Consider the following 53,381-nt stretch of genomic DNA (forward strand, 5'->3'; position numbering starts at 1 on the left):
CGTGGGGGTCCCGGTGGCCGGGCTGGCCCGGTGGCTGTGGAGATCGCAGCAGGCGTCGGTCGACTGGACCGCCATCTGGACCGCGACCACCTACACCCTGTGGGTCGCCGCGCTCGGCGCGTTGCTGACCACCGCCCTGGCCCTGCCGGTCGGCGTGTTCGCGGCCCGCTCGACGTCGCCGCTGGCCCGGTTCACCGAGAGCTCCGCCTACGTCGGCTTCGCGCTGCCCGGCATCACCGTCGGCCTGGCACTCGTGTTCTTCGGGATCCGGCTGCTGCCGCAGTGGTACCAGCACACCCCGATGCTGCTCGTGGCCTACGCCGTGCTGTTCCTGCCCCTCGCCGTGGGATCCATCCATGCCGCGGTCGCGGCGATCCCGCCCGGCCTCGAGGATGCATCGGCGACGCTCGGCAGCGGCCGGTTCCTCACGGGTCTGCGCGTGACGGTCCCGCTCGCCGCACCGGGGGTCGTCGCCGGATGTGCGCTGGCGTTCCTCACCATCGCGAAGGAACTGCCCGCGACGCTGCTGCTCGTCCCGATCGGGCACGAGACCCTGGCCACCGGCATGTGGAAGCACACCGAAACTCTCGAATACGGTTCGGCAGCGCCGTACGCGGTGATCCTCGTGCTCATCGCGGCGCTGCCGTCGCTGATCCTGGGCCGGCTGCTGCGCGGTCGCGTCGATGCCGAAAGTGGTGGTGAGGAGTGAACGGACTGACCGTCGACGCGGTGTGTGCCCGGTACGGGCGCACCCAGGTCGTCACCGACGTGTCCGTCGAGGTTCCGCGGGGAGACCTGCTCGCTGTGCTCGGCCCGTCCGGCGGCGGCAAGACCACGTTGCTGCGGGTGATCGCGGGCCTGCATCCGGCGAGCGCCGGCCGGGTCGTCGCGGACGGCAGGTCCGTGACGGACCTGCCACCCGAGCGCCGCGGCGTGGGTCTGGTCCCGCAGGAGGGCGCGCTGTTCCCGCACCTCGACGTCGCCCGCAACATCGGCTACGGCCTGACCCGACCCACCTGGGACTCGCGGGTCCGTCAGCGGGGCGCGCGGGCCCGTCGCGTCGGCGAACTCCTCGACCTGATCGGGCTGGCGGGCATGGGCCGGCGGAAGCCCGGCCAGTTGTCCGGCGGCCAGCAGCAGCGGGTCGCGCTGGCCCGGGCGCTCGCACCGCGACCGGCGGTGGTGCTGCTCGACGAGCCGTTCAGCGCGCTCGACGCCGGACTGCGGTCCAGCCTGCGCGCCGACGTGCGTGTCCTGTTGCGGGAACAGCAGGTCGCGTCGGTGCTGGTGACGCACGATCAGACCGAGGCACTCGCGATCGCGGACCGGGTCGCGATCATGCTCGACGGCCGGTTCGCCCAGATCGGGACCCCGGAGGAGGTGTACCGGACCCCCGTCTCCGTCGCGGTGGGGGAGTTCGTGGGCGAGGCGATCGTGCTCGACGCCGAAGCGGACGGCGACCATGCCCACACGGCAGTCGGAAAGGTGCAGCTCACCGCGCCGGGGCGCGGCCCCGGCCGGATTCTGGTGCGACCCGAGCAGATCGCCGTCGAAGCGGCGGTGGAGGAGTCGTCGTTCACGGTCCGCGACATCGCCTTCGGTGGTGCACACAGCGAGGTGCGGGTCGACGGACCGGGCATCACGATCCGCTCACTGCGCGGCGACGTCGACGACCTGCGCCCCGGTGACGCCGTGTCGGTGCGGGTGTGTCTGCCGGTCCCGTTCTACGCGGCCTGATGCAACCCCCGGCCTGACGCAACCCCCGGCGGTCAGAACGCGTCGGGCCGGCCGGGTCCGACGTTGCGGCTGTTGCGGGTCCGCAGGTCCATCACGTAGTCGGAGGGGGCGCCCGCGATTTCCGCGGCATCGGCCATGACACCGAGGTAGCGCGCGGACGGCAGGCCGCCCTCGTACGCGTCCACGACGTACAGCCACGCGAGAACCGGCCCGTCGGCGGTGTCCACACGCACCCGGATCTTGCGGTGGACGCCCAGTTCGGAGCCCTCCCAGCGGTCCAGGCTGCGCTCGTCCTCGTCCGGGACGTCGTAGAGCACCACGAACACCTTCGAGTCCTCGTCCTCGACGACGGTCGCGAGGGCACCCTCCCACCCGAGGTCGGCGCCGCTGAACGTCAACCGCCAGCCGTGCAACCACCCGGTGCCCGCCATCGGCGAGTGCGGGCAGCGCTGCAACATCTGCTCCGGATGCATGTTGGACCCGTAGGCGGCGTAGATCGGCACGTGCCTAAGGCTAATCGGTCACCGCCCGACGCAGGATTCGGGGCACTTGTCGCCGAGTCCGCGCGTCCGTATGCGCCGCCCGCGCCCGGTGGCATAGCGTTTATGAGGGCGAAGCGGTGACCCTGCACGCCCGGAAACCGGCCCCGAGGACCATCTCGGAATCGATACAGAGGAGAAAAATGACCCGGATCGTGATCATCGGCGGTGGGCCTGCGGGCTACGAGGCTGCGCTGGTGGCGGCCCAGTACGGCGCGACGGTGTCACTGATCGATTCGGACGGGGTCGGCGGCGCCTGTGTGCTGTTCGACTGTGTGCCGTCGAAGACCTTCATCGCGTCGACCGGTGTGCGCACCGACATGCGCCGTGCCGCGGACCTCGGCATCGAGCTCGAACGCGCCGCCGTGTCGCTGCCGCAGGTCCATGCCCGCGTCAAGGGCCTCGCCCGTGCCCAGTCCGCCGACATCCGCACCAAGCTCGAGGCCGCCGGTGTGTCGATCTACTCGGGCCACGGCGAACTCATCGACCGCGAGGTCGGCATGGCGGCCCACCAGGTCCGCGCGAACCTGTTCACCGGTGACGAGAAGGTGCTCGACGCGGACGTCGTTCTCATCGCGACCGGCGCGAGCCCCCGGGTGCTGCCCGGCGCGGTGCCGGACGGCGAGCGCATCCTCACCTGGCGTCAGCTCTACGATCTCGACAAGCTGCCCGAGCACCTGGTCGTCGTCGGGTCCGGTGTCACCGGCGCCGAGTTCGTCTCGGCGTACACCGAAGTCGGCGTGCAGGTCACCCTGGTGTCGAGCCGTGACCGCGTGCTGCCACACGAGGACGAGGATGCGGCGCTCGTGCTCGAGGACGCGTTCGCCGAGCGCGGCGTCACCCTCGTCAAGCACGCCCGCGCGGACGTGGTCGAACGCACCGAGGAGGGGGTGCGCGTGCTGCTCGCCGACGGCCGGATCGTCGAGGGCAGCCACGCCCTCATGACCGTCGGTTCGATTCCCAACACGTCCGGTCTCGGTCTCGAGAAGATCGGACTCGAACTCGATCGCGGTGGCTACATCCCGGTCGACCGCGTGTCGCGCACCGCGGTGCCGGGCGTGTACGCGGCGGGTGACTGCACCGGTCTGCTGCCGCTCGCGTCGGTCGCGGCGATGCAGGGCCGCATCGCGATGTACCACGCGCTCGGTGAAGGCGTGAGCCCCATCAAGCTCAAAACCGTTGCGTCCGCGGTGTTCACGCGTCCGGAGATCGCCACGGTCGGTGTCAGCCAGGCTGCGATCGACAACGGCGAGGTCCCGGCGCGGACCGTGATGCTGCCGCTGAACACCAATCCGCGCGCGAAGATGGCGGGACTCAAGCGCGGTTTCGTGAAGATCTTCTGCCGTCCCGCGACCGGCGTGGTCATCGGTGGTGTCGTGGTCGCGTCGACGGCGTCGGAGCTGATCCTGCCGATCGCGATCGCCGTGCAGAACAACCTGTCGGTCAACGATCTCGCGGCGACCTTCTCGGTGTACCCGTCGCTGAGCGGGTCGATCACGGAGGCGGCGCGTCAGCTCATGCGGCACGACGACCTCGACTGATCGAGTCACGTTCTACGGTGGCGCATTTCACGATGTGAGACGGCGTGTTCACATGGTGGTGCCGTGATGAGGTAAGCTCTTTCCGGGTCGGTCGTACCCACGACCGCTCGTCACGGCATCCCTCCGCCCGCAGATCCGGACGCTCGGTGCTGCTTCGCTCACCACCCCTCTGCTCGTGGAGTATCCATGACACGTATCCGAGCCCGCCGTCTCGACGGGTTGACCAGTTCCGCCATCCGAGATCTGCTCGAAGTCACGGCCCGGCCCGAGGTGATCAGCCTCGCCGGCGGCCTGCCCGCCGCCGAGTTGCTGCCCACCGCGCGGATCGCCGAGGCCGCCGCGTCCGCGCTCGCGGATCCCGCGACCGCCCAGTACACCGAGACCTGCGGGCTCGGGGACCTGCGCACGGTGATCGCCGCCCGCGAGAGCGGCCGACTCGGCCGCACGGTGGATCCGCAGCAGGTCGTCGTCACCCACGGTTCGCAGCAGGCCCTGAGCCTGATCGCGCAGGCGCTGCTCGACCCGGGCGATCTCGTCGTCGTCGAGGAACCCGCGTATACCGGGGCGCTACAGGTGTTCCGGGCCGCCGAGGCCACCCTCGCCTCCGTCCCCGTCGACGACGACGGTCTCGACACCGATGCGCTCGAGGAGCTGCTCGCGCGTGGCGCGCGGCCCGTGCTCGTGCACACCGTCGCCACCTTCCACAATCCGCGTGGCGCGGTTCTGTCGGCGCCGCGGCGGGCGCACCTCGCGGCCCTCGCCGACCGCTACGGATTCCGCGTCGTCGAGGACGATCCGTACGGCGACCTGTGGTTCGGTACACCGCCTCCGGCGCCGGTCGCCTCCCACACGGACCGGGTGATCCGGTTGTCGAGCGCGTCGAAGATCGTCGCCCCGGCGCTGCGGGTCGGCTGGCTGCTCGCCGACCGCGACGTGTGCGCGTCCGTGGAACTGCTCAAGCAGGGCGCGGATCTGTGCGGGTCGTCGCTGACCCAGCGGATCGCCGCGGATCTGCTCGCCGACACCGCCTGGCTCGACGCCCATCTGACGACCCTGCGCGGCACCTACGGTGCCCGTGCGCACGCACTGGCCGCCGCTCTGACGGCCGAATTCGGTCCGGACGTGACGTATTCGCCGGTGCGCGGCGGCATGTTCACCTGGTCGTCGCTGCCCACCGCGGTTCCGGCCGCCGAATTGCTCCCTGTCGCAGCGGATCTCGGTGTCGCCTTCGTCCCGGGTGATGCGTTCGCGGTGGCCGGCGACCACACGCATTCCGTGAGGCTGTGTTTCGCCACCTCTGCCGAGGACGAACTCGCCGAGGCAGTCCGGCGCCTGGGCGCGGCGGTACGGACCGCCGAGGGCGCCCGCCCGAAGGCCCAGGTCCAGGCTCAGGCCCAGTCGTAGGTCCGTTCGACGGCCTTGTTCCACTCGCCGTACAGCCGCTCGCGTTCGGCCTCGTCGAGGGCGGGCTCCCAGGTGTCGCCGACCGCCCAGTTGCGGCGGATGTCGTCCTCGCCCTCCCAGAATCCGACGGCGAGACCGGCCGCGTAGGCCGCGCCGAGCGCGGTGGTCTCCGCGACCACCGGACGCACCACCGGCACTCCGAGGATGTCGGCCTGGAACTGCATCAGGGTGCGGTTGACGACCATGCCGCCGTCGACCTTGAGTGTGCTCAGATCGACCCCGGAATCCGCGCGCATCGCCTCGATGACCTCGCGGGTCTGGTACGCGGTCGCCTCCAGGGCGGCGCGTGCCAGGTGGCCCTTGTTGACGAACCGGGTCAGACCCGCGATGACGCCGCGGGCGTCGGGGCGCCAGCGAGGCGCGAACAGCCCGGAGAACGCCGGCACGAAGTAGGCGCCGCCGTTGTCCGGGACGGTCGCGGCGAGGTCCTCGATTTCCGCTGCGGTGCGGATGATTCCGAGATTGTCGCGCAGCCACTGCACGAGCGATCCGGTCACCGCGACGGATCCTTCGAGCGCGTACACCGCCGGAGCGTCACCGATCCGGTAGCAGACCGTCGTGAGCAGGCCGTGCTCACTGCGCACCGGCGTGGTGCCGGTGTTGAGCAGCAGGAAGTTTCCGGTGCCGTAGGTGTTCTTGGCCTCGCCGGGCGACAGGCACGCCTGTCCGAAGGTGGCGGCCTGCTGGTCGCCGAGGATGCCCGCGACCGGAACCCCCGCGAGCGGACCGCGTTCGCGTGCGTAGCCGTACACCTCGGACGAACTGCGGATCTGCGGCAGCATCGACATCGGGATCCCGAAAGCCGCGCAGATCTGCGGATCCCATTGCAGTGTCCGGAGATTCATCAGCATGGTGCGCGAGGCGTTGGTGACGTCGGTGACGTGCACACCCGGTTCCTGCGTGCCGTTGCCGACTCCGCCGGTCAGATTCCACACGATCCAGCTGTCCACGGTGCCGAACGCCAGCTCGCCGGCCTCCGCCTTCTCCCGGGCGCCTTCGACGTTGTCGAGGATCCAGCGCACCTTCGGGCCCGAAAAGTACGTCGACAGAGGCAGTCCCGTCGCCTCGCGATACCGGTCGACGCCGGCGTCCCCGGCGAGTTCGTCGATCAGCCGATCCGTGCGGGTGTCCTGCCACACGATCGCGTTGTACACCGGCTTGCCTGTGGTGCGGTCCCACACCACGGCGGTCTCACGCTGATTCGTGATGCCGATCGCGACGACCGAACCGCGCGGCAGGTCCGCCTTGGCCAGCGCCAGTGCCGCGACCTCGCGGGTGTTCGTCCACAGCGTCTCGGGGTCGTGTTCGACCCATCCCGAGCGCGGGAAGATCTGTTCGTGCTCGGTCTGCGCGACCGAGACGATGCGGCCGTCGTGGTCGAACAGGATGCAGCGGCTCGAGGTGGTGCCCTGGTCGATCGCGGCGATGTACTGGTTCACGGCGGCCTCGCTCGAAATCGGTGGTCGGAAGGTTGCGTCCGGGTCAGCGGTACGACCTGAAAGCTACTAGCCTGGGTCCGGATACGTCGACGAGGCACAGGAGTGGCGCGGTGACCAACCAAGCGGGTGTGCAGATCCTCGGGCCCGAGCAGCGCCGCGAGGCGTGGCAGCGACTGGGTTCCGAACAGTTCGATGTGGTCGTCATCGGTGGAGGCGTCGTCGGTGCCGGTGCCGCACTGGACGCCGCGACCCGCGGCTTGCGGGTCGCCCTCGTCGAGGCACGGGATTTCGCCTCGGGCACCTCGAGCCGGTCGTCGAAGATGTTCCACGGCGGTCTGCGTTATCTCGAACAGCTCGAGTTCGGTCTGGTCCGGGAAGCGTTGCGCGAGCGGGAACTGTCGCTGACGACGCTCGCCCCGCACCTGGTCAAGCCGCTCGAGTTCCTGTTCCCGCTCACCCACCGGGTGTGGGAGCGGCCGTACATTGCCGCAGGGATCTTCCTCTACGACCGGATGGGCGGGGCGAAGTCCGTACCCGCACAGAAACACCTGACCCGGTCGGGTGCGCTGCGCATGGCGCCGGGTCTCAAGCGGTCGTCGCTCATCGGCGGGATCCGCTACTTCGACACGGTCGTCGACGACGCCCGGCACACGATGACGGTGGCGCGGACGGCGGCGCACTACGGCGCGGTCGTGCGTACGTCGACGCAGGTGGTCGGGTTCCTGCGGGAAGCGGACCGGGTGTCGGGTGTGCAGGTGCGCGACTCCGAGGACGGATCCGTCACCGAGGTGAAGGCGCACGTGGTGATCAACGCGACGGGTGTGTGGACCGACGAGATCCAGGCGCTGTCGCGGCAGCGCGGCCGGTTCCGGGTGCGCGCCTCGAAGGGCGTGCACATCGTGGTGCCCCGCGACCGCATCGTCGCCGATTCCGCGATCATCCTGCGCACCGAGAAGTCGGTGCTGTTCGTCATCCCGTGGGGCAACCACTGGATCATCGGCACCACCGACACCGACTGGAATCTCGATCTCGCGCACCCCGCGGCGACGAAGGCCGACATCGACTACATCCTCGACCACGTCAACGAGGTGCTCGTCACCCCGCTCACCCCCGAGGACATCGACGGGGTGTACGCGGGTCTGCGTCCGCTGCTCGCGGGGGAGAGCGACGAGACCTCGAAGCTGTCCCGCGAGCACGCGGTCGCGCGCGTGGCGCCCGGGCTGGTGGCGATCGCCGGCGGCAAGTACACCACCTACCGCGTCATGGCCGAGGACGCCGTCGATCTGGCCGCCGAGGACATTCCGTCGCGCATCGCGCCGTCGATCACCGAGAGGGTGCCGCTGGTGGGCGCCGACGGGTACTTCGCGCTCGTGAACCAGACGATGCACCTCGCCGATCGGTACCGGGTGCACCCATACCGGATCAAGCACCTGCTCGACCGGTACGGCTCGCTCGTCGAGGAGGTGCTCGCCCACGCCGACGGCAAACCCGAACTGCTGCAACCTCTCACCGATGCGCCGCAGTACCTGCAGGTCGAGGTCGTCTACGGAGCCGCCGCCGAAGGCGCGCTGCACCTCGAGGACCTGCTCGCGCGGCGCACCCGGATCTCCATCGAGTATCCGCACCGCGGGGTGCACTGCGCCGAGCAGGTCGCGCGGCTCGTCGCCCCGATCCTGGGCTGGGACACGGAGACGGTGGAGCGGGAGATCAGCACGTACCGCGCGAGGGTCGACGCCGAGGTCCGGTCGCAGAGCCGACCCGACGACGAGTCCGCGGACGCGTTGCGCGCGGCGGCACCCGAGGCCCGCGCAGAGATCCTCGAGCCGGTGCCGGTCTGGGGCTGACCACCCGGGAACCGTCGCGCCGGCCGAGATCCACCGCGCGGCCCGCTCACAGCTCGGCGAGCAGGCTCTTCCAGAATGCCTTCGCGTCGTCCACGGAATCCGGGGACGGAAGCCGGTTGTGGGCCACCGCGATCCGGCTCCTTCCGGGACCGCTCTCGCCGATGGTGACCTCGACGCGGGTGCCGTCGTCGAGTGTGCAGCGCCAGTATCGCCACTTCGGCGTCGTGGAGGTCGTCGGGTCGCCGGCGAGATCCCGATCGGCAAGGCGGGTGCGGCCGCCGATCAGCGCGGTCCACGCCGCGAGCGCGTCGTCCGGTGAGCCGTCGACGGTGCGGCTCGCGGCAGCGGAGAAGGTTCCGTCCGACTGCTGGCCGGGAACGCGCCGGCCGATGTGCTGTTCGTAGGCGACGGTGACGGACTGGGCCCACCATCCCGCGTTCGCGACGCCGAGCGAATCGAGTTCACGTTGCACGTGCGGGGCGATGTCCCGATGAGCCAGCTCGGCTGCGCCGAGTTCGTCGAGCCGGCGGACCCACTGTTCCCACGGCCGGGAGGTGCTGCGCTCGATGGCGGTGATGTTGGCGGGCGCGGTCATGCTCCGACACTAGTCCCGGTACGGCCCGGGATCCGGCATTCGGCGGTCCCCGGTCAGTGGGTGAGCAGGACCTTCGTGAGCACGACCGACAAAGCGACCAGCATGATGACCGCGGCACTCGTGAGCCAGCCCTTGCTGGGACGTTTACCGTTGAGTCTGCCGATGACGAAGACGATCCCGCCGATCCGCACGAGCACCGCGATCTCGGCGAGCAGCTGTGCGGTACGGGGCTCGAGCCAGCCGATCCATCCGATCGCCAGGATCACGCACGGCATCACCGCCGAGCTGAGGATCGGCACCGAATTGCGGACCTCGGCCCAGCGTTCGGCGGCGGTCAGCGGCGTGCCCACACGCACGCTGTGCCCGATCGCCTCGGCGAAGACGTGCGCGACGAACGTCGACAGCGTGGTTCCCAGGACGATCGCGATCCCGACGTACTGCCGGTCGGTCACCACCGGCACGAGCGCCGCCAGCACCAGGATGTTGCCGTAGATGTAGGCACTGATGCGGCTGGCGGCGTTGCTGCGGTCGAGGGGCTGACTCCGCGAGAACAGGGGACCGTGCAGCACGGCGTGGGCATCGACCTTCATGCAGACAAGGGTGGCATGCGGCGACCGTGTTCGCGTGCTTCTGTCGTCGGCGGGGTCGTCGTCGCAGGGGTCGTCAACGGCTTCCGTGCACAGGAACCGTCGGGCTGTAGTGGATGGGCAGGTCGCGGCGGTCGAGCGGCGGCAGGTTCCGTGCCGGGGTGTGCACGAGCGGCGCATCGCTCGGGAGCCGACCGGCTTCACGGTCCCACCCGGCGCGGGCCCGCGGATGGTAGCGATAGCGCCACGGCACGAGCCGGGTACCGAGACCGATCGCCCGGCCGATCGAACGGTGCAGGCGCTCCTCGGGGCGTGACCACGAGAAGCCGAGCAGGTCGCGCACGGGCTGGTCGTAGAGGCCGACGGTCAGCCACAGGAATCCGCGGGTGACGACCGGACGCACGGCCCGCCAGATCGGTTCCGGAAACCACCGGAGGAACGGCGGCCGGTCGAGCTGCGACAGGTCGAGGACGTCGCGGGTGGCCTTGTTGTCCTCGAGGACGTTCCGGCACATGTGGTCCCAGTACTCGAGGAACGTCTCCCACGACTCGGGGACAGGGCGCATCGACATCCCGTAGAGGCGGTACCACTGCACGTGCTCGTCGAACAGTCGGTGCTTGTCGGCGAGCGAGAGCGGGCCGTCGAACCATTCGATCGACACGACCAGGCTGTAGAAGAACGTGGCGTGTGCCCAGTAGAACGTGTCGGGGTCCAGCGCGTGGTACTTGCGGCCGCGGGCGTCGACGCCCTTGATGGTGTCGTGGTATCCGCGCACCTGACGTGCGGTCTCGGGGGCACGGGGTCCGTCGAACACGACACCGTAGATGGGGTACAGCGACCGGTACAGGCGTTCCCAGCGTTCGTCGAAGAACTTCGAATGCTGTTCGACGCCGGCACCGAGGCCGGGGTGCATGTTCTGCATCGACCCGGCCCACGGCCCGAACAGCATGCCGCGCCACCCGCCGAAGTACTTCCACGTGAGCGAATCCGGCCCGAGCGGCACCGGCGAGTTCTGACTACGCATGTTGTCAGAGTAGAATTCCGGCGCGCAGGGGTCAACGACAGGATCGAGCCGTGGAACCAACGCGCCGCAGTTGGGCGGGCACCGCCCTCGAGGAGCGTCGGCGCGTGAGACGCGAGGCCCTCCTGGAGGCGGGAATTGAGCTGCTCGGGGCCGTCGACCGGTCGGCCTCGAACGTGCGCGCGGTGTGCCGCGCCGCCGGACTCACCGAACGGTACTTCTACGAAAGCTTCGGCGACCGGGACACGTTCGTCCGTGCCGTCTACGACGAGGTCGGCGACCGCGCGCGCAGGGCACTGATCGACGCGGTCGCCGGAGCGCCCCCGAACAAGCGCGCGGACGCCGCCGTGCGCGTGTTCGTCGAGTTGATGGTCGATCAGCCCGCCATGGGACGGGTACTGCTGCTGGCGCCGTTGCGTGAACCGGCGATCGGCACCAGCGGCGTCGAACTGGCGCCCCAATTCGTGACACTCGTGCGGGAGCAGCTCCCTATCGAGGACCCGGAGAAACGGCAGATGGTCGCGGTCGGGCTGGTCGGGGCACTGACCAGCCTGTTCATGGGCTACCTCGAAGGCACGATCGTCGTGCCGCGAGAAACTCTCGTGCAGCACTGCGTCGAACTCGTCGAGCGCGCGGGACGCGGTTGATCCTGCATCTGTGATCCTGCACTTGGGGGCGCGGTTGCGCGGACCCGAGGATGGGTATCCGTCACCCGACGAAGGGAGAATGCGATGCCGAACCCCTCGATCAAGGACGAGAAACTCTACGAAGAGCTTCGCGAGGACGGTGCTTCGAAGGAGAAGGCCGCGCGAATCGCGAATGCCGCCGCCTCACGCGGACGGTCGTCGGTGGGGCACAAGGGTGGCAAGTCCGGTTCGTACGAAGACTGGACCGTCGCGGAACTGAAGAAGCGCGCCAAGGAGATCGGGCTCACCGGATACTCGTCGAAGCGCAAGAGCGAGCTGATCAAGGCCCTGCGCGATCACTGATCTGCACGATCACCGATCCGCGCCTCGCTGACAGGACGGGCAGTGGTAGAACACCCGCTCCGGGTCGCTCGCGGTACCCAGCGTGCCGGACACGACCGTGCTGCCACAGCGAAGGCACGGTCGTCCGGCCCGCCCGTACACCCACAGGTTCCGGCCCGGCCGGCGGTCGCCGGTGGTGATGCGTACGGCGCGGTCGCGGTTGGCGGCGAGCAGTCGATGCGCCAGGTCCACCCACGCCGCGAGGTCGCCGGCGTCGGCGACGGGCACTGCGGGATGCACCCCGCGCAGGAAACACAATTCGCTGCGGTACACGTTCCCGACACCGGCGAGGACCCGCTGATCGAGCAACGCCAGTCCGATGGGCCGGGCGGGATCGCGTGCGAGATTGGCGGCGGCCAGAGCCGGATCCCACGACGAGCCGAGCAGATCCGGACCCAGATGCCCGATGGCGTCGGACTCGCGGTCGTGTGGAAGGACTTCGACGATCCCGAGGTCGAAACCCACCGCCTGCACATCGGCGGTCTCGAGAACCAGGCGCGCACGGAAGCCGGGTTTGCGCCAGCGGGCGCCGCGGGCGTAGATCTGCCATTCGCCGTCCATCATCAGGTGCGTGTGCACCGTGTATTCGGGCAACCGCGTCAGGATGTGCTTGCCGTACGCGACGGTGTCGGTCACCTCCGCGCCGGACAGATCCACGGTGGCGTAGCGCGGAACCCGGAAGTCGGATCGCGTCAACGTCTTTCCCGACAGCGCCGCGTGCAGACGCGCCGCGGTCCGGAACACGGTGTCGCCCTCGGGCATGTCAGGCCCGCAACCGGTAGCCGCGCGGTGTCGCCGAGAACCCCGCCTCGGACAGCAGCGCCGCGAAGTCGTGCCCGTGGATCGAACGCCCGTCGACCTTCTCCACCACGATCTTGTCGACGCTGCCCCGCTTGACGGTGGTCGCGAGCGACGCACACGCCACGCGCAGCGCGCCGGGATCGTCGTCGAACGTCAGGAGGGTGCGGCCGCCGCGCTCGACGAACAGCACCAGCCTCCCGTCGACCAGCACCACCAGACCGCCGGCCTTGCGGCCCGGACGGTGCCGAGTCGTGTCGTCGGCGCGCGGCGCCGGCCACGGCAGCGCCGCGCCGTACGGGTTGGCGGGGTCGCACGCCGCGAGCGTCACCGCCGGGGTCTCGGCGTGGCGACCCTCGAGGGATTCACCGTAGGAACGCAGCCGATCCACGACCTCGGGCGTCGAGAACTGGGCGCCGCCGAGCGAATCGACGAAATAGCCGCGGCGGCAACGGCCCGATTCCTCGAAACGGGCGAGCACCTTGTACATCAGGGCGAATCCCCCGGGCACGGACTCGCCGGCCACGACCCCGCGCGTCACCACCCCGTACCGTTCGAGAAGTAGTTCGGCGGTCGCGTGGGCGCGCACCGTCGACTGCGGTTCGGGTTCGGGTAGCAGCGACCATCGCCCACCCACCGTCGGTGGTCCGGTCCGCGACGGCAGCGCCGGACGACCCCGGTACATGCGCGAACGCGGCGCGCGGCGGGGTGCGCGGTGCGCCGGGGTGGCGCGGGACGTGTCGCCGATCAGGGCGCGCAGAGGCGCGAGGGTGTCGCCGCCGATGTGCCCCGCCCACACCAGATCCCACAGCGCCGCCGCGGCTGCCGTGTCGCCGACCTCGAGGCCCTGTGCGGCCAGCGCGTCGGCGAGCTGACGGAAGAAGAACCCGCCGCCGCCGGCCAGCGCGTCGAGGATCGCCCGGTGGGTGTCGTTCAACTCGATGTCGGTGGGTGGCGCCAGGGTGGTCGGTGCCGCATCGGCCGGGTGCAGACACACCCAGCCGTCCTTGCCCGAGATCGAGCCGGCGCCCGACCACAGCACCTCTCCGGTCGCGGTGAGCTCGTCCAGCATCGCGGGGGAGTAGTCCCGCACCCGGGGCGCGAGCACGAGCGGTTCCAGGGCACTGGCCGGGACCGGGAACCCGGCGAGCTGGTCGACGACGGCCGCGACCCCGTCGATGCCGCGCAGCCCGCCGCCGATGTTGTGCCACGCGGGCAGGAATCGGCCGAGGGTCGCGGTGCTGACCGGTTCCACCTCCTGGCGTGCGGCCGCGAGGGAACGGCGACGCAATCGCCGCAGCACCTCGGTGTCGCACCATTCCGATCCGGTCGCGCCGGGCCGGAATTCGCCTGTCGTGACGCGTTTCTCGTCGGCGAGGCGACGCAGGATGTCCTGGACCACGGCGGCGCCGAGGCCGAACCGCGCCGCAGCCTCGGCAGTGGTGAACGGTCCGTGGGTGCGGGCGTACCGCCCGACGAGGTCGCCGAGCGGGTCGGCGACCGGTTCGACGAACGCCGTGGGCACGCCGATCGGCAACGGCACACCGAGGGCGTCGCGCAACCGGGATGCATCCTCGATCGCGACCCACCACACGTGACCGGCGAACGACACCTCCAGCACCCGGTTCCGGGCGGCCAGATCGGCGATCCATTCCGTCGGGTCGGCGGTGCTGCGCTCCCGCAGTTCGGCGAGGGTCAGCGGCCCGAGCAGACGCAGCAGATCCGCGATGCCCTCGGCGTCGCGGGCGCGCCGGTCCGGAACCAGCCGTTGCAGTTCGTGTTCGGCCGCGACGATGACGTCGGCGTCGAGCAGTTCCCGCAATTCGACGCGCCCGAGCAGTTCGGCGAGCAGCGACGAGTCCAGCGACAGGGCGGCCGCGCGGCGTTCGGCGAGGGGACTGTCCCCCTCGTAGAGGAACGCGCCGACGTAGTCGAACAGCAGCGAACTCGCGAACGGGGACGCGGTCGCGGTCTCGACGTCCACCAGGCGGATCTGCCGTCGGGCGATGCGTCCCAACAGGTCCCGCAGGGCGGGCAGGTCGTAGACGTCCTGCAGGCATTCGCGGACCGTCTCGAGCAGGATCGGGAACGTCGGGTAGCGGCGTGCCACGTCCAGCAACTGGGCCGAGCGTTGCCGCTGCTGCCACAGCGGTGCGCGTTTGCCGGGGTTGCGGCGTGGCAACAGCAGGGCGCGGGCCGCGCACTCCCGGAACCGGGACGCGAACAGGGCCGACCCGCCGACCTGTTCGGTGACCAGATCCTCGATCTCGTCGCGGTCGAAGACGAAGATCTCCGCGCCGGGCGGATCGTCCTCGGTGTCGGGCAGTCGCACGATGATGCCGTCGTCGGAGGCCGTCGGATTCGATTCGACACCGAACCGCTCCTGCAGGCGAGCGCCCACGGCCAGGGCCCAGGGTGCGTGCACCCGCAGTCCGAACGGCGAGTGCAACACGAGCCGCCAGTCGCCGAGTTCGTCGCGGAACCGTTCGACCACGAGGGTGCGGTCGGTCGGCAGCTGCCCGGTCGCGGTGCGCTGTTCGTCGAGCAGCCGGATCAGGTTCCCGGTGGCGTTGTCGTCGAGTCCGCTCTCCTTGCAGCGGGTTTCGGCGTCCTCCCGGGTGGCGTGTCCGAGTTCGCGGACGAACTCGCCGAGGGCTGCGCCGAGCTCGGCGGGCCGGCCCTGGCCGTCGCCGTGCCAGAACGGCAACCGGCCGGGTCGGCCGTAGGCGGGGGAGACCAGCACGCGGTCGAAGGTGATCTCCTCGATCCGCCAGCTGGTCGCGCCGAGCGCGAAGACGTCGCCGACCCGCGACTCGTACACCATTTCCTCGTCGAGTTCGCCTACCCGCGTGGCCTTTTCGCCGACCATGTAGACCGTGAACAGGCCGCGGTCGGGAATCGTCCCGCCGGAGGTGACCGCGAGACGCTGCGCTCCCGGACGTCCCGTGAGGGTGCCTTCGGTGCGGTCCCACACCAGACGCGGTCGCAGTTCGGCGAATTCGTCCGAGGGGTATCGCCCGGCCAGCAGATCCAGAGTGGACTCGTACGCCGAACGGGGGAGTGTGGCGAACGATCCGGTGCGGCGCACGGTCTCGAACCAGTCGTCGACGTCGAGTGGTTCGAGCGCCGCCGCGGCCACGGTCTGCTGGGCCAGCACGTCCAGCGGGTTCGCCGGTACCTGCAGGGCCTCGATGCGGCCCGCGACCATTCGTTCGACGGTGACCGCGCAGTGGATCAGGTCGGTGCGGTGCTTGGGGAACAGCACACCGCGGGAGACCTCGCCGACCTGGTGGCCGGCGCGCCCGACGCGTTGCAGTCCGCTGGCCACCGACGGAGGGGCCTCGACCTGGATCACGAGATCCACGGTGCCCATGTCGATGCCGAGTTCGAGGCTCGACGTCGCGACGACGCACGCGAGCCGGCCCGATTTGAGATCGTCCTCGATCAGTGCACGCTGATCCTTGCTCACCGAGCCGTGGTGGGCGCGGGCCAGCAGCGGTTCGGCACCGTAGCTCACCTCGGTCGGCGCCCCGATCTGCGCGGGCGGTCGTGGTTCCCGGTCCACGGTGGTGCCGGTGCGTTCGGCGTGAATCTCGTTGAGCCGTGCCGTCAGTCGCTCGGCCAGACGCCTCGAGTTCGCGAACACGATCGTCGACCGGTGGGCGGTGATGAGGTCGACGAGTTGTTCCTCGACGTGCGGCCAGATCGAGCCGGCCTGCGGGGTGGCCGGGAAGGGATCCTCGCCCGGGATCTCGCTCTCCGGCGCCTCGACGCCGAGTTCGGTCATGTCCTCGACCGGCACCCGGACCGTGAGATCCCAGGTCTTGGTCGCGGGTGGTGCCACGATGCGGATCGGGGCCTGCCCGGTCAGGAACCGCCCGACCTCCTCGTGGGGGCGCACCGTCGCGGACAGGCCGATCCGTTGCGCCGGGCGTGGGAGCAGCAGGTCGAGCCGTTCGAGGGAGACCGCGAGGTGCGCGCCGCGTTTGGTTCCGGCGACCGCGTGCACCTCGTCGACGATCACCGTCTCCACACCGGCGAGCGTGCTGCGGGCCGCCGAGGTGAGCATGAGGAACAGCGATTCGGGGGTGGTGATGAGGATGTCCGGCGGCTTCTGGACGAGCTTGCGCCGGTCGGCGGGGGTGGTGTCGCCCGAGCGCACCCCGACGGTGATCTCGGGTGGTTCGAGCCCGAGGCGCTTCGCTGTCTGGGTGATCCCCACCAGGGGAGAGCGCAGGTTCCGTTCGATGTCGACGGCCAGTGCCTTCAGCGGCGAGACGTACAGAACCCGCGTCGTGCGGGTGTCGCGGGGTTCGGCTGCCAGCCGGTCGAGCGACCACAGGAACGCCGAGAGGGTCTTGCCGGAGCCGGTCGGTGCGACGACCAGGGTGTGCAGCCCCGACGAGATCGCCTCCCACGCCCCGAGCTGGGCGGGAGTGGGGGCCGCGAACGCGCCCGCGAACCATTCGCGGGTGGGCGCGGAGAAGCGGTCGAGGACGGCGTCGGTCACTCGTCCATGGTGCACCCGGGGTCCGACATCCGGTCGCAGCCCGCCAGGTTTGCCCGGCTGTTCCCACGGGTAGGCCACGGACGTCCCTGCCAGCGATCCTCCTGGCCCGAAGGCACGAGGGTTCTGCCGGCCGGCAGAACTCGAAAGAAGGGAACCGTCATGGCCGAGCACACAACCCGCAACAGGACGCGAACACCTGTCCAGGCCGCCGCCCTGGTGATAGGGGCACTGTTCCTCCTCGTCGGGATTCTCGGGTTCATCCCCGGCATCACGACGAACTACGACACCATGACCTTCGCCGGTCATCACTCCGAGGCGATGTTGCTCGGCGTGTTCAACGTGTCGATCCTCCACAACATCGTGCACCTGCTCTTCGGTGTCGCCGGGCTCGCGATGGCGCGCACTGTCCCTGCTTCCAGGGCTTTCCTCGTCGGCGGCGGCGTGATCTACGCGGTGCTGTGGATCTACGGACTGATCGTCGACGCGGACAGCGCCGCGAACTTCGTTCCGCTCAACACGGCCGACAACTGGCTGCATTTCGGTCTGGCGGTCATCATGATCGCGGCCGGTGCGCTGCTGGAGCCGCGTAACGATCGCGCGCTGCGCGGCGAGCGCGCGCGGTAACGCACGCGGATCCTTCCCGGACGCCGGTTCAGTCCGGATCGGCGTCCAGGATTCGCGCGACGATCGAGCGAGCGGTCTCGGCGGCACGCGGATCGTCCAGGCGCAGTGCGGTGTTGGTGGCTGCGAGGACGGCATCGATCTCGAACGCGACCTCGTCCGGGTCGCGATCCGGGACGGTACCGTCCTCGCGCGCGTGCCGGTATTCGCCGGCCAGCAGACTCAGCCAGTCGTGGCGGTCGCGGGCGAGTGCGTCGCGGACCGGTCCGGGGCGGCTGTCGAATTCGGCGAGTGTGGCGGCGCGGAAACATCCGCCCGGAAACGCCGGTTCGATCGCGTAGTCGAGCCACCGGTCGATCAGGGCGCGGAGTCGCGGAAGTCCCGCGGGTTCGCGCAGGGCGGGCCGGACGATCCGTTCGACGAATACCTCCCGGGCGGCGTCGACGGCGGCTACCTGCAGGTTCTCCTTGCTGCCGAACAGTGTCGCGACCCCGCTCTTGCTGAGGCCGAGGTCCGTGGCGAGCCGCCCGATGCTCACCCCGTTGAGGCCCTCGACCGATGCAACGTCCACCGCGTGCCGGGTGATCGTTGCGCGGGTGCGCGCACCCTTGAGCAGTCGCAGGTCGGACGTCGATGCGGATTCCGTCACGCGGATCATCCTCTCATGTCTTGCCTAAGTGGACGAACGGTCGTACTGTCATATGCACGAACGATCGTACTCTCTTCTTCAGTCGAGACCGGAGGCTCAGCCATGACGAACTCGATCTCTCGAACCGCCCCTGCGTCGCCCTGGACCGAGGCGACGGACCCGATGTGCCTGCCCGCGGTGACGCAGGCGGCACTCCTCGCCGATGCCCCGTGGACGCGGTACGCCGTGATGGGCGACTCGATCGCCGAAGGCATCGGCGATCCCAGCCCCGGGTACGCGACCTCACCGTGGGCCGATCGGGTCGCGGCCGCGCTGCGTGCGACCCACCCGGACCTGGCGTATCTCAACACCGGACGCATGGGCGCCACCAGCGGGCAGGTGGTCGCGGCCCAACTGTCACCCGTGCTGGACTTCGCACCGGACCTGATCCACATCACGTGCGGTTCCAACGACCTGTGGTCCGCCCGTCCGGACCTGAGGCGCACCGCCGACAATCTCGAGTCGCTGTTCGCGGCGGCTCACGACACCGGTGCCACAATCACCACGCTCACCCTGGCCGACGCGTTCGTCGGCGAGGACATGCTCGCACTCCGCGACGGTGTCATGGCGGTGAACGACCTGGTCCGCACGCTCGCCGCCCAGTACGACGCGGTGCTGCTGGATCTGTGGCAGCACCCGCTGCGACTGCGACCGGAACTGCTCAGTGCCGACCGGATCCACTTCACGATGACCGGGCACGCGGTGCTGGCCACCGAAATGGTCCGGGCACTGCACGCGAGGATGTCGCGGTCCGTCAACCTGCCGCGGTAGCGGACCGATCGCGGCGGGGCAGCGAGAGCAGCGCAGAGATCAGGAAGCACAGGGCGCCGACGAATGTCCCTGCGTTGGCCCAGAAGTCGCTCGCCTCGGCGCCGCTGGCGGTGATGAACGCACCGGCCGCGGAGATCCCGAACGCGATGCATCCGACCAGATTCACCCACACGGCCCAGCCGTCGCGACCGCGCGGCGCCCACGTCCGCGCAGCTTCCTGGTACACGCGGAGCGCCAGCGCACCGCTGATCAGGAACGCCACCGACCCCGCCGCATCGGGGCGCCACACGAAGTGCCGCTCCTCGGTGACGTCGTAGGCCTGCAGGGCGGCAGCGGTACTGACGTTGAACAGCACCGTCCCTACGCTCTGCACGGCAGCCGACAGCCATTCGGCCCGGAGCAGCGGTTCCCCGCCGGTCTCCGTCGTCATCGGTCCGCTGCGCAGAAGCTGGATCAGCCCGGCGGCGGTGAAGAACCACGCTCCGACGAAGAAGAAGGCGTTGGCGCGCGAGGTGCCGAGGAGGCCGGCGAGCACGGGTGCGGATCCGATTGCGAAACAGGCCGATCCGATGACGAAGCCCCAACACTGCTTCCGCAGCGTCGGCCGCACGTGGATGCCGGAATGCGCAGCGGGCGGAACGTTGTCCATGGCAACCTCCGGTCGGATGGAAACGACCCATCGAGTATCGCCGGTGCGCTCGTCCGTCGGCCTCGTCTCGGTGAGACCGGCCCGGGTTCCCGCCGAATCAGCGTTCCGCCGTCAGTGATTGCAGGGGGATCCGGGGGGAAGTCAGTCCGCCTGCGCGAACCTGGCGAGTTGCGCGCTGTGGTTGGACGCCTCGAGGCACTTGCCCTGACGCATCAACTCGGTGACCAGGTGCCGGGCGGCGGGCCGCCACGGCAGTGCGTCGAACTGCTCCCTGCTGTCCACCGTGTCCGTCCACCAGATGGTTGTCGTCGTCGGCTGCGTACGGAACCGCAGCTCGGGGTTGGCGGCTTCGAGACCGCCGACGCCGGTGCCGGCGTCGCGTTCGAACACGGTGGTGTCGACGGTGACGAACCCACCGAGCCGGCGCTGTCCGTCGGGCCTCGTCTCGACGTACACGCACGCGGTCTCGTACGCGCCCGCGTGCACGCTGCACAACCGTTGTGCGGTGTCCGCCTCGGAGGTGAAGGGCAGGCACACCACAGCCCAGTACTCGCGTTCACCCATCCTCGGGTTGGGCACCGACGACTGCACGTAATCGTGCAGCCACTCGGTGACCGTCCCGAACTCCGGGTACGTCTCCAGTTCCCGATACCGGGTGTCGCGCAGCGGAAGGGCGGCTGCGTCGTATCGCGTCTGTCCGGTCACTCGTCGGGCTCCTCTTGCACGACGACACGGTACTCGATCACAGGTCAGAACAGAACGCCCGGATTGAGGATCGCGTTCGGGTCCAACGCCTCCTTGACCCGCCGCGTCAGATCCATGACGTCCGGGCCGACCTGGTCGGGAAGCCACGCCTTCTTCAACCGGCCGACCCCGTGTTCGCCGGTGATGGTCCCGCCGAGGCCGATCGCCAGATCCATGATCTGGCCGAACGCGACGTGCGCCCGGGCCGTCATGTCCTCGTCGGCAGGGTCGAAGACGATGAGCGGGTGGGTGTTCCCGTCCCCGGCATGGGCTATCACCGCGACCGTGACCGCATTCCGCTCGGCGATCTCCGCGATACCCCCGACCAGCGCGGGGAGCGCCGGCAACGGAACCCCGACATCCTCGAGCAGAAGACTGCCGGTGCGCTCGACAGCGGGGATGGCCATCCGCCGTGCCGCCGCGAACGCTTCGCCCTCTTCCGGATCGTCGGTGTCGAACACCTCGTCCGCGCCGGCGTCGCGGCACGCCTGCACCATCATCGCGATCTCCTGGGCCGCAGCGGCACCCGGCGCATCGGACCGCGCGATGAGCATGGCCTCGGTCGCGCGATCGAGCCCCATGTGCAGGGCGTCCTCGACGGCATTGATGGATGCGCGGTCCATGAACTCCAGCATCGCCGGGCGCAGCTTCCCGGTGATCGCCAGCACCGCGTCCGCGGCGGCCTGCACCGACGAGAACGTCGCGACCATCGTCGACGCCGGTGGCTGCGGCGGCAGCAACCGCAAGGTCACTTCGGTGATGATCCCGAGCGTGCCCTCACTCCCGACGAACAGTTTCGTCAGGGAGAGTCCCGCGACGTCCTTCAGGCGCGGGCCGCCGAGCCGCACGACGGTGCCGTCGGCGAGCACGACCTCGAGGCCGAGCACGTAGTCGGTGGTGACTCCGTACTTCACACAACACAATCCGCCCGCATTGGTGGCGGCGTTGCCACCGATCGTGCAGATCTCGAACGACGACGGGTCCGGTGGGTACCACAAGCCGTGCTCCGCGGCGGCTCGCTTGACCTCCGCGTTGAGCAGTCCCGGCTGGACGATCGCGGTGCGGGTCACCGGGTCGACCGTGATCTCACGCATCTTCTCGGTGCTCAGCACGATCCCGGCGGCGAGGCCGCCGGCGCCGCCGGACAGGCTCGTGCCTGCCCCGCGTGGCACCACCGGAACCCGATGGGTGTTCGCCCATTTCAGGGTTGCCGACACGTCCGCGGTCGTACGCGCCCGTACCACCGCGAGCGGCACGGACGCGTCCGGATCCATCGCCCGGTCCTGCCGGTAGCCGGCGAGGATGTCGGGGTCGGTGACCACTGCCCCGTCGGGCAGCAGCCGGGCCAGCGCGTCCAGGTCGGCTGTGTGCTCGATGTCGCTTCCGCTCATGGTGTCCTGGGCACCGCCTGCGCTCATGGTGTCGGGGTCAGGTAGCGGGCCCGCAGCTTGTGCTTGACGAGCTTGCCGGTGGGGGTGCGCGGCAAATCGTCGGAGAAGTCGATGCTGCGCGGCGCCTTGAACCGGGAGACCCGTTCCCGCACGTAGTCGAGCAGTTCCTGCTCGAGCTCGGGACTCGGCTCGATACCGTCGACGAGCTGAACGACCGCCTTGACCTCCTCACCCATCTCCTCGTTCGGCACACCGATCACCGCGACGTCGAACACCTTCGGATGCAGGGTGAGCACGTTCTCCGATTCCTGCGGGTAGATGTTGACGCCGCCGGAGATGATCGTGAACGCGGCGCGGTCGGTCAGATACAGGAACCGTTCCTCGTCGAGATAACCGATGTCGCCGCTCGTCGTCCACGTCGGATGCGCGGGGTGCGTTGCCTCCTCGGTCTTCTGAGGATCGTTGTGGTACTCGAACGGGCGCTCGTCGCGCTCCCACCACACGGTGCCGATCGAGCCGATCGGCAGTTCCTCACCCTTGTCGTCGCAGATGCGCACGAATCCCATGACCCCGTCGCGACCCACCGAACCGGGGTGGGCGAGAGCCTGAGCGGAGTCGATGAACGTGGCGCCGGAACCCTCCGTGGAGGCGTAATACTCGTTGATGACCGGGCCCCACCACTCGATCATCGCGCGCTTGATCTCCGGCGGGCACGGGGCCGCAGCGTGGATCGCGACCTTCATGCTGGACACATCGTACTTCGCGCGAATCTCCTCCGGGAGTTTCAGCATTCGCACGAACATCGTCGGCACCCACTGGCTCGCGGTCACCCGGTACCGCTCGATCAGGGCGAGTGCCTCCTCCGCGTCGAACCGGTCCATGAGGACGACGGTGCCGCCGACCGACTGGATCGTCCCGCAGAAGCGCAGCGGCGCAGCGTGATACAGCGGTGCCGGGCACAGGTAGACCGTCTCGGCGTCGAATCCGTACATCGGCGCGAACACGGCCGTGTAGGGATCGGGGATGTCCTGCACCTGCCCGTCGGGCAGCTTCGGCTTGATGCCCTTGGGGCGGCCGGTCGTGCCGGACGAGTACAGCATGTCCTGGCCGCGGGGCTGATCGGCGAGGGGAGTGGTGTCGAACCGGGCGATGGCCTCCGCGTAGTCGTCGAAACCGGGAAGGTCGCCGCCGAACACGACGCGATGGGTCACGGCCGGGTACGCGTCCGGTGCGAGGTCGACGGCCTCGGCGGCGTCCGCGGACACGACGAGCACCTTCGCGCCGCAGTCGTTCACCACGTAGGCGGCTTCGGCAGCGGTCAGATGCCAGTTCACGACGGTGATGTACAGGCCGGACCGCAGGGCCGCCCAGTACACCTCCATCACGCGCAGGTCGTTGTTCGAGATCAGCGCGATGTGGTCGCCCGGTTCGAGACCGAGGTCGCGGAGGTACTTCGCGAATCGCAGCGAATTCTCGTCGAGTTGCCGGTAGGTCAGCGACTCTCCGGTCGTGGGCCGGACGATGGCCGGCTTGTCAGGGGTGACGGACACGAAATTCCCGGGGTACATGCCCACGGTCTTACCACACCGTGTGGCGTACGCCACACAGAAGTGGGATCGCGCAGTGCGGCCCGGTAGCCCACCCGACGGGACCGTCCGGGCGTAGGCTCGCCGACACACGGCAGGCAGGAGCGGAAGGAACGAGATGGCGCTCAGTGTCGATCAGGACAGGCTGTACTTCGAATTCCCCGAGGTCCACGCCGATGCCGAACTCTCCGTCTCCTTCCATCGCACGGTGCGGGTCCCGGACGACGGCACCACCTATCCGCTGCCGCCGAGCCTGGGCCGATTCCCGTTGCGTGTCGTCGACGACGTGCTCGTGCTGCCGATGTGGCAGTCGGAGGCGTGCTGGATCAAGTTCGACGGCCGTTACCCCTTCCTCGTCAAGGTCGGCGTCGGCGATGTCGACGCGGTAACCGGCGGAAAGTGGTCCGAGGAACCGGATTTCGAGCGGGAGAACTACTTCGAGGTGCCGGAACAACCGTGGCTCGACGGCTTCCAGGTGGCCACGGGAAAGGTCCGGCAGTTCGTGGCAGCACCGCTCGGAGCCGGATACACGGTCGAGGAACAGCTCGCCGCCGGGGTCGTGATCGGGGGAGTGCGGATCGTCGCGTACCCGATCCGAGGACCGATCTGGGAGGAGCGCAAGAAGTTCGACGCGCAGCGGCCGATGCGGGCGTTCGGGGCGCCCGAGCCGTCGTCGTCGATGGGGTTCGGGGCCGGAGGGGCGATCGAACAGGGTGTCGCGACGCCCGTCGAGGAACACGACGCGTGGGACCTCGACCACCACTCGGCCGTTCGGATCGAGCTGGTCAACAGCGACCGCTGGGAAGCGCTCACCGGCGAGCAGCCCCCGACCGAACCCGTGACCGCAGAGGAATACACCAAGCGCGGATACCCGTGGTTCTCGCTCTACGAGGAAACCCCGGCCCGTCAGGGCTCCGACGAGTTGGCCGGGATCGAAACCGTCTCCGAGGTGCGTGCCCGGCGCGGTGAATCCCCGCTGCCCGGAAACGAGCACGTCGAGCCGCCCGAGCCGATCCGGATCCGGCGTGAGCGCCGAACCCGCGACCGCCGCGGATAGACCCGCTACCCTCGTACACCATGGGCGTCACCCAGAGAGTCGACCCCGAACCGCTCGTCGCGGAATTGCTGTCCCGCGGTCGCGCAGCCGTCGCATTCGACCACGACGGCCACGTCGACGCGCTGCCCGCACGGGTCGTTTCCGAAGACGAGAAGCTGAGGGTGGGACTCCACCCGGAATCTCTCCCGGCGGATGCCGCGTTCGACAGGGTTGCGCTGATCCTCGACGACGGATCGTTCTGGTTCGAGCTGCGCGCGGTGAACCTGCGCGGCCGGATGGTGCGGGCCACCGACGTCACGACCGACGGCCTCGCCTGGTTCGATTTCGAGCAGCGCCGCGCCACCGGATGGGACTACGCCATGCTGCACGAGGAGCCGTCGTGACCCCGGACGATCCGATCGCCGCCACATTCTTCGAGCATTCGCTCGTCGCGCGCGTCGCGACCCGGTCGCCGAAGGGGCGGCCGGCCATGACACCGCTGTGGTTCCTGTACGACCGAGGCCGGTTGTTCCTGGCCACCGGACGGGACACCGTCGCGGCCCGCAACGCCGCGGCGAACCCCGATGTCGTCGTGCTGCTCGACGCGGAGGGGAAGGGCCGCTCGGACCACGTCCTGCGGGTCCGCGGCCGCGCGAAGGTGCACCCCGGGGCCCCGTCGCTGCGTGCGCTGGCGTTGCTCGGCCGGAAGTACTACCTCGGCGGCTGGCGTTCGGAGCTCGGGCACTTCCGGCTGTGGCGGATGCGGACGCGCTACTACGGCCAGGCGGAGGGCGCGGTGATCGAGATCGAACCGCTGAGCGCGGAGCTGCTGCCCCGGCCCTGACGTGAACTCGTGGGCGCCGGATGATTGATTTCGGCGGGGGCGGGTACCTCGATGCGACCGACTTGTGAAGGAAGCATCGATGACTCTCGCGACCGAACCCGAATGGAAGCTCGACAGCCGCGGCGACGAACCGGAAGACGAACGGAACCTCGGCGGGCACCTGGTGGTCCTGGCCCTCTATAGCATTCTCGTTGTAGGCATCGCTGCGTTGTCGGTGGTGACCGGCAGACAGCTGCCCCGGAGAATGAGCACCCGTGATCTGCTCCTCGCCGCGGTTGCGGTCCACAAGCTGTCGCGCACGATCACCAAGGACGAGGTGACCAATCCGCTTCGCGCACCGTTCACCGAGTACGACGGCGACGGCGGGCCCGCAGAGGTGATGGAGTCACCGAAGTACCGGAACGGAGCCCGGCGCAGCCTGGGTGAACTGTTGACCTGCCCGTTCTGCTTCGACGTCTGGGCGGTTGCCGTTCTCACCGTGGGGCGGGTGTTCGCGCCGCGACCGACCGCACTCTGCGTGGACGCCCTCGCGGTACTGACGGGAGCGGATTTCCTTCATCTCGCGTACGCGAAGGCACAGCAGGTCGCGGGCTGAGGCGCGAAGGCACAGTCGGGCGTTCACCGTCGTGAAAGGAGTTCCGGGACAGATGACTACGACCGATGTGCAAGACCTCGGCCCGGCCGAGGCGGAGGGACCGGAGCCGGCGCGGCCGCGGACGACGGGAGCAGGCTTCAGCACGGCCGAGATCAAGGCTCGCATCGAAGCCATGTTCGCCGACCACCCCGAGGTTCCGTAGGAGGATTCCGGCGCAGAGCCGGGAGGCGGATCGAAAATCCAGAGCCGGGAGGCGAATTGAAAGCGATGGTGTACCGCGGACCGTACAAGGTCCGGGTGGAGGAAAAGGATGTTCCGCGCATCGAGCACCGGAACGATGCGATCGTGCGGGTGGTGCGCGCCGCGATCTGCGGATCGGATCTGCATCTTTATCACGGGATGATGCCCGACACCAGAGTGGGCATGACGTTCGGCCACGAATTCGTCGGTGTGGTGCACGAAGTCGGGCCGTCGGTCCGCAACGTGCAACCCGGGGACCGGGTGATGGTGCCGTTCAATATCTATTGCGGCTCGTGCTATTTCTGTGCCCGCGGTCTGTATTCGAACTGCCACAACGTCAATCCCAACGCCACGGCGGTCGGGGGAATCTACGGATACTCGCACACCTGTGGCGGATACGACGGCGGCCAGGCAGAGTTCGTGCGCGTGCCGTTCGCGGACGTCGGGCCGCAGAAGATCCCGGACTGGATGGACGACGAGGACGCGCTCATGTGCACCGACGCGCTCGCGACCGGATACTTCGGGGCGCAGCTCGGTGACATCGTCGAGGGCGACACCGTGGTGGTCTTCGGCGCCGGGCCGGTGGGTCTGTACGCCGCGAAGAGTTCGTGGTTCATGGGCGCCGGGCGGGTGATCGTGATCGACCACCTCGAATATCGGCTCGAGAAGGCGCGTACCTTCGCCCACGCCGAGACCTACAACTTCGCCGAGTACGACGACATCGTCGTGCAGATGAAGAAGGCCACCGATCATCTCGGGGCCGACGTGGTCATCGACGCGGTCGGTGCGGAAGCCGACGGCAACCTGCTGCAGCACGTGACCTCGACCAAGTTCAAGCTGCAGGGCGGATCGCCGATCGCGCTCAACTGGGCCATCGACTCGGTCCGCAAAGGCGGAACGGTCTCGGTGATGGGTGCCTACGGGCCGATGTTCAGCGCCGTGAAGTTCGGGGATGCGATGAACAAGGGGCTGACGCTGCGGATGAACCAGTGTCCGGTCAAACGCCAGTGGCCGCGCCTGTTCGAGCACATCCGGAGTGGCGTGATCAAGCCGAACGACATTGTCACGCACCGCATCCCGCTGGAACATATCGCCGACGGCTACCACATCTTCTCCGCGAAACTCGACGACTGCATCAAGCCGGTCATCGTGCCGGACGCTGCGTGAAAGGACTGCGAGATGACGAAGCCGCCGACACCCGCCGCGTACACCGCGAGCCCGCACGCGCGTCCGGACTCGGACGATCTGCGCGCACGGATACCGGGATGGGGCGTCGACCTCGATCCGAAGAACCGTCCGGCGGTGCCGAAGGAGCGTTTCGACCCGGAAGCCACGGGAGCGCACTGGGACTTCCCGGACCGGCAGGAAGAGAAGTGGCCCCGTGAACGTTCGGTCGAACATGCCCTGCTGACTCCGGTATTCGGCACCTCCTGCCCACCGAAGGGGTTGTCGGGGATCGTCCGAAAGTACGCCTACCGCCGATTCAGCGAAGGACGCGCTGCGCACTGGCTGCTCCTGCTCGGCGCCGACCGGATCGACGCCGTCGAATCCCACCTGAGGTCGTTCGCGTCCACACGCCCGGACAATCCGTTCACCGAGACCGGCATCAGAAGCGAGTTCACGCCCGGTGGGGCCCGCTCGCGCCTCGGACGACGACGCGTCGACACGGCCCATCAGTGGATGGATCCGATTCTCGTGGGCGGACCCTGGATTCTCGGCATCGGTGCCGCGGCGGCCGTGGCCGCGCGGGGTGCGCTGATGCGGACCCGGAGGAGTAGTCGGTCGTCATGAACACCACCGTTGCCGAAGCCGACCGTCTCGGCGTCGGGCTCGCGCGCGTCCACGGATGGTGCAACGTTCTCGGCGGGCTGTGGCCGCTCGTGCACAGACGCAGTTTCGAAGCGATCTTCGGTCCGAAGCAGGACCGGTGGCTGATGTACACGGTGGCAGGTCTGCTCGTGGGCAACGGATCGGTGCAACTGCGGTCCGAGGGCACGCCCGAGGGAACACGCGCGGCGCGGCGGGTCGGGGTGGCCACCGCCGCCACCCTGCTCACCGTCGACCTGGTCTATGTTCCCGCCGGGCGGATCCCGAAGACCTATCTTCTGGACGCGGCCATGGAAGGCGCGCTGCTCGCCGCCTGGGGGTGGCACGCGCGGACGCGGGGAGTGTAGACCGTCAACCGAACTCGACGCCCTGCGCGAGAGGCAGCTCGTCGGAGTAGTTGATCGTGTTGGTGGCGCGGCGCATGTACGCCTTCCACGAGTCCGATCCGGACTCGCGGCCGCCGCCGGTCTCCTTCTCGCCGCCGAAGGCGCCGCCGATCTCGGCGCCCGACGTGCCGATGTTGACATTCGCGATGCCGCAATCGGATGCGGCCAGGAAGCGTTCGGCCTCACGGGAATCGGTGGTGAAGATCGACGACGCCAAGCCCTGCGGCACCGCGTTGTGCAGGGCGATCGCCTCGTCGAACTCGTCGTAGGTCAGCACGTACAGGATCGGCGCGAAGGTCTCCTCCCGAACCACTTCCGTCTGCGCGGGCATGCGGACGAGCGCGGGGGAGACGTAGAACGACTCGCCCGGACCCTCGCCGTGTCCGACATCGATACGTTCGCCGCCGGTGACGCGCACGCCGCCGTCGAGCTCGGCGCGTTCGAGTGCCTTGCACATCGCCTCGTACGCGCGACCGGAGATCAAGGGACCCACCAGGACTCCGTCGTCGAACGGGTTGCCGATCCGCAGACCCGAGTAGGCGGTCGCGATGCGGCGGACCAGTTCGTCCGCCACCGACCGGTGCACGATGAGCCGGCGCAGTGTCGTGCATCGTTGTCCGGCGGTGCCGGCTGCGGCGAACACGACGGCCCGTACCGTCAGGTCCAGATCGGCCGACGGCGCGACGATCGCGCCGTTGTTCCCGCCGAGTTCGAGCAGCGCCCGGCCGAAGCGCGCCGCGACCCTGGGGCCGACGATGCGGCCCATCCGTACCGACCCCGTCGCGCTGACCAGCGCGACCCGGGGGTCGTCGACGAGCGCCTCGCCGACGGTCGCGTCCCCGAGCAGCACGTGGTGCAGCGCTTCCGGGGCCCCCGTGTCGCTCGCGGCGCGGCGCAGGAGCGCGTCGCAGGCCAGCGCCGTCAACGGGGTCGTCTCCGACGGCTTCCACACCACCGGATCGCCGCACACCAGGGCGATCGCTGTGTTCCACGACCACACGGCGACCGGGAAGTTGAACGCGGAGATGACGCCGACGACACCGAGGGGATGCCAGGTCTCCATGAGCCGGTGCCCGGGGCGCTCCGACGGCATGGTGCGACCGTAGAGCTGACGCGACAGTCCGACCGCGAAGTCGCAGACGTCGATCATCTCCTGCACCTCGCCGAGTGCCTCGGAGGTGATCTTCCCCGCCTCGAGGGTGACCAGCTCCGCCAGATCGGCCTTGTGCTCGGTGAGTAGCTCCGAGAGCCGCCGCACGAGCCGCCCCCGCTGCGGCGCCGGCACCGCGCGCCAGACGGTGAAGGCCTCGGCGGCGGCGGAGATCGCGATGTCGAGGTCGGCGGCGGTGTGCGGGTGGAGGCGTGCGAGCTCGGAACCGTCGATCGGGGTGGTCACGACGAGGGAGCCGTCGCGCGCCGGAGTCGGTGCTCCGCATCGCTGCAGGGCCTGTGCGGCGCGGGTGGCGAGATCTGCGCTCGGATGGGGTGGGGCCGGATGCCCTGAGGGCGCATTCATGGGTGCGGTCCTTCCGTGCTCGGATAACCTGCGCTCGTGCCGGAATCCTCGAGAGAAAACCTGGACGAGATCGATCGGCTGTTGTTGCGTGAGCTCGTCGCCGACGGCCGGGCCACGCTGTCGGCGCTGGCGGACAAGGCCGGCCTGTCGGTGTCGGCGGTGCAGTCGCGAGTGCGAAGGCTCGAGGCACGGGAGGTGATCCGCGGGTACACGGCGTCGGTCGATCCCGAGGCGCTCGGGCTGATGCTGTCGGCGTTCGTGGCGATCACCCCTCTCGATCCCTCGCAGCCGGACGACGCGCCCGCCCGGCTGCGACACATCGACGCCATCCAATCCTGTCACTCGGTGGCCGGCGACGAGAGCTACATCCTGCTCGTGCGGGTCGGTTCGCCGCGGGAACTCGAGCATCTGCTGCAGCAGATCCGCGCGACCGCGAACGTCGCGACCCGCAGCACCGTCATACTCCAAACATTTTACGATCGTTAGCCCTTGCGTAAGCATATTCTCCGGTTTCAAGCCCGCGCCGCAGTAAAGGATTTGGCGTAGCCTCGGGGCATGAGCACTGCATTCCGAAACCCGGGTGGTGCCGAAGAACTGCCGCCGAACCGGGTACACGACACACTGGGCCGCCACATCCTGGCCGACGGGTTCGATCTCGTCCTCGATCTCGACAAGTCCTCGGGGCTGCGCCTGGTCGACCAGCGCGATGGCACCACCTACCTCGACATGTTCGGATTCTTCGCGTCCTCCGCGCTCGGCATGAATCATCCCGACCTCGTCGGCGACCCCGACTTCGTGGACGAACTGGCCGCGGTGGCAGTGAACAAGCCCAGCAACTCCGACATCTACACGGTGCCGATGGCCCGGTTCGTCGACACCTTCGCCCGGATCCTCGGCGACCCGGCCCTGCCGCACATGTTCTTCGTCGACGGCGGTGCGGTCGCCGTCGAGAACGCACTCAAGGCGGCGTTCGACCGGGCCAGCAGGCTCAACGAAGCCCACGGCCGCGACCCGAACCTCGGCAGCAAGGTGTTGCACCTGACCGAGGCCTTCCACGGCCGGACCGGATACACGATGTCGCTGACCAACACCGATCCCGTCAAGACCGACCGCTATCCCAAGTTCGATTGGCCGCGCATCGACGCGCCCTATCTGCGGGACGGTCGCGACGTCGCGGAAGCCGAATCCCGGGCGCTCGAGCAGGCCCGGCGTGCGTTCGTCGAGAACCCGCACGACATCGCGTGCTTCATCGCCGAACCGATCCAGGGCGAGGGCGGCGACCACCATTTCCGCCCCGAATTCTTCCGTGCCATGGCGGATCTGTGTCACGAGAACGATGCGCTGGTGATCTTCGACGAGGTGCAGACCGGGGTCGGCATGACCGGCACCATGTGGGCCTACCAGCAGATGGACGTCGTCCCGGACATCGTGGTGTTCGGCAAGAAGACGCAGGTGTGCGGCATCATGGCCGGTCGCCGGCTCGACGACGTCGCCGACAACGTCTTCACCGTGAGTTCCCGCCTGAACTCCACGTGGGGTGGCAACCTCACGGACATGGTGCGGGCCCGCCGCGTCTTCGAAGTGATCGAACGGGACCGGCTCGTCGATCGGGCCCGGCTCACCGGCGCGCACCTGCTGTCGGCACTGCGGCAACTCGCCGACCGGCATCCTGAGGTCACCGAAGTGCGCGGACGCGGGCTGATGTGCGCCGTCGATCTGCCCTCCCCGGCCGAACGCGACGCCGTCCTGTCCCGGCTGTTCACCGACGAACACGTCCTCATGATCGGAACCGGTTCGCGCGGAATCCGTTTCCGGCCGCCGTTGATCGTCACGACCGCCGAGCTCGACGAAGCGGTCGGAGCGCTGGACCGAGTGCTCTCCCGCGGCTGAACACGCTGCCTCCCCGTCATGAGGAGTTCGCCTCGAGATGCTCGAGGACCGCGAGCACCCGGCGGTGGGCCTCCGGCTCCGGATGCAGGCCGAGCTTGAGGAAGATCGACCGGATGTGGGCCTCCACGGTCCGTTCCCCGAGGAACAGCGTGGCGCCGATGGCGCGGTTCGAGCGCCCCTCGGCCATGAGCGCGAGCACCTCCCGTTCCCGGGTCGACAGGTCGTCGATGGGCCGCCTGCCGGGGTGCGGGCGAGACACCATCCGGCTCACCACACTCGGGTCGATCGCCGACCCGCCGTCGGCGACCCGATGCAGGGTGTCGATGAACTCGTCGATGTCGGCGACCCGGTCCTTGAGCAGATAGCCCAGCCCCCCGGCCCCGTTCGTCAACAGATCCATCACGTACTCGGATTCGACGTACTGCGACAACAACAGCACCGAGGTCTCGGGGAACTCGGAGCGGATCGTCCGGGCCGCCTCGATGCCCTCGACCGTGTGCGTCGGCGGCATCCGGATGTCGACGACCGCGATGTCGGGGCGGGCCTGCGCGACCAGCGCGAGCAGATCGGATGCATCGCCGGCTTCACCGACCACCTCGAGCCCCTCGTCGCCGAGCAGGCTGCGGATGCCTTCCCTCAGCAGCACCGAGTCGTCGGCGAGGACCACCCGCAGCGGACACGACCGGCGGTTTCGGGGCCCGGAACGCCGCAACTCCGCGCGATCGGATTCGTGCCAGATCCGGGTTCGTGCGCCGTTGCTGCTGTCGGTCTCTATCGCCGCTCGCACCGCGTCGGCGAACGCGCGGCACGACGGGTACCGATCGGCCCGATCCTTCGCGAGTACCCGCGCGACGACCGCGTCCAGTGCCACCGGGACATCCGGACGAGCCTCGCTCGGACGCGGGATCGGGCTCCGAGCGTGACCGTGCCACAGCTGCGGCAATGTCTCACCGGGGTACGGGGGCCGGCCGGTGAGCAGGTGGTAGAAAGTGCACCCCAGCGAATACTGGTCTGCCCGGTGGTCGAGGACGACCGCGGTGTCGAACTGCTCCGGCGCGGCGTTCTGCAGGCTCGCCGCGAACATTCCCGTGCGCGTCAGACGCCCCGTCTCGTCGAGCGCCTTCGCGATACCGAAGTCGGTGAGCAGCACCCGCTCCGGCTCGTCCTCGGCGATCGGGTCGGCGATGAGGATGTTCGCCGGCTTCACATCGCGATGCAGCACACCCGTCCGATGCGCGAAATCGAGAGCCTTCGCCGTTTCGGAGATGATGTGCACGGCCCGCTCCACCGGGACCGGTCCGGCCGCGATCAGGTCCGCGGCCGTGACGCCGGGAACGTACTGCATTGTGATCCACAAGCGCCCGTGCTCGCGCCCGCGATCGTAGATCTGCACGATGTTGGGGTGTTCGAGCCGCGTGACGTGCGCTGCCTCCCGCTCGAACCGCGACGCGACGTATTCGTCCGACGTCAGTCCCGGATGCAGCACCTTCAACGCGACCTTGCGCGGCAGATGCGGATGCACAGCGAGATATACGCGGCCCATACCACCGATGCCGAGCAGACGCTCGATCGTGTATCCCGCGAAGACCGTGCCCGGACCGAGTTCATCCTGTTCGTCCACTGCCCGCACTCCCTGAGGAGGACCCAGAATCCATTGAACGCCATCCGGTCCGGCAGCGGAACCGGCATGCGTCCGGTCAGGCGGTAAGGACGGTGCCGAGCGGCAGAGTCACCGTGACGGTCGTACCCCGGTCCGGTGGGCTGTACAGCACCAGATATCCGCCGAGCGCGGCCGCCCGGTCGGCCAACCCGTCGAGTCCGCTGCCCGGGGTCGGTTCCGCTCCGCCGCAACCGTCGTCACGGACCGTCAGAGTCATCTGGTCGTCGTTCCGGTCCAGCTCGATGTCGACCACCGACGCACCCGAGTGTTTCGCCGCATTCGTGACCGCCTCGGCGGTGATCAGATACACGGCCAACTCGATCGCGGCCGGCAGCCGCGTACCGATCCGATCCACGATGCGGACGGGGAGCGGAGCCCGCTCGGCGAGCGATTTCAGCGCCACCACCAGCCCACGCTCGGTCAGTACCGGCGGATACACGCCGCGGGCCAACTCCCGCAGCTCGGCCAAGGCATTGTCGAGCTCGGCGACCCCGTCACCGAGCAGCTTGCGCAGATCCATCTCGTCGTCGGCGCGCTGCGCGCGGCGCAGCAGCAACGACGCCGCAACCAGGCGCTGCTGCGCGCCGTCGTGCAGGTCGCGTTCGAGACGCTTGCGTTGCATGTCGCCTGCCGTCACGATCCTCTCCCGCGACCGGCGCACCTCCTCGAGCTGTTCGCGCAGCGAATCCCGAAGACGCTCGTGATCCAACGCGACGATCGCGGCGCTTCGCACAGCCGCGAGCAGCTCCGGCTGAGCCTCCAAGGTCGCGTCGTAGACGAGCGCACCGACAGGCCGGCCCTCGCGCTCGACGATCGTTGCCGCCCGCGACCGGGAACGGCGCGGCAGCTCCCGTGGGGTTCCGTCCGCGTCCAGATAGCACCCGTCCTCGGGTGAATACGTCCACAGCACCAGGCTGGGATCACGCACCGCGCGCCGCAGCGCATCAACGAAGCCGACATCGAGTGGCACGTCGCCGATCTCGACCATCGCATCGCTGATCGCCGCCCGTGCCAGCCGGTAGCGCACCAACCCGATCGCGACGGCCAGCGGGAACAGCGCGGCGCCGGGATAGCGCAGATTCAGGATCCAGATGTAGGGGGACCCGGGCACCCGGATCGCGGTGGACAGGATCGCCACCGTCACGAGCCCGGCGATCGCGTAGGCGATCGCGAGCGGCGCGAACCCCGCTCGATAGGCCGGTGTTCCGCGCCGCCAGCGCACCGTCACAACGGCGACGACGACGGCGACCAGCACCAGCGCGCCGGCGCCGACTACGAGCTGGATCGGGTCCGCCAACCGGGGATCATGCCGGATCAGCAGCAGATTCGTGGACGTCGACGGGACCAGCGTGACGGTCGCTCGGGGATCGACGAACATCCACTCGGTCATCACGCCGGCGGTCGCGAGGAACCATGTCGCGCCGATGAACCATTTCTCCCAGCGATGGTGCAGCCGACCCGTGGGGAACCCGATCACCGCCTGCAGCAACAGCGGCAGATACAGGTTCGTCGCCACGACCCCGATCGTGAACAGAACCGGATTGCTGGAGCGACGCAGCCCGCCGAGCAGCCACAACAGGCCCGCCGCCAGGATCAGCGGACCCGTCAGGTCGTGCGGACGGAACTGCCACGCGACGGCGCCGGACACCACGAACGCCATGCCGGCACCCAGGAACAGGATCAGCTCGGTGGTACCGAACACCGGCAGGAACGGACCCTCCGCAGCAGCGAACGATTCGCGAGGTCCGAGGAGCAATGCCCGCGCCGGATCGTGCCGGGCTGCGGGGGACCAGTCCACCGACGCCACCACGGCCGCGGCGAGAACGGCGGCCAGGGCGATCAGGACCGGGATTGCTCGACGACGCACCATCGGATCTCCTCACCGAACCTTTTCAGTGTGCTCCCGGCCCGATCGCAGGCACCACCGTGCAGGCACGGAACCGGAATCCGTGCCGGCACTGGGCGGAAATGCCGGGTCAGCACGGATTCGGCGGGGCGCTGGTCGGCGGAAAGTTGTTGCCGTGGCCGGAAGCGCCGGACACGACACCGAGAAAGCCGGTTGCGAAAGCGCCGCAACAGTCTGAGGAGAAAGTCATGAACAAGATCGCATTGCACGCCGCCATCGCTACCGCGCTCATCGCCCCCGCAGTCGTACTCGGTGCGGGAGCCGCATCGGCGCAGCCGACGGTGACCAACGACGGCGACGGTATGGCTCCGATCGAAGCCAAGGTCGATCCGGGATTGGGGATCTGCGTGATGCAGCAGCCTGGATTCCAGGTGGTCCTGCCCGGTGGTGCCACCGTGAAGGGAACGACGGCCGGTGACCCCGTTCTCGGGACATGCATCGGTCTGCCGTATTTCATCGGCGAAGCCTCGGGAGATGTCCAATAGCTGGATGAGCCGAGCCGCGCCGCATCGCCTTCGGGTGGTGCGGCGCGACGCTGTGTCTTGACCGTGTGCCTGATCCCGCGCACGCTCGGTGCCGTGAGCATCAAAGTCGATCTCGCCGCGCTCGACGCGGCACTCGCGGACTTCGGATACGCCTATCTCCTGACCACCGGCGCCGACTTCAGACCGCACGCGGTCGCGGTGACGGCGGTGTGGAACGGCACCGATCTGACCGTCGGCGAACCCGGCCGGCGCACCACCGCGAACATCGGTGTGCACCCGGTCGTTTCCCTCGTGCACCCACCCGCCGAACCGGGCGGGTACTCGCTGATCGTCGACGGTGAAGCCGTCCTCGACGGCGATGCGCTGCGGGTCCGGCCGACGTCGGCTGTGCTGCACCGACCGGCGACGCCGGAGACCCCGCCGCAGAACCCGGGATGCACCGCCGATTGCCGTCCGCTCACCGGGTAACGGTGCCACCCGGGCTGTGCCGCAGTCCGTCGCCGCGCCGCGTAGTTTGTCGTACATGACAGAAACAGTGGGAGAAGGCGCGGGCGAGGACACGACGTTCGCGATACCGTCGCTCGCCAACCTGCGGGACATCGGCGGGTGTGCGAGCCGGTTCGGCGGCGTGGTCCGCACCGGAGTGGTGTTCCGCTCCACCGATCTGAGCCGACTCACCGACACAGACCGTGAGACGCTCGACGCCCTGCAGATCACCACTGTCTTCGACCTGCGGACCGCCGCCGAGATGGAACGGCGGCCCGACCGTCTGCCCGACGGCGCGGTCCACGTCGGACTCGACGTCTTCGCCGATCGCGAGGACGCCTCCATCGCGGCCGCACTGCCCGAACTCGTGGCGAACCCCGAGGTTGTCGCGAAGGAGTTGTCGGACGGTCGCGCCGAGAACTACCTGCTGGGCAGCTACCGGGACTTCGTCTCCATGCCCAGCGCGGCCGCGTCCTATCGACGTTTGGCGACCGGAATCGCGCACGGCGAGGTTCCGGCGCTCGTGCACTGCAGTGCGGGGAAGGACCGGACCGGATGGGCGGCCGCGTCGCTGCTGCTGTTCGCCGGTGCCGGCGAGGACGACGTGTTCGCCGACTATCTGCGCACCAACGATCTGCTGCTTCCCACGTTCGAGCCGCTGTTCACGAAGTTCCGCGAACTCGGCGGGGACCCGGACGTGCTGCGCCCACTCCTCGGTGTGCAGCGCAACTATCTCGAGGCGTCGCTCGACGAGGTAACCAACCGCTACGGGACGATCGAGCAGTACTTCGCGGAAGGACTGAGTCTCGACGACGACACTCTCCAGGCATTGCGGTCCCGGTTGGTCGACACGGAGCGGTTGGCCGACACGGAGCGTGCGGAGACCGTACGCGGCGAATGATGTAGGCGCAGTGCCTCATCTGGGCGCAGTGCGTCGTCGCACCCGATCCGTCAGGGCGCGGCTCGGGTGCGACGGCGTACCGTAGTGAACACCGCGAGACCGACGAACACACCGACCAGGTCGGCGCACCAGTCCCACACGGATCCCGAGCGCCGCACCGCAACCGTCTCCTGCAGGATCTCGGTCAGCACGCCGTACGCGGCGAGCCAGCCGATCGTCCAGGCGACGGGGATCCGCGCGTACAGCGAGCAGTAGGCGAGGGTCGCGAAGAAGAGTGCGTGCGTAACCTTGTCGGCGTGCGGCGGACCTTCCGGTGCGGTGCCTCCGGGGGACAGGAGCATCGCGGTGAAGACGACCGTCGCCAGCACGAGAGGCAGCGTTCGCCGCCACGTGAGTGTGGGCACCGGTCAGGCGTCCCGGACGGTCAGACCGAGTGCGGCCTCGGCGAATCCGCGTACCGCGCGGCGCGCAGCGGTCAGCGCGGCGTCCTCGCCGTCGCGGGCGGTGCCGGTCAACGTTCCGTCCGGCATCAGTGTCACGTCCGCAACCGATTCCGCGGTCGTCGCCTCGCGCACCGACCAGCGGTACCGGGTGTCGGCGTCCCAGGCGTCGGTGTCCTCGGCGAGCAGATACCAGTTGCCCGCGTTGATCTCGACCGGTTCCATCAGGCGTCGCCCCCGCCCTTCTTGCCACTGCCTTTGTGCTTCTTCTTCCGGTCACCCGAACGATCGGTCTGATCGATGCCCGCATACAGGACGACGCTGACGATCGGGATGAGCAGGAACCACAGCCAGTTGTGGTCGAAGACGAAGAACAGCACGACCGCCACGAGCGGGGTCACGCCCGCGACCACGTCGCGCCACCGGTCCGGCAGTCCACTCTTGGCGGGTGCCGTCTCCGCTGCCGGGGCAGGGACGTTCGCCGTTTCCGTCGGCAGATCGGTGAACAGGGCGTCGAGGTCGCTGCGGGTCGTCGCCGCCGAGGCCTTGCCGCTGCGTTCTTCGAATTCGGCGAGGGTGAGGCGTCCGGCCGCGAAATGTTCACCGAGCAACTGCAGCGCACGCTCGCGTTCGGCGGTGCCGATGCGAACCTCGGGGGTATCGGACATGCCCACCAGACTAGTGGCCCGAAGTTGGGGCGGCGTGGCCGGTCTCACGGGCCGAATCCGGGTCCTCCGGTCATGATCCGATACGCCTTCACCACGACCGCGACGAGCACGACGGCGCAGATCACCATGACGATCGGGAAGCGGATCGCCACCATCGACACGGCGGCCACCAGCCCGATCGGCAAGAGGGTGAGCACGTCGAGCATCGCGGCCCCTGAAGGTGTTGTGCGGTAACGGGTTTCGCGTGCGTAGGGCGGTTCGGGTGCGTTCTCGTCGAGAAGGCGTGCGGGCAGGAGGCGCGCGGACCCGGGTGCCGGGTCTGCAGGACGGGACCGGCCGACGAACATCGCCGTCCCCGCGGCGGCAACCGCTGCGACCGCGGGCAGCCACAGGCCGATGCCGAACCGGTCCGCTACGAAGAACACCGCGAACAGGGCCAGCGGTAGCAGGCCGAGAACCAGTCCCCGTCCGCGCCGTTGCCGCGGTGCCGGTTCGATGAGGGGTAGATCGGAGAACGAGGCCACCAGTTCGCCGCGTGTCGTCGCCGCTTCGATGCGTCCGGACCGTTCCTCGAACTCTGTGAGGGTGAGTCGTCCGGCAGCGAAGTGTTCTCCGAGCAGACGCTGTGCCTGCTCGCGTTCGGCGGTGCCGATGCGTATCTCGTGCGGCTCGGCCATATATCCACCCTAGCCTCGAGCGTTCACGGAAATCTGCCCCGGAACGCTACGAACTGTGCTCCGGTCGTGGGTGATGGTCCTCCGCCGAGTCGGAGCCGTTCCGATCCCGGCAACGCGTCGGTGCTGCCGGGCCGCGCCTGCGACGGGGTGGGGACGCGTTCAGGATCGCGTGGGTGACGAGCTCGTGGGGGTGATGGCGATGGTTGCGCCGGGGTGTGCGGGTGGGATCGAGGAGGTGCGGTGCGGTCCACAGGGGGCGGTGGCCGTGGGGATCGGCGGTGGTGCGCCACCCGGAGTCGGTGACGCGCGCGTGGTCGGCGTCGCAGACCAGCGCGAGATTGTCGATGTCGGTGCCGCCGCCGTGTTGCCATTCGGTCAGGTGGTGAACGGCGCAGTGCGAGGCGGGAGCATCGCAGCCGGGCCGGGTGCAGCCGCGTTGCCACGCGGTGAGCAACAGACGCTGGTCGGCGGTGGCGAGGCGTCTGGACCGTCCGAAATGCAGGGGAGCGCCGGCGTGGTCGAACAGCGCCAGGACCGGATGGGCGTGCTCGGCCATGGCGAGGGCATCGGTGACGGGTACGACCCCGCCGGTGGCGGTGGTGGCGAGGCCGGTGGCCCGCTCGAGTTGGCGCAGGGTCATGGTGACGACAACGGTGACCGGCAGACCGCGGTGTCGGCCGAGAGCGCCGGAGGCCAGTGCGTGGGTGCATAGTGCGTCGAAGGCGTCGTGGAGGCGTTGTTCGGGAGTGCGCCGGTCGCGGCGGGCCGCTCGATCGAGAACGTCCGGGTCGAGGTCGGGGCGGTCGGTGCTGCCGACAGGTGAGTCAGGGTCGTCGGGGTTGTTCATGCCCGGTCGTGCCCAGGTGGCGAGGACGGCGTCGAGTTTGGCTCTGGTCGCCGGATGAAGGTCGCCGTGCAGGCGGGACATCAGATCGGCCGACTGCGGTGCGAGCCTCAGGGATCGGCGAGCCTTGCGGTCGCGGTCGTCCGGTGGGTTACCGTCGGGGTCCAGCCGGGCGAGCAGGTCGATGCCGGCGGTGGTGATGTCGTCGGGGGTCGCGGTCCGTGCGAGGGTGCCGAGGATGCGGTCGACGGTCTCGACGACGTCGTTCCCGAATCGTCCCGGAATCTTCTCGATCACTCTGCGGATGGCGTCGGCGTGCGCGGCGGACGCATCCCCGTCGGCAACGGCAGCGGCTGTGACCGGCATGACCGGGCCGAGGATTGCGCCGCTGGGAGTCGTGCGGGGTGCCAGGAGGCGGGAGTTCTTCACTCGCCGAACCGCGTCGGCGCGGGACAGGTGCAGGAGTTCGACCAGGTATTTCTGGGGCGTGGACAGCTTCACGGCGTTCTCGAGTACACGCCCTTCGACCTGGGCGACGAGTCGTGCGTCGAGGCCGTCGAGGCGGCGGCGGAGACGTTCGACGGTGCGGAGCGTCGAGGCGATCTCCTCGTCGGAGAGACGGTCGAGGTCGAGTGCGCAGAGTTCGTCCACGGTGGTGGTGTCCACCGGCCTCGGCCCCCCGATCGAACTCATGTTCGAATGATACATGCGTTCGAACGAGAGCGCAGCCGATTCGACGGCCGAAACAGGGCGTGCCCCGGGCGGATCGTCGGATCCGCCCGGGGCACGCCCCGTTGGTCAGAACATCACTTGAGCTCGGCGAGCACCGTTCCCTGAGTGATGGCAGCACCCGGCTCGACGGCCAGGCCGGTCACGACACCGGCCTTGTGCGCGGTGACCGGGTTCTCCATCTTCATGGCCTCGAGGACGACGATCAGATCGCCCTCGGCGACCTCCTGGCCCTCGGTGACCGCGACCTTGACGACGGTGCCCTGCATCGGCGCGGTCACGGCGTCGCCGGACGCCTTGCCGCCGTGGGCGCCGCCACGCTTGCGGGCCTTCGGCTTCTTGCGGATGGCACCGGCCGCGCCGCCGCCACCGCCGAGCGAGAACTGGCCGGGCAGGGACACCTCGACGCGACGGCCACCGACCTCGACGACGACGTTCTGACGCGGCAGAGCCTCGTCCTCGTCGTCGACGGCACCGGCACCCGCGTAGGGCTCGATGGTGTTCTCCCACTCGGTTTCGATCCACTTGGTGTAGACGTCGAACTTCTCGCCGTCACCGATGAAGGCCGGGTGCTCGACGATGTGCCGGTGGAACGGGATGACCGTGGCGAGGCCGTCGACCTCGAACTCGGCGAGGGCACGGCGGGCGCGCTGCAGCGCCTGCTCGCGGTTCTCGCCGGTGACGATCAGCTTGGCGAGCATCGAGTCGAACTGGCCGCCGATGACGTCACCCTGCACGACGCCGGAGTCGACGCGCACGCCCGGGCCCGTGGGCTCCTTGTAGACGGAGATCGGGCCGGGGGCGGGGAGGAAGCCGCGACCGGCGTCCTCACCGTTGATGCGGAACTCGAAGGAGTGGCCGCGGGGCGCCGGGTCTTCCTTGATCTCGAGCTCTTCGCCGTTGGCGATGCGGAACTGCTGACGCACGAGGTCGATGCCGGCGGTCTCCTCGGTGACCGGGTGCTCGACCTGCAGGCGGGTGTTGACCTCGAGGAACGAAACCGTGTCGCCCTGCACCAGGTACTCGACGGTGCCGGCGCCGTAGTAACCGGCCTCGCGGCAGATGGCCTTGGCGGACTCGTGGATGCGCTTGCGCTGCTCGTCGGTCAGGAACGGCGCGGGGGCCTCCTCGACGAGCTTCTGGAAGCGGCGCTGCAGCGAGCAGTCGCGGGTGCCGGCGACGACGACGTTGCCGTGCTTGTCGGCGATGACCTGTGCCTCGACGTGGCGGGCCTTGTCCAGGTACTGCTCGACGAAGCACTCGCCGCGACCGAAGGCGGCGATCGCCTCGCGGGTGGCCGACTCGAACAGCTCGGGAATCTCCTCGATGGTCTGCGCGACCTTCATGCCGCGACCGCCGCCACCGAAGGCCGCCTTGATCGCGACCGGCACGCCGTACTGCTTGGCGAACTCGACGACCTCGTCGGCGTTCTTGACCGGGTCCTTGGTGCCCGCGGCCATCGGCGCGTTGGCGCGCTCGGCGATGTGGCGGGCGGTGACCTTGTCGCCGAGGTCGCGGATGGACTGCGGCGAGGGGCCGATCCAGATCAGGCCGGCGTCGATCACAGCCTGGGCGAAGTCGGCGTTTTCGGAGAGGAAGCCGTAGCCGGGGTGGATCGCGTCGGCGCCGGACTTCTTCGCGGCGTCGAGGATCTTGTCGAAGACCAGGTAGGACTCGGCCGACGTCTGACCGCCGAGCGCGAACGCCTCGTCGGCGAGCTTCACGAACTGCGCATCCGCGTCGGGCTCGGCGTAGACGGCTACGCTGCCGTAACCGGCGTCCTTGGCAGCTCGGATGACCCGCACAGCGATCTCGCCGCGGTTGGCGACGAGCACTTTCGTGATGTGCGCGCTGGCATGACTGGGCACGGAGCCTCCTGTTGATCGATCGTTAGGTTATTGCCGTCACGGAGAGTGTAGGCGTCAATCCGATAGACGATGTAACCGGATAGCCCCTACACACTACGAGCAAGATCGAACCCCGCAACGTTACCGGCCGGTAGCCGAGACTGCACAGGCGCCCCGGCGAGGTCAGGCCCGAAGATGCCGCTTGATCCGGGCGAGCATCGCGCTCATCCCGCGCAGCCGCAGCGGACTCACTACATCCGCCAGTCCGAGCGCCGAGTAGAAGTCGTCCGGCACATCGAGGATCTCCTGTGCGCTGAGCCCGTCGAGGCCCTGATGCAGGATCGACGCGAACCCCCGCGTGGTCGGCGCTTCCGGCGGAGCACTGAAGTGCAGCCGCACCCGATCGCGCTCCGACGCGTCGACCGACAGGAACAACGGCGACTGGCACTCGGGCACCGGTTCCATCGCGGCTTCCTCGAGTTCGGCCGGGAGCGGTGGAAGCTCCCGGCTGAACTCGAGGAGCAACTGCAGCTTGTCCTGACCGGCGACGGCGGCGAAGTCGTCGACGATCTCGGCGAGCGCGGAGGGCAGGCTCATCGGGCGGGAGCTTCCCCGGGCTCTTCGCCCTTGACGATCGGCACACGCACCGCGTTGCCCCACTCCGTCCACGAACCGTCGTAGTTGCGGACGTTCTTGTAGCCGAGCAGGTGCGTGAGCACGAACCACGTGTGGCTGGACCGCTCACCGATGCGGCAGTAGGCGATCACATCCGCGTCGCGCGGGATGTCCGTGTAGATCTCGTCGAGTTCGGCGCGGGAACGGAACCGGCCGTCCGGCGCCGCGGCCTTCGCCCACGGGATGGACACCGCGGTGGGGATGTGGCCGCCGCGCAGGGCGCCTTCCTCCGGGTAGTCCGGCATGTGGGTGCGTTCGCCGGTGTACTCCTGCGGCGAGCGCACGTCCACCAGGGGAGACGAGCCGAGGGCTGCGAGCACCTCGTCCTTGAACGCCCGGATCGGGGCGTCGTTGCGCGTGACCACCGGGTATCCGGTCGTGGTGATGGAGGGGACGTCGAAGGTGGTGTCGCGGTTCTCGGAAATCCACGCGTCGCGGCCGCCGTCGAGCAGGCGCACGTCCTCGTGGCCGAACAGCGTGAAGACCCACAGCGCGTAGGCGGCCCACCAGTTCGACTTGTCGCCGTAGATCACGACGGTGTCGGTGCGGCGAATGCCCTTGCGGTTCATGAGATCAGCGAACGCGGCACCGTCGATGTAGTCACGGGTGACCGGGTCGTTCAGGTCCAGATGCCAGTCGATCTTCACGGCCCCGGGAATGTGGCCCACGTCGTAGAGCAGCACGTCCTCGTCGGATTCGACGACCTTCACCTCGGGATGTCCGAGGTGGGCGGACAGCCATTCCGTCGACACCAGGCGAGTGGGTTCGGCGTATGCAGCGAATGAGGGGTTGGCGTCGGGCTCGACGGGCACAGGGGGCTCCTGAGGCAGTGGTGGCAGGTGCGCCGTCAATACTAGGCGGTAGGTTCGGTGGATGTGATTTCCAGTGGCACCCCGGCCGTCGACGTGTCCGATCGCGACGACATCGACCGGCTGGTCCGCAGGTTCTACGAACACGCCCTCACCGACCCGACGCTGGCGCCGGTGTTCGAGGTGCTCGCGATCGTCGGTCTCGACGAGCATCTGCTCGTCGTAGGCGACTTCTGGGAACAGATCCTCTTCCGCACCACGCGGTACGAGGGCAACTTCCTGCCCGTGCACCGGGCGCTGCACGCACACCACGGCCTCACCCCTGCACGGTTCGAACGGTGGCTCGAACTGTGGGTCGGGACAGTCGACGAGCTGTTCGCAGGGGTTCACGCCGATCGGGCCAAGAGCAAGGCCGAGGCGATGGTGCGGTCGTTGCAGCGCGGGGTCCAACGGCCCTCCGCTACCGGGTGACGGTTCCCGTCGGCTTCGCGGACGCGGACCAGAGGTCGGCGACGGAAACGCCGACCTCGCCGAGGAGCCGCCGAACGAGCGGCAGGCCGATGCCGATGACCGACGACGGGTCGCCCTCGAGACGCTCGATGAACCAGCCACCGAGGCTGTCGAGAGTGAACGCACCCGCGACCTGGAGGGGTTCGCCGCTCGCGAGGTAGGCCTCGAGTTCGTCGTCGGTGGGGGTGCCGAAATAGACGGTGGTGCCGCTGTGCGCGGAGGCTTCCGCGACGACCTCACCGTCGCGGACCCGCAGCAGACTGTGTCCGGTGAGCAGGTCGGCGCTGCGGCCGGCCATCGAGCGCCAGCGGTCCCGCGCGACCTCGGCGGTGCCGGGCTTGCCCTGCAACCGTCCGTCGATGTGCAGCATCGAATCGCACCCGACGACCACTGCGTCGTCCACGCCGTCACCGCTCAGCCGGGGCACCACGTCGGCGGCCTTGGCGCGGGCGAGTTCGGTCACCACGACCTCGGGCGCGGTGTCGGGGCCGAGCGACGCGACGATCGCGTCCTCGTCGACCCCGGACACCCGCACGAGTGGTTCCACGCCGGCGGCGCGCAGCACGGACAGCCGTGCCGGCGACGCCGACGCGAGCACCAATCGGGTCATCTCAGCCGAGGTTCGGGTACGAATACGGCGAGAACGGCGCCCACTGGCGATGCATCCGGGTCGGGTCGCCCCACGTCTCCGCGGGACGGCCGTCGCCTTCGTCCGCAGCCCCCGAGGAGGCCGCGGCGAGCACGGACACGAGCACGGCGACGTCCTCGTCGGTCGGGTTGCCCTTCACGATGCGCAGCGCAGCCGCGGTCTCGACGACCGCCTCGGCAGTCACGGCCTCCGGTGCCGAGTCCTCACCGGCAGCTTCGACCACGACGTCCTCGAGGGGGGCGCCGGCTGCTTCGGTCGAGTCGATGTCGGTGATGATCTTTTCCTCCGTCACGGCGGTCACAGCGGAATGTTCCCATGCTTCTTCGGCGGAAGCGAAACCATCTTGCGCTCGAGCAGTCGCAATGCGGACACGATCTGGCCGCGGGTGTGCGACGGCGGGATGACCGCGTCGACGTATCCGCGCTCGGCCGCGACGTACGGGTTCACCAGGGTGTCCTCGTACTCGTTCTGCAGTTCGAGGCGCAGCGCATCTACGTCCTCGCCGTTCTTGGCGGCTTCGAGAAGGCGCTTGCGGTAGACGAACCCGACGGCGCCGGAGGCACCCATGACGGCGATCTGCGCGGTCGGCCACGCCAGGTTCACGTCGGCACCCATGTGCTTGGAACCCATGACGTCGTATGCGCCGCCGTAGGCCTTGCGGGTGATGACGGTGATCTTGCCGACGGTGGCCTCACCGTACGCGTACAGCAGCTTGGCGCCACGACGGATGATGCCGTTGTATTCCTGCTCGGTGCCCGGCAGGAAGCCCGGGACGTCGACCAGGGTGATGATCGGCACGTTGAACGCGTCGCAGGTCCGCACGAACCGGGCCGCCTTCTCGGAGGCGTCGATGTCGAGGCAGCCGGCGAACTGGGTGGGCTGGTTCGCGACGATGCCGACGCTGCGGCCGTCGATGCGGCCGAAACCGACGATGACGTTGGCGGCGCGCTCGGCCTGCACCTCGAGGAACTCGTCGTCGTCGAGCAGGCGACGGATGATCTCGTGCATGTCGTACGGCTGGTTCGCCGAGTCCGGGATGATCGTGTCGAGCTCGAGGTCCTCGTCTGTGAGCGAGTCCTCGATGGAACCGACGATCGGGTCGGTCGGAGCCAGGCGCGGAGCCGCGGCCTGGTTGTTCGACGGCAGGTAGGACAGCAGGTCCTTGACGTAGTCGAGGGCGTCCTGTTCGCCGTCGGCGACGTAGTGGGCGACACCCGACTTGACCATGTGGGTGTGCGCGCCGCCGAGGTCCTCCATGGTGACGTCCTCGCCGGTGACCGTCTTGATGACGTCGGGACCGGTGACGAACATCTGGCTGGTCTGGTCGACCATCACCACGAAGTCGGTCAGGGCGGGGGAGTACACGTGACCACCGGCGGCGGGGCCCATGATCAGCGAGATCTGCGGGATCACACCGGAGGCCTGCACGTTGCGGTGGAAGATCTCGCCGTACAGGCCGAGCGAGACGACGCCTTCCTGGATGCGGGCGCCGGCGCCCTCGTTGATGCCGATCAGCGGGCGGCCCGTGCGCAGGGCCAGGTCCATGACCTTGACGATCTTCTCGCCGTAGACCTCACCGAGGCTGCCGCCGAAGACCGTCGCGTCCTGGGAGAACACGCACACGTCGCGACCGTCGATGGTGCCGTAGCCGGTGACGACACCGTCGCCGACGGGACGGTTGTCGGCCAGGCCGAAGTTGGTGCTGCGGTGCCGTGCGAGGGCGTCGAGTTCGACGAACGAGCCCTCGTCGAGCAGAGCGTGGATACGCTCGCGGGCGGTGAGCTTGCCCTTCGCATGGACCTTCTCGATGGCAGCCTCACCGCTGGGGGCGTGGGCCTGAGCCTGACGATTGCGCAGGTCTGCCAGCTTTCCGGCGGTGGTGTGGATATCGGGCGTACTCGCCGCCTCGGGCGCGGACGGCTCCTGGACAGTGGTCATGGCCAGTCAGCTTAGCGAGCGTCATACTAGGGCTCCGAATCGAGTCCCAGTTGTGTTGAATCATTGAACTGAAGCTACCGGCCAGTACGTTTTCGCAGCACCGGCGAGGCGCCTTCCGGCCCTAGGCTGTGACCATGTCCCCGGACCCGCAATCCCCTCGTCCCGACTCGACAGATCCGGCTGCGCTGCGCGCCCCGCTCGACGTCGAGCACCTGCGCGACGCCCTGGTCACGGCCACCGGACCCGCCGCGTTCTACCGCCGGCTCGACGTCGTCGAGGAAACCGGATCGACCAACGCCGATCTGCTCGCCGTCGCAGGTGAAGGCGACGCGCCCCGCGCGCTGCTCGCCGAATTCCAGTCCGGCGGTCGCGGACGGCACTCGCGCCGGTTCGAGGGCACTCCGAACGCGCAGGTGATCGCGTCCGTCCTCGTCACCCTGCCCGGGGTGGACCTCGCCGACCTCGGCTGGCTGCCGTTGCTCGCCGGAATCGCGACCGTCGACACCGTCCGTTCGGTCACCGGCGTGCCCGCCGAACTGAAATGGCCCAACGACGTGCTCGTCGAGGGCCGCAAGGTCGCCGGAATCCTCGTCGAGATCGCCGCGACCGCACCCGTCCCCGCGGTCGTCGTCGGCATCGGCCTCAACGTCTCCCTGGCCGAGGACGAACTGCCGGTGCCGACCGCGACGTCGCTGATGCTGGCGGGAGCCACCGACCTCGACCGCACCCGGCTTGCGCAGGTGCTGCTGACCAACCTGGCCGAGCGGATGCGTCGGTGGCACGACCACGACTGGGACACCGCGGCACTCGCCGACGCCTACCGCGAGCGGTGCAGCACCGTCGGACAGCGGGTGCGGGCGGTACTGCCCGGTGACACCGAACTGCACGGCGTCGCCGTCGACATCGACGAGCAGGGTCGGATCGTCGTCCGTCCCGACCGCGACGGCGACCCGGTGGCGATCGCCGCGGGCGACATCACCCATCTGCGACCCGTGGGCTGACCTCCGGCCGCGCGCGTGCGATCCTCGGCGGCATGGGCTACCCCGAGGACGCACTCGCCGTCGACGAAGAGCTGCTGCTGCACCGGCATCCGCATTGGAAGATGCTCATCGTCCCCACCGCGATCTTCCTGCTGACCACTGCGGTCGCGGGTTTTCTGCTCGGTGTCGCCGGTACGCGCCTCGAAGGCGCCGCGGCCGGCGTCCTGACCGTCGCGGTCCTGGTGTTGTGGGTCGTAATCGTCGGCTGGCGCTGTGTCGCGCCCCTGGTGCGGTGGCTCACGACGCACTTCATCGTCACCGACCGGCGGGTCCTCGTGCGGCAGGGCGTGATCACCCACAGCGGCATCGACATTCCGATGGGCCGCATCAGCAATGTGCAGTTCCGGCACGGCATCGTCGACCGCATGCTGCGCACCGGCACCCTCGTGATCGTCTCGGCGGCCGACGATCCGCTCGAATTCGACGACATCCCCGACGTGCAGACCGTGCACACGCTGCTCTACCGGCAGGCCTTCGACGGCAGCGCCGACAGGGGCGGTTACGGGACCGGCGAGTACCGCGACGATCGGGGCAGGGACGACCAGGGTGGGGGCACCGGCCGCAAAGCGTGGTAATTCGGACAGTGCCCCCGGCCGATCCGTACCCTGGTTTCGTGACCGCTGTCCTGCTCGCCGAAGACGACGAAGCCATCGCTGCGCCCCTCTCGCGGGCCCTCGGTCGCGAGGGGTACGAGGTGACGATCGCCCAGGAAGGCCCCTCCGCGCTGGAAGAGGCCCTGTCCGGCCGATACGAGTTGCTGATCCTCGACCTCGGACTGCCCGGAATGGACGGTCTCGAGGTGTGCCGCCAGATCCGGACCAACCGCTCCGACCTGGCCGTACTCATGCTCACCGCCCGCACCGACGAGGTCGATTTCGTCGTCGGTCTCGACGCGGGCGCCGACGACTACGTCGGCAAACCGTTCCGCCTCGCCGAACTGATGGCGCGCGTGCGGGCGCTGCTGCGCCGCCGGGGCGGCGGTGAAACCGACGACGTGGTCGAGGTCGCCGGGATCCGGCTCGAACGTGCCGCGCGTCGCGTGCTCGTCGACGGGTCCGAGGTCGTCCTCGCCAACAAGGAGTACGAGCTGCTGCGGGTGTTGCTCGAGCACGCCGGGCAGGTCGTCTCGCGGGACGCGATCCTGCAGGAGGTGTGGGGGGACGTCGACCTGCGCGGTTCCAAGACCCTGGATATGCACATGTCGTGGCTGCGCCGGAAGATCGGCGACGAGGGCCCGGCCGGGGAACGCCGCATCGCAACCGTCCGCGGTGTCGGTTTCCGCGTGAACACCGACTAGCCGGGGCCGCTCGTGCGTCGTCGCATTCTCATCGCGGTTCTCGCCGTGGTGCTGCTCGTCGCGCTGTTGCTCGGCCTTCCGCTCGCCTACACCGCGTACCTGTTCGTCGAGGACACCATGCGCCGGGACCTGCAGGGACGGCTCGAGCTGATGGCGTCCGAGATCATCGCCCAGGAAGGCGCGGAAGGGGTGATCGTCGGCGGCCTCGACACGAGTTCGATGCGGCTGCTCGTGCCCGACGGCGGCCGCCTGGTGATCGTCTATCCGACGCCGGAGGACGCCGCTGCCCGTCTCGACATCGGCGCTCCGGCGGTCTCGGCGCCGATCCTGGAGTCGCTGTCGCTGGGCACATCCGGGTCGTTGCGGCTGGAGGCGCCGTCGGCGGGTGTGCGCACCGTGCAACGTCAGGTACTGGCGGCCGTGGCCACGATCGTCCTGCTGACCGTGGTGGCCGGCGCGATCGTCGCCGTCGTCACCGCGCGGCGCCTGTCCGATCCGCTGCGCGACGTCGCCGCCCGCGCGGCGCGATTGGCCGAGGGCGACTTCCGGCCGGATCCGAGACGGCACCGCATCCCGGAACTCGATCGGGTTTCCGACGTGCTCGATGCCGCCACGGTGGAGATCGCGGGGCGTCTGCAGCGCGAGCACATGCTCGTCGGCGACGTGTCGCACCAGCTGCGCTCGCGGTTGACCGCGGTGCGGTTGCGGCTCGACGAGCTGTCCACGCACTCGGATCCGGCGGTCGTGGAGGAAGCCGAGGCCGCGATGGCCCAGGTGGATCGGCTCACCGCCGCGATCGACGATCTGGTGCGGCAGTCCCGCGACAGCGGTTCCGCCCTGCGTACCGAGGTGTCGGTGGTGGGGGAGATGTCGGGGGTCATCGCGGATTGGCGCGGTCCGTTCCGGGAGGCCGGACGCGAGCTGGTGTTGCGGGGCAACCCGGCGTTGCGCTCGACCGTGACCGGCTCACGCCTGCGTGAGGCCGTGGCCGTGCTGGTCGACAACGCGCTGGTCCACGGCGGCGGGACCTGCACGGTCTCGGTACGGCGGGCGGGCGACGACACGGTGTGTGTGGAGGTGACCGACGAGGGCGAGGGCGTCAGCGACGAACTCGCCCCGCACATCTTCGATCGCGGGTTCTCCGGTAGCGGATCGACGGGGGTGGGGCTGGCGCTCGCCCGCGCGCTGGTCTCCGCCGACGGCGGTCGGCTCGAACTGCAACGGCGGAGGCCGGCGTTGTTCGCGCTGTTCCTCGGCACGTCCAGGGACCGTGGGCAGGGGACGTCGGATGCGAGTCGGGAGCCCCGCTGAACCGGTGGGCCGGTCAGCGTCCGATCTGTTCGTCGGCGAGTTCGCCGAGTTCGGCGTCCGGGCCGGTTTCCTCGGGGAAGACGAACCGCTTGAAGCAGTAGAAGCGGAACGCCATCTGCAGCAGGTTGCCGATGATGTAGGCGCTGATGAAGTCGGCGATGTTCTCGACCGTCAGGCTCACCTCGGGTACCCGCAGCCCGAACACGTAGCTCGAGATCCAGAGCGGGATGAAGCTGAGCACGACCCCGATACCGCTGACGAAGAAGAACAGGAACGCCTCGTGCGCACGTTCACGGCCACCGCGGTTCTTGAACGACCATTCGCGGTTGAAGATGTAGGAGCAGATCACCGCGATGATGCCGGCGATGATCTTGGCGGTCACCGGCTTCTCCTCCAGCACCGTCAGCTTGAGGGTGTAGAAGATGCCCGAGTCGATGACGAAGGTGGTGCCCCCGACGATGGCGAACTTGACCAGCTCGCTGTGCCGCAGCAGCAGGCCTCGCAACGGCTGGGGAACGCGGTTCATGGCGACATCGACGAAAGACACTCGGGCAAGTCTACGAAACCGGATCGCAAACTTTCGCATCCGGATGAAATTTTCAGTATTAGCACAGGAATGTGTCGGGCGCCTCACACGCTGTGACAGCGTGCACGCGCACGGTGCGGGAGTGCCGGCCTTCCGATGTGACACCATGGACAGTCGTGACCGGTAGACCTGATTCGCCCCCCAGATCCGACACCCCCCGCGCGCTGACCGGCGGAATGCCCGTCGTGACGATGATCGGCGGCGGCCAGCTCGCCCGGATGACCCATCAGGCCGCGATCGCCCTCGGCCAGACCCTGCGGGTCCTGGCGGGCAGCGCGGACGAACCGGCCGCCCGCGTCAGCCCCGACGTGGTGCTCGGCAGCCACAACGATCTCGAGGCACTGCGCAGCGCCGCGATCGGCGCACACGCCCTGACCTTCGACCACGAGGGCGTTCCCACCGAGCACCTGAAGGTTCTGCAGGCCGAGGGCGTCAACGTGCTCCCGCCGCCGCAGGCCCTGATCTACGCGCAGGACAAGATCGCCATGCGCGAGCGGCTCGGTGAGCTGGATGTCCCGATGCCGAAGTTCGCGGTCATCCGGTCCGTCGCCGATGCGAAGGCCGCACGCGAGACGCTGGGCTGGCCCTACGTGCTCAAGGCCGCCCGCGGCGGGTACGACGGCCGTGGCGTGTGGATCCTCGACGACCAGCAGGAACTCGAGGCCGTTGTCGAGGACCGGCTCGCCGCCGGGGTACCGCTGCTGGCCGAGGAGAAGATCTCGTGGCGCCGCGAGCTGTCCGCGATGGTCGCCCGGTCCCCGTTCGGGCAGGGCGCGTCGTGGCCGGTCGTCGAAACGGTGCAGCGCGACGGGCAGTGCGCGGTCGTCATCGCACCCGCCCCGGATCTGCCGGAGGACGTGGAGACGGCGGCCGAGCAGCTTGCGTTGCGCATCGCCGGGGAACTGGGCGTCGTCGGGGTGATGGCCGTCGAACTGTTCGAGACGGAGGGCGGGGAACTCGTCGTCAACGAACTGGCGATGCGTCCGCACAACTCGGGTCACTGGGGCATGGACGGCGCCCGCACCGGACAGTTCGAGCAGCACCTGCGCGCGGTTCTGGACTATCCGCTCGGCGACACCACGCCGCTCGCCCCGGTCACGGTGATGGCGAACGTGCTCGGCGCGCCCGAGGCGCCGGAGATGAGCATGGACGAGCGGCTGCACCATCTGTTCGCGCGGATGCCCGACGTGCGTGTGCACCTGTACGGCAAGGGGGAACGCAAGGACCGCAAGATCGGGCACGTCAACGTGCTCGGCGACCCGTCCGGATCCATCACCGATCCGCAGTACGTGGCGGCGGTCCGCGAGCGTGCCGAACGGGCCGCGCACTGGCTCTCGCACGGCGTATGGACCGACGGTTGGAACGAACACACGGGAGAGCAGGGTGAGTGACGTGGCGCAGGGCGCACAGGTCGGCCTGATCATGGGCAGCGACTCGGATTGGCCGACGATGGAGGCCGCAGCGGAGGCGCTGGCCGAGTTCGGGATCCGATTCGAGGTCGGGGTCGTCTCGGCGCACCGCACCCCGCAGCGCATGCTCGACTACGCGAAGTCCGCGGCCGGTCGCGGCATCAAGGTGATCATCGCGGGTGCCGGTGGCGCAGCGCACCTTCCGGGCATGGTGGCCTCCGCGACGGCGCTGCCCGTGATCGGTGTCCCCGTGCCGCTCAAGTACCTCGACGGCATGGATTCGCTGCTGTCGATCGTGCAGATGCCTGCCGGTGTCCCCGTCGCGACCGTGTCGATCGGCGGAGCCCGCAACGCCGGCCTGCTCGCGGCCCGCATCCTCGGCGCCTCCGATCCGGCGCTGCGTGAGCAGATGGAACGCTTCCAGGCCGGTCTCGAGCAGATGGTGCTCGAGAAGGACGACGCGCTGCGGCAGAAGCTGCTCGGCTGACCCGGTACTTCCGTGCAGACGACCCCGTTGATCGAGCGGTGGAGCCGGTGGACCCGTACCCACGTCGCGACGATCGACGGGGTCGTCGCCGTCCTGCTGGCGGTGGCCGGTGTCGCCGGAGCGGTGACCGGGCACGAGGG

Annotated in this window: 55 protein-coding genes and 1 pseudogene; 29 read left to right on the top strand and 27 right to left on the bottom strand. The window is 69.1% G+C overall.

Features of this window, described 5'->3' with window-relative positions; translation table 11 throughout:
• Both ACN675_RS09970 and ACN675_RS09975 read left to right on the top strand, forming a co-directional pair.
• The coding region (locus tag ACN675_RS09970) for an ABC transporter permease (RefSeq protein ID WP_420750708.1) at window positions 1–709 on the top strand (709 nt) is incomplete at its 5' end.
• Window positions 706–1,737 carry an ABC transporter ATP-binding protein gene (locus ACN675_RS09975; RefSeq protein WP_420750709.1) on the top strand — a complete coding sequence of 344 codons (1,032 nt, stop codon included), beginning with the start codon at window positions 706–708 and terminating at the stop codon, window positions 1,735–1,737. The genes ACN675_RS09970 and ACN675_RS09975, both read left to right, overlap by 4 nt.
• Before the next feature lie 32 nt (window positions 1,738–1,769).
• On the opposite strand, the gene ACN675_RS09980 is transcribed toward ACN675_RS09975, so the two are convergent.
• Window positions 1,770–2,240: a gamma-glutamylcyclotransferase gene (locus ACN675_RS09980; RefSeq protein ID WP_197253847.1), complete on the bottom strand. Its 471-nt coding sequence runs from the start codon at window positions 2,238–2,240 to the stop codon at window positions 1,770–1,772.
• Window positions 2,241–2,419: 179 nt separating this feature from the next.
• Here ACN675_RS09980 and ACN675_RS09985 point away from each other — a divergent pair, with 179 nt between their 5' ends.
• Window positions 2,420–3,817: an NAD(P)H-quinone dehydrogenase gene (locus ACN675_RS09985; protein WP_420750710.1), complete on the top strand. Its 1,398-nt coding sequence runs from the start codon at window positions 2,420–2,422 to the stop codon at window positions 3,815–3,817.
• 186 nt (window positions 3,818–4,003) lie between these two features.
• Window positions 4,004–5,221 carry a PLP-dependent aminotransferase family protein gene (locus tag ACN675_RS09990; RefSeq protein ID WP_420750711.1) on the top strand — a complete coding sequence of 406 codons (1,218 nt, stop codon included), beginning with the start codon at window positions 4,004–4,006 and terminating at the stop codon, window positions 5,219–5,221.
• On the opposite strand, the gene glpK is transcribed toward ACN675_RS09990, so the two are convergent.
• Complete coding sequence (glpK, locus tag ACN675_RS09995; RefSeq protein ID WP_420750712.1) at window positions 5,206–6,720, bottom strand: glycerol kinase GlpK; 1,515 nt, start codon at window positions 6,718–6,720, stop codon at window positions 5,206–5,208. The genes ACN675_RS09990 and glpK overlap by 16 nt on opposite strands.
• A 110-nt stretch (window positions 6,721–6,830) precedes the next feature.
• On the opposite strand from glpK, the gene glpD reads away from it, so the two are divergent.
• Entirely contained in the window at window positions 6,831–8,564 is a 1,734-nt protein-coding gene (gene glpD, locus ACN675_RS10000) for a glycerol-3-phosphate dehydrogenase (RefSeq protein WP_420750713.1), read from the top strand.
• A gap of 46 nt (window positions 8,565–8,610) precedes the next feature.
• Here glpD and ACN675_RS10005 read toward each other — a convergent pair whose 3' ends face one another.
• The 3 genes from ACN675_RS10005 to ACN675_RS10015 form a co-directional block, all read right to left on the bottom strand.
• Window positions 8,611–9,159: a hypothetical protein gene (locus tag ACN675_RS10005; protein ID WP_420750714.1), complete on the bottom strand. Its 549-nt coding sequence runs from the start codon at window positions 9,157–9,159 to the stop codon at window positions 8,611–8,613.
• A gap of 53 nt (window positions 9,160–9,212) precedes the next feature.
• Window positions 9,213–9,749, bottom strand: coding sequence for a hypothetical protein (locus ACN675_RS10010; RefSeq protein ID WP_420750715.1), 537 nt, complete (start codon window positions 9,747–9,749; stop codon window positions 9,213–9,215).
• Window positions 9,750–9,822: 73 nt separating this feature from the next.
• Window positions 9,823–10,770 (bottom strand): oxygenase MpaB family protein, encoded by a 948-nt coding sequence (locus tag ACN675_RS10015; RefSeq protein WP_420750716.1) that lies wholly within the window; start codon window positions 10,768–10,770, stop codon window positions 9,823–9,825.
• A gap of 50 nt (window positions 10,771–10,820) precedes the next feature.
• On the opposite strand from ACN675_RS10015, the gene ACN675_RS10020 reads away from it, so the two are divergent.
• Together ACN675_RS10020 and ACN675_RS10025 are read left to right on the top strand one after the other, a co-directional pair.
• Window positions 10,821–11,414, top strand: coding sequence for a TetR/AcrR family transcriptional regulator (locus tag ACN675_RS10020; RefSeq protein ID WP_420750717.1), 594 nt, complete (start codon window positions 10,821–10,823; stop codon window positions 11,412–11,414).
• Window positions 11,415–11,498: 84 nt separating this feature from the next.
• The gene (locus tag ACN675_RS10025; protein ID WP_420750718.1) at window positions 11,499–11,756 is read left to right on the top strand and encodes a DUF7218 family protein; all 258 of its coding nucleotides are present in this window, start codon (window positions 11,499–11,501) and stop codon (window positions 11,754–11,756) included.
• 9 nt (window positions 11,757–11,765) lie between these two features.
• On the opposite strand, the gene ACN675_RS10030 is transcribed toward ACN675_RS10025, so the two are convergent.
• Together ACN675_RS10030 and ACN675_RS10035 are read right to left on the bottom strand one after the other, a co-directional pair.
• A complete protein-coding gene (locus tag ACN675_RS10030; RefSeq protein WP_420750719.1) occupies window positions 11,766–12,557 on the bottom strand; it encodes a DNA-formamidopyrimidine glycosylase family protein in 792 nt (263 codons plus the stop codon).
• A 1-nt stretch (window position 12,558) separates the two neighbouring features.
• Window positions 12,559–17,103, bottom strand: a complete 4,545-nt coding sequence (locus tag ACN675_RS10035; protein WP_420750720.1) for an ATP-dependent helicase — start codon at window positions 17,101–17,103, stop codon at window positions 12,559–12,561.
• 159 nt (window positions 17,104–17,262) lie between these two features.
• Between ACN675_RS10035 and ACN675_RS10040 the strand changes: the two genes are divergently transcribed.
• Window positions 17,263–17,727, top strand: coding sequence for a DUF4383 domain-containing protein (locus tag ACN675_RS10040; protein ID WP_420750721.1), 465 nt, complete (start codon window positions 17,263–17,265; stop codon window positions 17,725–17,727).
• A 28-nt stretch (window positions 17,728–17,755) separates the two neighbouring features.
• On the opposite strand, the gene ACN675_RS10045 is transcribed toward ACN675_RS10040, so the two are convergent.
• A complete protein-coding gene (locus ACN675_RS10045) occupies window positions 17,756–18,373 on the bottom strand; it encodes a TetR/AcrR family transcriptional regulator (protein WP_420750722.1) in 618 nt (205 codons plus the stop codon).
• Window positions 18,374–18,475: 102 nt separating this feature from the next.
• Between ACN675_RS10045 and ACN675_RS10050 the strand changes: the two genes are divergently transcribed.
• Entirely contained in the window at window positions 18,476–19,183 is a 708-nt protein-coding gene (locus tag ACN675_RS10050; protein WP_420750723.1) for an SGNH/GDSL hydrolase family protein, read from the top strand.
• On the opposite strand, the gene ACN675_RS10055 is transcribed toward ACN675_RS10050, so the two are convergent.
• The 4 genes from ACN675_RS10055 to ACN675_RS10070 all read right to left on the bottom strand — a co-directional run bounded on the left by ACN675_RS10055 (window position 19,167) and on the right by ACN675_RS10070 (window position 23,535).
• Complete coding sequence (locus ACN675_RS10055; RefSeq protein ID WP_420750724.1) at window positions 19,167–19,832, bottom strand: hypothetical protein; 666 nt, start codon at window positions 19,830–19,832, stop codon at window positions 19,167–19,169. The two genes, ACN675_RS10050 and ACN675_RS10055, sit on opposite strands and share 17 nt — an antisense overlap.
• Window positions 19,833–19,973: 141 nt before the next feature.
• On the bottom strand, window positions 19,974–20,537 hold the full coding sequence (locus tag ACN675_RS10060) for a hypothetical protein (protein WP_420750725.1): 564 nt from the start codon (window positions 20,535–20,537) through the stop codon (window positions 19,974–19,976).
• A gap of 44 nt (window positions 20,538–20,581) precedes the next feature.
• Complete coding sequence (locus ACN675_RS10065) at window positions 20,582–21,994, bottom strand: FAD-binding oxidoreductase (RefSeq protein WP_420750726.1); 1,413 nt, start codon at window positions 21,992–21,994, stop codon at window positions 20,582–20,584.
• Entirely contained in the window at window positions 21,991–23,535 is a 1,545-nt protein-coding gene (locus ACN675_RS10070; protein ID WP_420750727.1) for an AMP-binding protein, read from the bottom strand. The genes ACN675_RS10065 and ACN675_RS10070 overlap by 4 nt, the downstream gene beginning before the upstream one ends.
• A gap of 136 nt (window positions 23,536–23,671) precedes the next feature.
• Here ACN675_RS10070 and ACN675_RS10075 point away from each other — a divergent pair, with 136 nt between their 5' ends.
• The 8 genes from ACN675_RS10075 (at window position 23,672) to ACN675_RS10110 (ending at window position 28,442) form a co-directional block, all read left to right on the top strand.
• Entirely contained in the window at window positions 23,672–24,610 is a 939-nt protein-coding gene (locus ACN675_RS10075; RefSeq protein ID WP_420750728.1) for a hypothetical protein, read from the top strand.
• A 20-nt stretch (window positions 24,611–24,630) separates the two neighbouring features.
• Window positions 24,631–24,993 carry a hypothetical protein gene (locus ACN675_RS10080; protein ID WP_420750729.1) on the top strand — a complete coding sequence of 121 codons (363 nt, stop codon included), beginning with the start codon at window positions 24,631–24,633 and terminating at the stop codon, window positions 24,991–24,993.
• On the top strand, window positions 24,990–25,433 hold the full coding sequence (locus ACN675_RS10085) for a pyridoxamine 5'-phosphate oxidase family protein (protein WP_420750730.1): 444 nt from the start codon (window positions 24,990–24,992) through the stop codon (window positions 25,431–25,433). The genes ACN675_RS10080 and ACN675_RS10085 overlap by 4 nt, the downstream gene beginning before the upstream one ends.
• 79 nt (window positions 25,434–25,512) lie before the next feature.
• The gene (locus ACN675_RS10090; protein ID WP_420750731.1) at window positions 25,513–26,028 is read left to right on the top strand and encodes a DUF1360 domain-containing protein; all 516 of its coding nucleotides are present in this window, start codon (window positions 25,513–25,515) and stop codon (window positions 26,026–26,028) included.
• A gap of 52 nt (window positions 26,029–26,080) precedes the next feature.
• A complete protein-coding gene (locus ACN675_RS10095; RefSeq protein ID WP_420750732.1) occupies window positions 26,081–26,230 on the top strand; it encodes a hypothetical protein in 150 nt (49 codons plus the stop codon).
• A gap of 56 nt (window positions 26,231–26,286) precedes the next feature.
• The gene (locus ACN675_RS10100) at window positions 26,287–27,435 is read left to right on the top strand and encodes a zinc-dependent alcohol dehydrogenase (protein ID WP_420750733.1); all 1,149 of its coding nucleotides are present in this window, start codon (window positions 26,287–26,289) and stop codon (window positions 27,433–27,435) included.
• A gap of 12 nt (window positions 27,436–27,447) precedes the next feature.
• Complete coding sequence (locus tag ACN675_RS10105; RefSeq protein WP_420750734.1) at window positions 27,448–28,059, top strand: hypothetical protein; 612 nt, start codon at window positions 27,448–27,450, stop codon at window positions 28,057–28,059.
• On the top strand, window positions 28,056–28,442 hold the full coding sequence (locus ACN675_RS10110; protein WP_420750735.1) for a hypothetical protein: 387 nt from the start codon (window positions 28,056–28,058) through the stop codon (window positions 28,440–28,442). Before ACN675_RS10105 ends, ACN675_RS10110 begins: the two co-directional genes overlap by 4 nt.
• A gap of 4 nt (window positions 28,443–28,446) precedes the next feature.
• On the opposite strand, the gene ACN675_RS10115 is transcribed toward ACN675_RS10110, so the two are convergent.
• Window positions 28,447–29,997: an aldehyde dehydrogenase family protein gene (locus ACN675_RS10115; protein ID WP_420750736.1), complete on the bottom strand. Its 1,551-nt coding sequence runs from the start codon at window positions 29,995–29,997 to the stop codon at window positions 28,447–28,449.
• A gap of 36 nt (window positions 29,998–30,033) precedes the next feature.
• On the opposite strand from ACN675_RS10115, the gene ACN675_RS10120 reads away from it, so the two are divergent.
• On the top strand, window positions 30,034–30,483 hold the full coding sequence (locus ACN675_RS10120; protein WP_420750737.1) for an Lrp/AsnC family transcriptional regulator: 450 nt from the start codon (window positions 30,034–30,036) through the stop codon (window positions 30,481–30,483).
• 69 nt (window positions 30,484–30,552) lie between these two features.
• On the top strand, window positions 30,553–31,887 hold the full coding sequence (gene lat / locus ACN675_RS10125) for an L-lysine 6-transaminase (protein ID WP_420750738.1): 1,335 nt from the start codon (window positions 30,553–30,555) through the stop codon (window positions 31,885–31,887).
• A 16-nt stretch (window positions 31,888–31,903) separates the two neighbouring features.
• Here the strand turns inward: lat and ACN675_RS10130 are convergent, their stop codons facing one another.
• Complete coding sequence (locus ACN675_RS10130; RefSeq protein WP_420750759.1) at window positions 31,904–33,430, bottom strand: protein kinase domain-containing protein; 1,527 nt, start codon at window positions 33,428–33,430, stop codon at window positions 31,904–31,906.
• Between the two features lie 154 nt (window positions 33,431–33,584).
• Window positions 33,585–35,417 (bottom strand): ATP-binding protein, encoded by a 1,833-nt coding sequence (locus ACN675_RS10135; protein ID WP_420750739.1) that lies wholly within the window; start codon window positions 35,415–35,417, stop codon window positions 33,585–33,587.
• 224 nt (window positions 35,418–35,641) lie between these two features.
• Here ACN675_RS10135 and ACN675_RS10140 point away from each other — a divergent pair, with 224 nt between their 5' ends.
• The 3 genes from ACN675_RS10140 to ACN675_RS10150 all read left to right on the top strand — a co-directional run bounded on the left by ACN675_RS10140 (window position 35,642) and on the right by ACN675_RS10150 (window position 37,325).
• Window positions 35,642–35,938, top strand: coding sequence for a hypothetical protein (locus tag ACN675_RS10140; RefSeq protein ID WP_420750740.1), 297 nt, complete (start codon window positions 35,642–35,644; stop codon window positions 35,936–35,938).
• A gap of 93 nt (window positions 35,939–36,031) precedes the next feature.
• Window positions 36,032–36,406 carry a pyridoxamine 5'-phosphate oxidase family protein gene (locus tag ACN675_RS10145; protein WP_420750741.1) on the top strand — a complete coding sequence of 125 codons (375 nt, stop codon included), beginning with the start codon at window positions 36,032–36,034 and terminating at the stop codon, window positions 36,404–36,406.
• A 55-nt stretch (window positions 36,407–36,461) separates the two neighbouring features.
• The gene (locus ACN675_RS10150) at window positions 36,462–37,325 is read left to right on the top strand and encodes a tyrosine-protein phosphatase (RefSeq protein ID WP_420750742.1); all 864 of its coding nucleotides are present in this window, start codon (window positions 36,462–36,464) and stop codon (window positions 37,323–37,325) included.
• A 50-nt stretch (window positions 37,326–37,375) separates the two neighbouring features.
• Here the strand turns inward: ACN675_RS10150 and ACN675_RS10155 are convergent, their stop codons facing one another.
• From ACN675_RS10155 to ACN675_RS10190, 8 genes are all read right to left on the bottom strand, one after another.
• The gene (locus ACN675_RS10155) at window positions 37,376–37,666 is read right to left on the bottom strand and encodes a VanZ family protein (protein ID WP_420750760.1); all 291 of its coding nucleotides are present in this window, start codon (window positions 37,664–37,666) and stop codon (window positions 37,376–37,378) included.
• 66 nt (window positions 37,667–37,732) lie between these two features.
• On the bottom strand, window positions 37,733–37,990 hold the full coding sequence (locus tag ACN675_RS10160) for a hypothetical protein (RefSeq protein WP_420750743.1): 258 nt from the start codon (window positions 37,988–37,990) through the stop codon (window positions 37,733–37,735).
• Window positions 37,990–38,433: a DUF1707 SHOCT-like domain-containing protein gene (locus ACN675_RS10165; protein WP_420750744.1), complete on the bottom strand. Its 444-nt coding sequence runs from the start codon at window positions 38,431–38,433 to the stop codon at window positions 37,990–37,992. Before ACN675_RS10165 ends, ACN675_RS10160 begins: the two co-directional genes overlap by 1 nt.
• A gap of 44 nt (window positions 38,434–38,477) precedes the next feature.
• Window positions 38,478–39,110, bottom strand: a complete 633-nt coding sequence (locus ACN675_RS10170; RefSeq protein WP_420750745.1) for a DUF1707 SHOCT-like domain-containing protein — start codon at window positions 39,108–39,110, stop codon at window positions 38,478–38,480.
• 46 nt (window positions 39,111–39,156) lie between these two features.
• Window positions 39,157–40,647, bottom strand: coding sequence for a DUF222 domain-containing protein (locus ACN675_RS10175; protein ID WP_420750746.1), 1,491 nt, complete (start codon window positions 40,645–40,647; stop codon window positions 39,157–39,159).
• 113 nt (window positions 40,648–40,760) lie between these two features.
• Window positions 40,761–42,551, bottom strand: coding sequence for an acetyl/propionyl/methylcrotonyl-CoA carboxylase subunit alpha (locus tag ACN675_RS10180; protein ID WP_420750747.1), 1,791 nt, complete (start codon window positions 42,549–42,551; stop codon window positions 40,761–40,763).
• A gap of 162 nt (window positions 42,552–42,713) precedes the next feature.
• A complete protein-coding gene (locus tag ACN675_RS10185) occupies window positions 42,714–43,127 on the bottom strand; it encodes a SufE family protein (protein WP_420750748.1) in 414 nt (137 codons plus the stop codon).
• Complete coding sequence (locus ACN675_RS10190; protein WP_420750749.1) at window positions 43,124–44,017, bottom strand: sulfurtransferase; 894 nt, start codon at window positions 44,015–44,017, stop codon at window positions 43,124–43,126. The genes ACN675_RS10185 and ACN675_RS10190 overlap by 4 nt, the downstream gene beginning before the upstream one ends.
• Before the next feature lie 63 nt (window positions 44,018–44,080).
• Between ACN675_RS10190 and ACN675_RS10195 the strand changes: the two genes are divergently transcribed.
• On the top strand, window positions 44,081–44,485 hold the full coding sequence (locus ACN675_RS10195; protein WP_420750750.1) for a group III truncated hemoglobin: 405 nt from the start codon (window positions 44,081–44,083) through the stop codon (window positions 44,483–44,485).
• On the opposite strand, the gene ACN675_RS10200 is transcribed toward ACN675_RS10195, so the two are convergent.
• From ACN675_RS10200 to ACN675_RS10210, 3 genes are read right to left on the bottom strand one after another with little or no spacing between them, the layout of a single operon-like run.
• A complete protein-coding gene (locus ACN675_RS10200; protein WP_420750751.1) occupies window positions 44,475–45,134 on the bottom strand; it encodes a Maf family protein in 660 nt (219 codons plus the stop codon). The genes ACN675_RS10195 and ACN675_RS10200 overlap by 11 nt on opposite strands.
• A 1-nt stretch (window position 45,135) precedes the next feature.
• Window positions 45,136–45,474 (bottom strand): acyl-CoA carboxylase subunit epsilon, encoded by a 339-nt coding sequence (locus tag ACN675_RS10205; RefSeq protein ID WP_420750752.1) that lies wholly within the window; start codon window positions 45,472–45,474, stop codon window positions 45,136–45,138.
• Window positions 45,471–47,111 (bottom strand): acyl-CoA carboxylase subunit beta, encoded by a 1,641-nt coding sequence (locus tag ACN675_RS10210; RefSeq protein WP_420750753.1) that lies wholly within the window; start codon window positions 47,109–47,111, stop codon window positions 45,471–45,473. Before ACN675_RS10210 ends, ACN675_RS10205 begins: the two co-directional genes overlap by 4 nt.
• A gap of 134 nt (window positions 47,112–47,245) precedes the next feature.
• On the opposite strand from ACN675_RS10210, the gene ACN675_RS10215 reads away from it, so the two are divergent.
• Genes ACN675_RS10215 through ACN675_RS10230 form a run of 4 tightly spaced genes read left to right on the top strand, consistent with a single transcriptional unit; the run spans window position 47,246 to window position 50,759 of the window.
• Complete coding sequence (locus tag ACN675_RS10215) at window positions 47,246–48,112, top strand: biotin--[acetyl-CoA-carboxylase] ligase (protein ID WP_420750754.1); 867 nt, start codon at window positions 47,246–47,248, stop codon at window positions 48,110–48,112.
• A gap of 32 nt (window positions 48,113–48,144) precedes the next feature.
• Window positions 48,145–48,726 (top strand): PH domain-containing protein, encoded by a 582-nt coding sequence (locus ACN675_RS10220; RefSeq protein WP_420750755.1) that lies wholly within the window; start codon window positions 48,145–48,147, stop codon window positions 48,724–48,726.
• A gap of 38 nt (window positions 48,727–48,764) precedes the next feature.
• A complete protein-coding gene (locus ACN675_RS10225; RefSeq protein WP_420750756.1) occupies window positions 48,765–49,448 on the top strand; it encodes a response regulator transcription factor in 684 nt (227 codons plus the stop codon).
• 12 nt (window positions 49,449–49,460) lie between these two features.
• On the top strand, window positions 49,461–50,759 hold the full coding sequence (locus tag ACN675_RS10230) for a sensor histidine kinase (protein WP_420750757.1): 1,299 nt from the start codon (window positions 49,461–49,463) through the stop codon (window positions 50,757–50,759).
• A 46-nt stretch (window positions 50,760–50,805) separates the two neighbouring features.
• Here the strand turns inward: ACN675_RS10230 and ACN675_RS10235 are convergent.
• A pseudogene (locus ACN675_RS10235) lies at window positions 50,806–51,285 on the bottom strand (GtrA family protein); the annotation flags it as partial.
• A gap of 176 nt (window positions 51,286–51,461) precedes the next feature.
• Here ACN675_RS10235 and ACN675_RS10240 point away from each other — a divergent pair.
• Window positions 51,462–52,736: a 5-(carboxyamino)imidazole ribonucleotide synthase gene (locus ACN675_RS10240; RefSeq protein ID WP_420750758.1), complete on the top strand. Its 1,275-nt coding sequence runs from the start codon at window positions 51,462–51,464 to the stop codon at window positions 52,734–52,736.
• Window positions 52,729–53,241 (top strand): 5-(carboxyamino)imidazole ribonucleotide mutase, encoded by a 513-nt coding sequence (gene purE, locus ACN675_RS10245; protein ID WP_197253073.1) that lies wholly within the window; start codon window positions 52,729–52,731, stop codon window positions 53,239–53,241. The genes ACN675_RS10240 and purE overlap by 8 nt, the downstream gene beginning before the upstream one ends.
• Window positions 53,242–53,381 lie beyond the last annotated feature (140 nt).

This window comes from Rhodococcus sp. O3, from assembly GCF_048897285.1.
GTDB lineage: Bacteria > Actinomycetota > Actinomycetes > Mycobacteriales > Mycobacteriaceae > Rhodococcus.

What these genes read in the sequence shown, in the direction of transcription:
- ACN675_RS09985 (WP_420750710.1), top strand. Translation starts at nt 2,420, where the DNA reads ATGACCCGGATCGTGATCATCGGCGGTGGGCCTGCGGGCTACGAGGCT.
- ACN675_RS09990 (WP_420750711.1), top strand. Translation starts at nt 4,004, where the DNA reads ATGACACGTATCCGAGCCCGCCGTCTCGACGGGTTGACCAGTTCCGCC.
- ACN675_RS10005 (WP_420750714.1), bottom strand. Translation starts at nt 9,159, where the DNA reads ATGACCGCGCCCGCCAACATCACCGCCATCGAGCGCAGCACCTCCCGG.
- ACN675_RS10010 (WP_420750715.1), bottom strand. Translation starts at nt 9,749, where the DNA reads ATGAAGGTCGATGCCCACGCCGTGCTGCACGGTCCCCTGTTCTCGCGG.
- ACN675_RS10015 (WP_420750716.1), bottom strand. Translation starts at nt 10,770, where the DNA reads ATGCGTAGTCAGAACTCGCCGGTGCCGCTCGGGCCGGATTCGCTCACG.
- ACN675_RS10025 (WP_420750718.1), top strand. Translation starts at nt 11,499, where the DNA reads ATGCCGAACCCCTCGATCAAGGACGAGAAACTCTACGAAGAGCTTCGC.
- ACN675_RS10030 (WP_420750719.1), bottom strand. Translation starts at nt 12,557, where the DNA reads ATGCCCGAGGGCGACACCGTGTTCCGGACCGCGGCGCGTCTGCACGCG.
- ACN675_RS10040 (WP_420750721.1), top strand. Translation starts at nt 17,263, where the DNA reads ATGGCCGAGCACACAACCCGCAACAGGACGCGAACACCTGTCCAGGCC.
- ACN675_RS10050 (WP_420750723.1), top strand. Translation starts at nt 18,476, where the DNA reads ATGACGAACTCGATCTCTCGAACCGCCCCTGCGTCGCCCTGGACCGAG.
- ACN675_RS10055 (WP_420750724.1), bottom strand. Translation starts at nt 19,832, where the DNA reads ATGGACAACGTTCCGCCCGCTGCGCATTCCGGCATCCACGTGCGGCCG.
- ACN675_RS10065 (WP_420750726.1), bottom strand. Translation starts at nt 21,994, where the DNA reads ATGAGCGCAGGCGGTGCCCAGGACACCATGAGCGGAAGCGACATCGAG.
- ACN675_RS10070 (WP_420750727.1), bottom strand. Translation starts at nt 23,535, where the DNA reads ATGTACCCCGGGAATTTCGTGTCCGTCACCCCTGACAAGCCGGCCATC.
- ACN675_RS10075 (WP_420750728.1), top strand. Translation starts at nt 23,672, where the DNA reads ATGGCGCTCAGTGTCGATCAGGACAGGCTGTACTTCGAATTCCCCGAG.
- ACN675_RS10080 (WP_420750729.1), top strand. Translation starts at nt 24,631, where the DNA reads ATGGGCGTCACCCAGAGAGTCGACCCCGAACCGCTCGTCGCGGAATTG.
- ACN675_RS10090 (WP_420750731.1), top strand. Translation starts at nt 25,513, where the DNA reads ATGACTCTCGCGACCGAACCCGAATGGAAGCTCGACAGCCGCGGCGAC.
- ACN675_RS10095 (WP_420750732.1), top strand. Translation starts at nt 26,081, where the DNA reads ATGACTACGACCGATGTGCAAGACCTCGGCCCGGCCGAGGCGGAGGGA.
- ACN675_RS10105 (WP_420750734.1), top strand. Translation starts at nt 27,448, where the DNA reads ATGACGAAGCCGCCGACACCCGCCGCGTACACCGCGAGCCCGCACGCG.
- ACN675_RS10110 (WP_420750735.1), top strand. Translation starts at nt 28,056, where the DNA reads ATGAACACCACCGTTGCCGAAGCCGACCGTCTCGGCGTCGGGCTCGCG.
- ACN675_RS10115 (WP_420750736.1), bottom strand. Translation starts at nt 29,997, where the DNA reads ATGAATGCGCCCTCAGGGCATCCGGCCCCACCCCATCCGAGCGCAGAT.
- lat (WP_420750738.1), top strand. Translation starts at nt 30,553, where the DNA reads ATGAGCACTGCATTCCGAAACCCGGGTGGTGCCGAAGAACTGCCGCCG.
- ACN675_RS10130 (WP_420750759.1), bottom strand. Translation starts at nt 33,430, where the DNA reads ATGGGCCGCGTATATCTCGCTGTGCATCCGCATCTGCCGCGCAAGGTC.
- ACN675_RS10135 (WP_420750739.1), bottom strand. Translation starts at nt 35,417, where the DNA reads ATGGTGCGTCGTCGAGCAATCCCGGTCCTGATCGCCCTGGCCGCCGTT.
- ACN675_RS10140 (WP_420750740.1), top strand. Translation starts at nt 35,642, where the DNA reads ATGAACAAGATCGCATTGCACGCCGCCATCGCTACCGCGCTCATCGCC.
- ACN675_RS10150 (WP_420750742.1), top strand. Translation starts at nt 36,462, where the DNA reads ATGACAGAAACAGTGGGAGAAGGCGCGGGCGAGGACACGACGTTCGCG.
- ACN675_RS10155 (WP_420750760.1), bottom strand. Translation starts at nt 37,666, where the DNA reads ATGCTCCTGTCCCCCGGAGGCACCGCACCGGAAGGTCCGCCGCACGCC.
- ACN675_RS10160 (WP_420750743.1), bottom strand. Translation starts at nt 37,990, where the DNA reads ATGGAACCGGTCGAGATCAACGCGGGCAACTGGTATCTGCTCGCCGAG.
- ACN675_RS10165 (WP_420750744.1), bottom strand. Translation starts at nt 38,433, where the DNA reads ATGTCCGATACCCCCGAGGTTCGCATCGGCACCGCCGAACGCGAGCGT.
- ACN675_RS10170 (WP_420750745.1), bottom strand. Translation starts at nt 39,110, where the DNA reads ATGGCCGAGCCGCACGAGATACGCATCGGCACCGCCGAACGCGAGCAG.
- ACN675_RS10175 (WP_420750746.1), bottom strand. Translation starts at nt 40,647, where the DNA reads ATGAGTTCGATCGGGGGGCCGAGGCCGGTGGACACCACCACCGTGGAC.
- ACN675_RS10185 (WP_420750748.1), bottom strand. Translation starts at nt 43,127, where the DNA reads ATGAGCCTGCCCTCCGCGCTCGCCGAGATCGTCGACGACTTCGCCGCC.
- ACN675_RS10200 (WP_420750751.1), bottom strand. Translation starts at nt 45,134, where the DNA reads ATGACCCGATTGGTGCTCGCGTCGGCGTCGCCGGCACGGCTGTCCGTG.
- ACN675_RS10210 (WP_420750753.1), bottom strand. Translation starts at nt 47,111, where the DNA reads ATGACCACTGTCCAGGAGCCGTCCGCGCCCGAGGCGGCGAGTACGCCC.
- ACN675_RS10215 (WP_420750754.1), top strand. Translation starts at nt 47,246, where the DNA reads ATGTCCCCGGACCCGCAATCCCCTCGTCCCGACTCGACAGATCCGGCT.
- ACN675_RS10220 (WP_420750755.1), top strand. Translation starts at nt 48,145, where the DNA reads ATGGGCTACCCCGAGGACGCACTCGCCGTCGACGAAGAGCTGCTGCTG.